This is a genomic window from Gardnerella greenwoodii 00703Dmash (assembly GCF_000263635.1).
GTDB lineage: Bacteria > Actinomycetota > Actinomycetes > Actinomycetales > Bifidobacteriaceae > Bifidobacterium > Bifidobacterium greenwoodii.
This window is the reverse complement of record NZ_ADEV01000004.1, coordinates 173,015-230,685: the sequence shown is the minus strand read 5'-3', so window position 1 is coordinate 230,685 and position 57,671 is coordinate 173,015. Positions and strand designations below refer to the sequence as shown.

The following is a 57,671-nucleotide window of genomic DNA, read 5'->3' as shown; positions in this document are numbered from 1 at the left end:
GACTGCTCAGCCGATTGCGCTTCCTATTCGCACTTTGGATGATTGCTTAAGTGAAGAATTGCGACGCATTGATCCGGACGAAATTTACGCGCAGCTGGTTAGAGATAATCCTGCAGAAAACAATTAAGTCTATAAAAATACAAAACGTGAAACAACTTGTGAAACAACGTATGAAACAGCGTGTGAAACATTTTTAACGGCATAAAGGGATAACTATGACAGATAATGAAGTTACTTTTGCACACAACGCAAGCGTTTACGGCTACAATAACCCCGACGTACTTTCAGCCGTTGCAGCACAACGCCTAGTAACTCTTATTATGGAATCACAAAATAATGTGCAAAATCTCAATAAACCATTCCATTTACTTCTTACTGGTGGCACAGATTCAATACGCATGTTCCAAATGCTTGCCAGCAATCCGCTTTTGACGGTGATTGATTGGGATTTGGTGCATATTTGGTGGGCAGATGAGCGTTTCGTAGCTTACGATAGCGAGGATCGCAACGCACGCAAAACTCGCGAAGCGCTGCTTGACTTACTTACTTCTCACAAAGCTTTGGCAGAATCTCATATTCACGAGATGCCGGCAGATGAGCGCAACGCGGAAGAAATTGCAGCAGCCAGCGACGCTGAAAATGACGCTATTTTAGATGCTGCAGCGCGCGACTATGAGGAAGAAATTACAGGATTACTTGGGCCAGAGCCTGTGTTTGATTTAGCAATTCTTGGCATGGGCCCGGACGCGCATATGGCTTCGCTTTTCCCGGGATTGCCGCAGGTTAATAATCGCGAGTGCATTGTTGTTGGAGTAAACCACTCACCTAAGCTTCCGCCAATGCGATTGTCTCTTACAGTTCCTGTGCTGGCTCACAGTCGCCGCACTTGGTTTTTGACTGCCGGAGCAGAAAAGGGCGCTGCTTTAATGAATTCACTTTCGGGAGCTAATAATCCTGAATATCCTGCGTCTTTTGCAAACGGAACTGAGGAAATCTCTTGGCTAACCACCGCAAGCACACTGCAAGCTGCTATTGAATAACTGCATAAAATTCAGCAACAAAATATATTAAAAAGAATAAAATAAAATACAGGCCTTTGCATTATTATGCAGAGGCCTGCTTATTCTAAATATTATTTGTTTTAATCTTGCTTTACTTCTGGACGATTAGGCTCTGCCCACAAAGTGTGGAATACGCCCGGCTCGTCAATTCGGCCGTAAGTGTGAGCGCCGAAGAAATCGCGCTGAGCCTGAATAAGCGAAGCAGGCAAACGCTTGGAACGCAAACCATCGTAGTATGCAAGCAAGCTAGAGAATGCTGGCACAGGCACACCATGCTCAACTGCGCGCGCAATAACACGACGCCAAGCAGCCTGCGACTTTTCAATAGCATCCTTAAAGTACGGTGCAAAAAGCAAAGAAACGCTTGCTTCACCGGACTCAAAAGCCTCGGAAACACGGTTCAAGAACTGAGCGCGAATAATGCAGCCACCTCGCCAAATGCGAGCAACAGCAGCCTGGTCAATCTTCCAATCATGCTCAATTGCAGCAGCCGCAATCTCATCGAAGCCCTGAGCATAAGAAACAATCTTAGAAGCGTACAAAGCTTGACGAATATCCTCAATAAACGCCTTACGCTCAGCATCATTCAAGTCAAAATGAACATCTGGGCCAGTCAAACCCTGGCTTTCAGCAGCTTCACGCAATGCAACTTGGCTAGAAAGTCCGCGAGCGAACACAGCTTCAGCAATACCTGTAACCGGTATTCCAAGCGAAAGAGCAGACTGCACAGTCCAAGTGCCAGTGCCCTTCATGCCAGCGTGATCCACCATCATCTCAACTAAAGGCTTACCAGTCTTAGCGTCCTTCTGGCGAAGCACATCCGCAGTAATCTCAATCAAATAAGAATCAAGCTCACCCTTATTCCACTCGCTAAACACGTCTGCAATTTCGTCGGACTTCATACCCAAGCCGCGAAGCATTAAATCGTAGCTTTCGGCAATAAGCTGCATATCCGAGTACTCGATGCCATTGTGAACCATCTTTACAAAGTGACCAGCACCATCGGTACCAATATGCGTTACGCAAGGCTCGCCTTCTGCAACAGCCGCAATAGACTTCAAAATAGGTCCAAGAGTCTTCCAAGATTCTTCAGTTCCACCAGGCATCATCGAAGGGCCGCGCAAAGCACCTTCTTCACCGCCAGAAACACCGCAACCAACATAATGAAGACCACGCGCGCGAATTTCACGCTCTCGGCGAATTGTGTCTTCAAAATAAGAGTTTCCGCCGTCGACAATAATATCTCCAGGCTCCATAGCATTTGCGAGCTCTTCAATAACGGCATCCGTAGGAGCACCAGCTTTTACCATAATGATTGCTGTGCGTGGGCGCTTGAGAGAAGCCACAAATTCTTCAACAGTTTTAGATGGAACGAAAGCACCCTCAGTGCCGTGCTCATTCATTAACGTTTCAGTTCGCGAATAATGACGATTGTAAACAGCAACAGTATTGCCATGATGAGCAAGATTACGCGCTAAATTAGATCCCATTGCAGCCAAGCCAACAACGCCAATATTTGCCTGAGCTTGAGTCATTACGACACCTCTTATCTTGTTTTGCTATATTTTCGTTTCTGCGTTACTCCCCTTCAGGAAACACACTTTTTAATTTTATCGGCCTATATGCACAAGATTTTCGATGCAAAAAATGCAAGTTACACTAAGTAAATTTTGTGATATAAATTACATTTTTAAGACAAACAAATCGTTCTTAAAATCTCTAAAAAAGTACGACACGCTTACAAACACGCGGATTCTGTAAATATAAACAATAACTATATGTAGTGTTTGAATAATCGACACACCACTACAAATAGTAATTATGAGTAGTATGCTGACTTTTGGCTTTTGTGCTAACACCGCGGAATCTAACGATTCCCCATCACCAGAGGAGATTGAAATGACAATTACAGTGTTTACAAAACCTCATTGCCCACAGTGTGATGCCACTAAACGACAGTTCACAAAACTTGGCGTGAACTTCGAAACTGTAGACTTATCAAAAAGCCCTGAAGCACTGGATCAATTGCGCAATGCAGGATACCGTCAAGCACCTGTAGTTATTGCGCCAGACACATCCTGGAGCGGTTACCGCCCAGATTTAATCGCACAAATTGCGGATAAACTCGGAACTTCCGCAGAAACAGCAAAAGAAGCATGAGAAATGTGTGAACAAGAAAGCATCCAACAGCCAAGCGAGCCAGAATCTCGCGCACAAGGCGAATCAATCGGAGCTGTAGTCTACTTTTCATCAGTTTCCGAAAACACATTACGATTCGTGCAAAATTGCGATTTTCCTAGCAACAACGTAAACGTGTATCGCATACCACTTCGGCCAAAAGACCCGGAATTGAACGTGCGAGAACCGTACGTGCTAATCGTACCAACTTACGGCGGCGGAAATATTGCAAAAGCAATACCAATGCAAGTGCGCAAATTCTTAAATAATCGCGAAAATCGTTCGTTTATTCGCGGAGTAATTTCTTCCGGAAATACGAATTTTGGAGATGCTTATTGCGCTGCAGGCGGTCAGATTGCAGGAAAGTGCGCAATCCCAAATATGTATTCGTTTGAGCTCACAGGAACTCAAGAAGATATTGAAAAAGTAGCGCAGGGAATACCGAAATTTTTAAAACAACTAAAAGAAGCAAAAGAAACTAAATAATCAAAATAATCAAAAACAATCAGCGTTTGAAAATCAAAAAATAACGCATGAAGAAAGGAATCAATCAAATGAATAGCACGGATCCGATGAGCGAATCTACTTCGCTTAATCTTGATCACACTGACTCCAGCGAAACTGCAAACGCAGCTGCAAGCAGCACAGCAGAACGCATTCGCAACAGCCGCGATTACCACGTTCTTAACGCTATGCTCGGTCTTTTCGATCCAGAAAAAGGCATTCAGTTTGATAAAGACGCGGAAGCAGAAAAGCTTTACGTTTCGGGTTACGTGCAAGAGCACAGCATGAAGTTTGCTTCCACTCGCGAGCGCTTGAATTATTTGATTGACAACTACTACTACAACGGCAACGTGTTCGGAAAGTACAGCGACGAGTTTCTCGATAAATTCTATGAGCACGCAGAAGCCGCTCACCACACTTTCGGCACATTCTTGGGCGCTTTTAAGTTCTACACTTCTTACGCTTTAAAAACTTTTGACGGCAAACAGTATTTGGAAAACTTCGCTCAGCGCGCAGCTGCAGTCGCTTTGGAACTCGCAGACGGCGACGAAAAAGCAGCGCTCAACTATTTGGACGAGATGCTTGCAGGCCGCTTCCAGCCAGCAACCCCAACGTTCTTGAATCTTGGTAAAGCTCAGCGCGGCGAGGCTGTGAGCTGCTTCCTAGTGCGCCTGGAAGACAACATGGAGTCTATTGCGCGCGGAATTAACTCTGCTTTGCAGCTTTCTAAGCGTGGCGGCGGCGTAGCTCTGCTCCTTACTAATTTGCGCGAACTTGGCGCTCCTATTAAGCGAATCGAGAATCAGTCGAGTGGCGTTGTGCCTGTTATGAAACTTTTGGAAGATTCATTCTCTTACGCTAATCAGCTTGGCGCTCGACAGGGTGCAGGTGCAGTGTATATTAGCGCTCACCACCCAGATATTATGCGTTTCCTTGACACTAAGCGCGAGAACGCAGACGAGAAGATTCGTATTAAGTCGCTTTCTTTGGGCGTTGTGATTCCAGATATTACTTTCGAGCTTGCTAAGCGTAAGGAAAAGATGGCTTTGTTTAGTCCTTACGATGTTGAGCGCGAATACGGCAAGCCTTTTGCAGATATTTCCGTTACCGAGCATTACGATGAGATGGTTGCAAATCCTCGTATTCACAAGAAGTACATCGACGCTCGCGAATTCTTTATGACGATTGCGGAAATTCAGTTTGAGTCTGGCTACCCTTACATTTTGTTTGAAGACACTGTAAATCGCACGAATCCTATTGAGGGTCGCATTACTATGAGCAACTTGTGCTCCGAGATTTTGCAAACTCAGGAAGCAAGCACTTATAACGCCGACTTGTCTTATAGTCACGTTGGTCGCGATATTTCTTGCAATCTTGGCTCTCTTAATATCGCTAAGGCAATGGATGGCAACTTGGGTACAAGCGTTGAGCTTGCTGTGCGTGCGCTCACTTCTGTTTCGGAGCATACTTCTATTGATTCTGTGCCTTCTATTCGTCGCGGAAACGCGGAAGGACACGCTATTGGCTTGGGTCAAATGAATTTGCACGGTTTCCTTGCGCGTGAACACATGCAGTACGGAAGCGAGGAAGCTCTTGACTTTACAGACATGTACTTTATGACGGTTGCTTACCACGCTTATAAGGCTTCTCACGCTTTGGCTGTAGAGCGCAGGACTGCTTTTGCAAGCTTTAAGACGAGCGCTTACGCTAAGCCAGCAGGCAAAGGCAACTACTTCGATAAGTACACAGATGGCAGCCGCTCTCTTGAACCTAAAACTCAAAAGGTTCGCGATTTGTTTGCTCGCTTTAACGTTGCAATTCCAACCGTTTCAGACTGGGAGCAGCTTCGCGACGAGATTTTGCGCGACGGCATTTACAACGAGTATTTGCAGGCCGTTCCTCCAACTGGCTCAATCTCGTACATCAACCATTCCACGAGTTCAATCCACCCGATTGCTTCTCGCATTGAGATTCGCAAAGAGGGCAAGGTTGGTCGCGTCTACTACCCTGCCGCATACATGACGAACGACAATATGCAGTACTTTAAGGACGCTTACGAGATCGGCTGGAAGGCGATTATTGACACTTACGCTGAAGCAACTCAGCATGTGGATCAAGGATTGTCGCTTACTTTGTTCTTCCCAGACACTACTACTACTCGCGATTTGAACAAGGCTCAGATTTACGCATGGCGTAAGGGCATTAAGACTCTTTACTACATTCGTATTCGTCAGAAGGCTTTGGAAGGTACGGAAATCGAGGGTTGCGTAAGCTGCACGCTGTAAATCGCAGCGCTGAAAATCGCAGCGACGTAAATATTTCGCAAATTAAATCAAAAAAAAACTTAAAAATTTTATAAAACGTAGTATGAAACAAATAATTTAGGAGTAATAATGACAGAACTCAGCCCAACAGAACTGCGCAGTAGTCTCGATAAGCCTTTCGGCACGAATCGCGTAATCGCAGACGACGCTATGATGGCAGCTTCTATCACACCATCTCAGTACCGCTACCATCACGGATCGCGCGTGCGCCCAGTTAATTGGAACAATATTATTGACGACAAAGATTTGGACGTTTGGAACCGTCTTATTGCTAACTTCTGGCTTCCAGAAAAGGTTCCGCTGAGCAACGATATTCCTTCTTGGCGTTCCCTCACCGACCTTGAGCGCAAGACCACTACTCGCGTTTTTACAGGCTTGACTTTGCTTGATACCAGCCAGGCAACTATTGGCGAGCTTTGCCAGATTGAGCACGCTCGCACTGAGCACGAGCAAGCTATTTACACGAATATTGCTTTTATGCAGTCAATTCACGCACGCTCCTACTCCTCTATTTTCTCCACTCTTTGCTCTAGCGAGGAGATTGACGAAGCTTACCGTTGGGCTGTTGGCAACGACGTTTTGCAGCAGCGCGTTACCACCGTGCTTTGCGAGTACGAGAGCGAAGATCCGCTTAAGCGCAAGATTGCAGCAACTATGCTTTCTTCATTGCTTCTTTACGCGGGCTTCTACCTTCCGCTTTATTTTGCTTCTCGCGGTAAGATGATGAACACTGCCGATATGATTCGCTTGATTTTGCGCGATAAAGCAATTCACGGCTACTATTCCGGCTACAAGTTCCAGCGCGGTTTGGAGCTTAGAAGCGAGAACGATAAGAAGAATCTTGAAAAGTTCACTATGAACTTGCTTGACACTTTGTACGATTTGGAAGTTGAGTATTCTGGTCAGATTTACGAAGGATTTGACTTCCACGATGACGTTTTTGACTTCGTTCGGTATAACGCCAACAAGGCCTTGATGAACCTTGGCTACCCTGCTAAGTACAGCGAAGAAGAGACTCACGTAAGCCCAGAAATTCTCGCAGCTCTTTCTCCTGCAGCCGACGAAAATCACGACTTCTTCTCCGGCTCTGGCTCCAGCTACATTATGGGCAAGTCTGTTGAAACTGACGACGATGATTGGGACTTCTAATCGCACAGTTGACTTACTGACTAATTTACTGAATAACTGAATAACTGAATAACTAACTGATTGGTTAGCTAATTATCTTAATTAGCTAACCAATTTTAATTTAGTTATGTCAATTATTGCAGCAAAATAGATTCTATATAAAAGCTAGAAGTCAAAAAATAACACAGGTCACTCAGCCTTTATGCTACACTATGTGAAAAGGAACCGGTCTTGTTGATTTGTTTATGCAAAAATCGGCAGTGGCCATCACTCCTACTCACGTTCAAACCAAGATTTTTGAACTGAACTGAGCGGGCACTAAAGTTGGAGTCCAAGTTTGTAAGGATGACTAACAGCCGTTAGACGCATCTATAAGAAGAAAGAAGTCCATTTATGGGGAAAATGACTTATAAAAAATTACTTTGTGTTGTAGTGCTCTTCAGCTCGCTGGTGGGTCTAGCAGCCTGCGGTAACTCCAAAGCAAACAATCCGAAGCCAACAAAAATAGCCCACCATTCTGCTAAAAAACATTCAAAATCAGTCAAAAAGGCTCCAAAGAAGAAAATCTCCGAAGCTTTTGTAAAGGGGCAAGAAGGAACTTTGGAAGCCCTAGGCGAAACTAAACGCGTTATTTGGGATGCTTATCCCGATCAGTTGGCTTACGTGAAAGATGCTTTCTACCACTGGACACTTCAAGATGACTGGTTCCAAGTTACTACTGGTCATTATATGGTTGTTGACCGTTTAAACAGTTCAGGAATGTTGTTAAAGAAACTCCAAAAAGGCATGCCTGTTAAACTAAATGGCAAAGATTACAAAGTGGCGGATTATAAAGACTTTGAGGGTGGCGGAAGCGCGGATAAATTGCTAAGCCAGTTCAAAGGATATGTTGAGCAATTCCCTAAATCTGCTTACTTTATTCAAACTTGTCTTGATGCAAGAACTTATGGCGGACAACGTTTAGTAGTTCTTGACGTAGCAAACTAGTAAACGATTTAGCAATATAACTTAGATTAGTTTCCAAATTTTGTTGTTTTGAAAATATTGCCTGTGTATCGACGAGGTTGATGAACAGGCAATATTTTTTTAGCTGATTACGCGACTATATCGCGCAACTTTAATTGCATAGTCGCTATGATATACAGGTTATCGTGGCAGATTTTGCTAATTTTGCAATTTCTGCAACGATAACATGTGATTATTGCTGCGCAATATAGTCTCGTAACTATTGTCCCGTAATCAGTTAAAAAACATTGTTTGCGCGTCAACAAAGTTGATGCTTGTTTTAGCATGACGAGGATTGTAAGAAGTTGGATGCTTTGTAAACAACATAAATATTTTCTTATAATCGCGATTTTTTGCATTCTCAACTAAAGTTGCACGCTGCAACAACTTGCTCACTGCTTCAGCTTCGTTAAGATTATTACGCCACTTACATTCTGCAATAAGAAGCTGCTTGTTAATATCGTCTTGCGCAACAATATCAATATCAGTTTGTTCGCGCGCAATAGGATCAGAGCCCCACCATTTACCTAACTTAGTTGGCAAAAAGTCCATTCCACCAATTTTGCATTGGCGCACAATCCACTGCTCGCACATTTTCTCAAACTGTTGACCTACAAAAGTGCTAAACACTTCATGCTCACCACCAAGAACACTACTTGCGGAAGCGTGTGAAAGTCCGCGTTCAATCAATCCTTTATTAGGCGCTACAAACCTATACCAATACGCAAAAAATGGGTCGCAAATCTGCCATAATCCTTTTTTGCAATGAAGCGGATTCATACCGAATGGAATATTTCTTTCAATCAATCCAAGGCCTTCTAATGTTTTCAAATACACGTTCACTGATGTAGCCGGCAAGCCAATACGATCCGATATTAAAGTCGGAGTATTGCATCCTGTAGCAAGAGCATTGAGCACACTATTGTACGTTGAAGGATCGCGCAATTCCTGGCGCATAAGCATGTCTGGTTCAGCGTACAAAATTCCCGAAATATTAAAGCATAACTGCTCAAGATTTTCCGCAAACGAAAACTTATTATCTAACTGTTCAATATAGTATGGTGTTCCTCCAAGGGATGCAAAATAGTTGATTTTATCTTCCCAAGTAGCATTATTTGGCATAAGTTCAGATGCTTCAAAAAGATTGAATGGTTGCAAGCGAATCTGCGCGGTACGTCTTCCGTAAAGTGGACTCTTTTTACCAAGCACTTCACTTTCCATGAATCCTTCGTTACTTCCGCACAAAATAAGAGTCATGTTCGCGTTCTTAAACTTATGATCTATTGCAACTTGAAATGTTGAGGCTAAAGACTTATCCGCTTGAGCTGCGTACGGAAATTCGTCGAAAACTAGAATAAGTGGAGATTGAGAAGCATTCTGATTTGCGCTGCTAGATTGTTGTGCAACGAAATCGAGAGCGTCGTTCCAATTGTTAAACGATCCTGTAGTTGCTGGTAGATTGAAGAAATCGTACACAGTTCGCGAGAAATCACGCAAATTCTCGATATTGGTTTGTTCGCGAGCAGTAAAAAGTATTGCGCGTTTATTTTTACAAAATTGTGAAATAAGCGAAGTTTTTCCTATTCGTCTTCGGCCATAAACTATTGCCATCTGGAACAAGTGTTTGCTGTTTTCATACAGTTTTTCCAGTACTTGTAACTCGTCTTGTCTGCCAACAAAAACCATATTCCACCTGCCGCTACGTTAATAATTGCAATATTTTTCAGCGCATCTTATAGCTGCTGAATCTGCGCTCAAGTTATTATAATCGCGATTATTATAATCATAATTATAATAATCTAAATTATACTATTTTGCAATATACTCAACGCAACCGCGCGTTATCGTGGCAAAAATTGCAAATCTAGCAAAAACTGCCACGATAACTCGAAATTTAACGAAGAGAAGATAATCAATGCGACTACCGAGCTAGCGCCTCAATATGCAACACACGATCACATCGCTGAGCAATCAAAGGATCATGCGTCACTACAAGCAAGGTCTTGTTATATTCTTTATTCATCGCTTGCAATTGCGCAAACACTTTATCAGCAAGATCTCTATCAAGTGAGCCCGTCGGTTCATCTGCTAAAATCAAAGAGCCAGGTTTCAGCATTGCACGAGCAATCGCAACTCGCTGCTGTTCACCACCAGAAAGCACAGCAATACGGTCATTTTTAGCATACTCAATACCGAGTTCAGCAAGAACTTTATCAATCATTTGGCGTTTAACAGACTTTGACTCTTTATTATATGTCATTGCAATCCACAAATTATCAAACACAGTTCGATCATTGAGTAATGCAAACGATTGAAATAAATAGCTAATATGATAACGACGTAACTTAGTAGCAGCAACAGAATTGATAGCTGGAAGTTCTTTGCCAGCAATCTTTATTTCACCTTTATCATAGGTTTCAAGCATGCCGAGAATGTTGAGAATAGTGGATTTTCCAGAGCCAGAAGCCCCCATGATTGCTAACGATTCTCCTTGTTGCACACTAAAACTAAGATTATGTAAAACCGGTCGATTTCCATATGATTTATAAAGATTGCGTACGCTTATTAAAGGTTCAATACCATTGTTTTGCATTATCAACTACTCCTTTACCATAGAAGTAATGTGTTTATTACTCAAATAATATGTCTGTATCGTCAATAATATGAGTTCAATAATTGCCGAAATCAGCACATATATCATGCCAGAACGAGTACGTTCAATCGAAGCAATAACAAAAAGTACTCCTTGAACGATTCCCACAAGCAAGAATGGCATAGAAAATATGCGTAATAGCGAAAAACCAAGCAATCGTTTCACTGCAATACTTTCTTGATAGCATGCTGCGAACATAGCAATAATCGCTATAAGCAATATCAACATAAGCAGAGTAATAAGCAGAATTACGCTACCAAACAATTGCAACGTCTGCATAATCGTCTTTTGGTAGCCTGCAATGCATTCTCCTACTTGTAAGAATTGAAGATGATTATCATCAAGATGATACCGTGCAGTATAAGCGTCGCTCAGATATCGAGCTGCTGCTTGATAATTCAATTTAATGTAGCTATTGTCAAGGCCGCCAGCAAGTAATGATTCACTTTCAGACGCATTCAAATTATCGCTCGTCGCATAAAAAATAATAGGATCTTTTACCATAACTTTATGATGAATATCCGTAGACCAGTTAAACCACTCGCGAGAAGGATGATACGTGCGGAATGCGAATTGTGGATGCGCAGTAAACTTGGTCGAAACATCAGTAGACGTTAAGTTGTCTGACTCTTGAAGCCACTGCCTCATCGAAGTCTGCTCTTGAGGATTATACGTGTCGGGAATGAAGTAAATGCGCACGCCCTGACGAGCAAGGTTTTTGACATCGCTATCTACAGTAAATCCTTGATCTTGCAAGTACTTAGGCGACGCCACAAAAGACCAGAATGGCTTAGAAGGCACATGCTTATATACGCTACCATTGCGCCAATCTTGTAGTATATCCGCATCAAAGAAACTTGTGTAAACAAGCCTTACTCCTGGCTTATCCTCAATAGAACGATACCATGCAAAAGCATCTTTGGCATACTGCGTCGATTGACCAGATACCGAAGCACCATCTTGCCCTACAAGACGGTGATACATAATTCTCTGCTTTAATACAGGATGCCACAAACGAGCAACTTCCACACTTTTCGTCAACTCGCCTATTGGCCCATCTATGCTATGCACACCTTCTAATACGCATGTTGATGCAATAGCATAAACGAGCGCAAGAGCAATAAGCATACCGCGTTTGGTAATACGATTACGAATTGCATCTACTGGTTTCACAGAAATAATCATCAAAATGACTAATGCGCTGAGTAGCAACACAACTGCAATAACTGGCAACGCTATAATCAGCGCCTGCATTAACAATTGAATATTCCATATAAATCCGTGAGTAAATGAACTCATCACGATACAAACAAGAGGATATACGGCGAGCGTTGAAACAAGTATCGGCATAAGGTGACGCAAAGCAAACGATGAGCGCGACCAACCCAGCAATAAGTAGCTTCCCAATGTTCTATACGAAAGATACCCATCAGCAATTATCGTAATGCCAAGAAGCAACACTGTTACAATGCAGACAATAATAAAAGTAAGTTGATTAAAACTATTGGATCGTACTATTCCAGATTTTCCACGTTGAAAATCTTGGTAGGTTGTACCAGCGATGCGAGCAGCTTGAGTAACTAATGCATGGTAGTCTCGGCTAGAAAGTCCCACAATCCTGTAATCGCCAAGCTTTGTTTTGCTGTTGTTGACGAGGGCATCTAATTGACGAACGACTAAACGCGAACCCTCAATGGAAATAGTGGGAAGATCAGCAAGCATATCTGCTTTTGCCATATCAAGTCCAAGCGTTTTGCTGCTTTCGCTGTGCAATAATTGCGTAAAGGCATGCGATGTCAGGATTGGCGTTCCGAGATATGACAAAGTAAGCAAATCATCTTTACCTCGCGGATTGCCAAATATGCCAAGCTCAAAACCATCTACACCAGCGTCACTCGCTGCCAAGCGCATATCATTACGAACCACAAAAGCATTATGCTGAGCAACAGTCTTCTTGAGTAATGCATAAATTTGATCAGCTTTGTCTTCTGTCACACCGCGTAATGAAAAAAGACGACTCGTTTGCGGATATATAGCAATACAATCACCCAAGGAGTCATTCATTCTTGTCAAACCTAACAGCGATGCAAATAACGCAAGCAGAAGAACAAGCATGCATGATAATGAACGCAATAATCGAGACATCGCATACCCCTATAATAAGTTATTCATGCATACGGATTATTTGCAATCCCAGTAGGCAGTAGCACGACCAGTGCCTACAAAAGGCTGTAGCATTTGCTAACACTACTGTCGATGCAATACGTGAAATTTTCTTCATCGTAAACCTCCAACTTATTTGTTGGGGGGGGGGGCAATGTGCCTCCCACTAACATGATAGATTTACTTATTCGTTGCGTCAACAAGAAATGTTAAGGACGCGTTTTAATCGAGTACTTGGACGTATTTCAATCGAGTACTTGGACGAACCTTTGCGCAGCAGATGCAAGTAGGCGGTTAATCTGTGATGCATAATGCTGTTTCGTTGTTATGTTATACGAGTTATCGTGGCAGAAATTGCAAAATTAGCAAAAACTGCCACGATAACTCGGTTTTTGTGTTTTATAAGTCCTGTAACGCAATTCTTTTATCTTCTGCAGACTGCTTAGACGACTTATCGTCCTTCTTAAGAGAATGCGCATAGCGAATAAGACTTCTTGCAATAAAGAACACTAAAGCACATATAACAAGTGCGATAAGAATGTCAATTATCGGACCAAATAATGCATAGCTCATGATTCATCCTTTCTTTTTCTATATTCGTTTATGAGTGTTCGAGCTGTGTCAACATCGTATTTATCGTCAATAGCAAGACTCTTTACTAAAAGAACGAACGGGTCTTCTGGTTCATTGTCGCTTATTCGAATTTTTTCAATGAGCCTGTTAAGCCTGATTCTCATCGTTGGGTAAGAGACTTGATACATTTGCGACATTTCTTTTAACGATCCAGACGATAATACAAAGTTCTTTATAAACGACATATCTTCATCTGTGAGATTAGCCATCCATCTTGGAATGTGATCCATATCACCCCTTTCTTCAGCCTATAAACTTTAATTAAATTAAACTTTTATTAAAAATATTAAAGTCGCTGTATGAGTTTGTCAAGAATAAACATGAGAGATATGACGCAAAGCGACATTTTTATATCGCCAAAATTGTCGCTTTGTCGCCAATGGATACAAAATTTAGTCATTTTGCTTAGCGTTAAGAACGTTCAATAAGTTTATAATTTCATCAAGTACGCTTGAAAATGTTATTCCTTTTGTATAACTATATTTTTTCGAATAATTTTGCCACTGTTAATTTTGCCTTATTCACAGTAGCACTTCCAGTGTTTGCTTAATTTTATTGGATATATTCATTTTTGTTGCATACTCATGAAGTTTTATAAGATCTTTCCCATTGTACTTACTATAAGCTTGAAGAGTTTTAACAAAGAGTTCAGAATCAATACTGTTTCTGTTTATTATAAAATCACAAATAATACGTTCAAAATCATAGACACGTACTTTATTCCCCATTGGGGTAGCCGTTGTAGTAACGCCTAACTTGCTATACAATCTTGAAACCCAATGAATAGCTAAATTTGAGGGTGGATTATTAAAACGATATCCTCTAGGAACGCTTACTTCAAAATGTTGTGGAATTTCATCTGTAAAACTTTGAAGATAAAGAGCTGAAACATAAGAGAATACGGCCTGTGGATAACGATATTGAAAGAAGTAATATTCGTCATAATCACCATTGGAAGAGAGGAAAATCCCCCTTTCAATTCGATTAAGAACACCTTCGTTTTTCAAACGAGTTAAATATATAGTTGGAATATCTAATGTTTTACAATCCTTGTATGTAATTATTCCATGATTATTATCTAAATAGTTAAGGAGTATCTCTTTGTTTGACACAATAGCCTCACTTCTGTTGCTTTCATACTAATATTTTATATTTTTTGTAGTGTAAAAGCAACAAAGAATTGCAACGCTATATTTTTAAGCAAGTTATCGTGGCAGAAATCGCAAAAATCGCAAAAACTGCCACGATAACTCCATAAGTATGCCTCTATTTAAGAATATTTCCAAAACGAAAATATTCTTAAATATTGATTGTTGAGAACATGCAAACTGCTAATAATAAAAGTTTTCTAAAAACGCTATCGTTAAAAATAGGTACGCCTATTTGTGTATATAAAATCTGCACGTTAGTATGTTGGTAATTTACAAAACAAGAATCACAAGGAGGTGCTTATTATGACTAATCCTTTGCGCGGTATAAGAGAAGAGGATATTGTTAAGTACTTTAAAGCGCATAATCTTTCAGTTGGTAAAACATATGTGCTTACTATGAAGTACGACCCTTGGTGGAAAGATTTAATCAAACTATTTTTGTTACCTAAATTATTCTATGTAGAGCAAGGCGTTGCTGCGCGTATTATCGCTGCCACTAATAATGAGTTTATTGTTGTTAATCCGAATGTCATTTTAGGCTCGAGTAATCTAGCTAAATTAGACGATAAGCATCTTCGTCGCATTCCGTGGAATCAACTCACTAATTTTGAAGTTATAAATAAGCCAACAACTCAAATAATTCGCTTTACTGTCAATGGTAAAACAGAAGAATGGAGTGTGCCAACGGAAAGTGCTAGTGTATGGCACTTTAATGTGTACAATCTTGATAATTTGAGAAAAACAATACAGTCGCACATCTCTTGATAAGCGGATTTAAAAAACAAGATACCATATATTGTATGAACACTACTTACGCAATTGTTGATAATGACACGCTTGTATTGCGGTACATGCAACTTCTTCTAAAAAGTCGTTTGCCTGAAAACTTTGTTTGTGCATGGATGTGCTCTTCTGCAAAACAAGCTATTCATCGTTGCGTTACAGAAAATACTCCTGACGTACTTTTAGTAGATATGTCAATGAGAGAAATGAGTGGTGTTGATGTAATTAAAGCAATTCGCGAGCGCAATAGCAATATTGTTTTAATTGGCATTACTTCCTACATGCTGGATGAATACGTATTGCAAGTTGCTAAGTCGGGTGGTCAAGCGTTAGTGCATAAAGACAATTTAGCAGACGTAGTTGCAGCCATCCAATCGCGCGCAACAAGCTACGGTTGCCCAGAATTGCCACAATATATTGACTATTTTCACACTCCGCAAGAATCATTTAATATGATTTCTCAACTTCCGAAGACTTCAGTTTTGTCTCCTCAAGAATCGGAAATTATGCGCTTTTGCAAACAGGGGTATTCTACGAAAGAGATTGCAGATCAGCTTAATGTGAAAGTTTCAACAGTAAACACGCATTTACGTCGTATTTATGGAAAACTTCAAGTCCGAAGTCGAATGCAGGCGCTTGCTGCGCTCGCAAAATATTCACATGACATATAACGTGTAAGAAATTAACGTGTAAAAGTAGGTAGTTATGAAATTATTAACGCGTATGATCAATTTTTTGCCGCATGATGCCTGGCAGAAAATTGGAATTGGTGTGATCATAAGTTGTACTTTGATTCTTGAAATTTGTTCCTATAATAATCTTCATTACTACTCTAATTGGCATTCCATTACGGTTGAAATAGTATGGATTGTAATCTGCTTATGTATTGCAATATGGCCTCGTAAAGCATCTTTTATTGTGCTCATTTGGATGCCGTTGGTAATTATTGCGCCAAATATCAACTATTCATCTATGATGCTTACCATATTGATTTGTTTGGCAATTGCTGTAATTACTCAACCTTGGTACACTGTGCTTTCTTCTTGCGGAGTTTCTTCATGGTTCTTTATTATCTGCGATTTTCAAAACGCTTATGCGTTAGCATGGTGGCTTCTTATCACTCTTATTTCTAGCGCAATCGTAAAATACTATATTTCTACTATTCACCAACAACAGGAACAGTTATTTGCACAGCGTTACAACGTTTTTCAAAAATATGCCACTATTGCAGCAATTCGCATGCACGATGAAGTAACTAATGAGCTTTCCAGCATTATGATGATGGCTCAACAATCTATTGAACCTCAAACAACTCATGAACAAGAGCATGAAAATTCGCGAGAGATTCTTCAACGTGCTACTACAACTGTTCATAGAGCACGTAATATCATTTCTCTTCTTGACAATGCTACAACTGCAAGCACTGGCGATGTTATGCAATCGACTACATGTTATAAAGATTTTTGTACAGGATTACGCGTTTTATTTGATGGTGAGCAAAAGTCATTTGAGAAGCTTGGCTATATTGGTTCCATTGACTTGAATAGTGATTTAGCTGCTGAAAATTCCCAATCAATCCATTTGCCTTTTGAAGAATGTGCTCAGATTGAGTATATTTGCCGAGAACTGCTTGCGAACGTAAAAAAGCATGCTGCAAAGCCTAAAGAATACGCCATGAATGTAATGCTTAATGACCATGAATGTCATATTACGTGTATAAATAGTGCGCAACGCGGTATCCTTGCTAACTTGCAATTAGGATATGGACTGCGTTTTCATAAGATGCTTGCGGAACGCGTTGGTGGAACTTTTAAAGTTATTGAAGATGGTGATTCGTGGATTATTAATGTACATGTTCCGCTTCATGCAGAGAAATAGCCATTGCGCAAGATGCTTATTGTGCTTCCTTGCGCTTCAATCGAGTATTTGGACGTATTTCGACCGAGTGTCTGGACGCGTTTTAATCGAGTATTTGGACGAACCTTTGCGCAGCAGATGCAAGTAGGTGGTTAATTTGCAATGCAGAATGCTGTTTTGTTGCTATGTTATACACGTTATCGTGGCAGTTTTTGCGAATTTTGCAATTTCTGCCACGATAACGCATGATTTGAGCGCTGCTAGTTTAGCGGAATAACAACATTGACCAGCCAAGTGTCATCATCTTTTTGAGCGCTTAAAGATCCACCTAAACGTTCCACAGATTTTTTGTGAAACAGTAGCCCTTTGCCAAAAACGAGTCTTCCACCAAACTTATTCAACGTCGAAATCGAATTCATGCACATTATTTTGCATTCGCGCTCATCAACCGTAACATTCATAGAAAAATCAACGCTAGTATTGCAATGCTTGCGAATATTAGTAAGCAACTCGCTGCACATGCGAATAGCGCATTGAGCCTTTTCAGTACTAACAGTTGCAGATGTAGTAAAATCACCACTCCCCGAACTTTTATCAACCACTGTTAGAGAGCCATAGTATCCAAGCTGCTCGCAAATTTGCCGTTCAGCTTGTAAGCGCGCACGAATATTGCATAAGAAATCAGTCAAATTCATGCGATCATTGCTATTAGAACCATAAACAAACTGCGTGCTGGCAATATTTGAATCTAAAGAATCATCATACTTTTGCTCAGCTTGCTCAAGCAGGCTGATAACAAGTCTCGCTTTGGAAAGCGCGTTACGCGAATGTTCAACAATCTGCTCTAACGATTCTTTTGTATGTTCATTGTTCTCAGCATATAAAGCATCCGTTGCAAGCAGCGTAATATCCGTAATCTCATTGTTCACATCGTCATGCAATTGCAACGCAACCGACGCAATATAAGACTGGAACTTGCTTCGTACAATATCCATTTTTGCACGATTATTTTCTTCCAACATGTTCAAATACTTGCGCAAAGCGTAACCGCAAATCATGGAAATAAGAATAAAACAAGGAAAAGTAAACGGAATGTACGCCATTTTTGCAAAGTACATAATATTCAGCGAAACTATGTACGCACAAAGCAAATACTTCCACGAATCGTAAAAGCCTGCAACAAACATGCTAGCAATCAGCGAAAAAAGCACGCAAGTCGCATTTACACTTGGTACTGCTAACGTTACGCAATACAAAATCGGAGTTACGAGTGATATTTGACGCGGAAAAGCAATCAAAAGAAATATTGCAAACATCCAAACGTATTGACACGCAGATTGTAATGGATTATGCCACAACCCAGCTGTATTGCACGATTGCACATCCATTGACACTACAAGAATCGCCAATATTATGAATAAAGTTCGCTGAATTTTCCAGCTTTTAACCAACTCAATAACGCGCGAAAATGTTTTCATTAACATGCGCTATCCGTTTCTTGCAAAATATTCGGATGATTTTGCGGCAAATCATTAAAATATTGCAGATTGCTAGTTTGCTCACGATTTTGCATTGCAGCAAATGCAGATATTGCTTGCACGCGATTAGAAACATGCAATTTTTTGTAAATCCTATGAATATGCGTGTTCACAGTGTTTGGCATAAGACCAAGTTGAGCCGCAATCTGATTCGTCGTGTAACCTTTAGCGAGCAGATCCATGATTTTTAGTTCTTGAGGCGGCAAAACACTACGCGACCTTGATTTAGAAAGCCTAATAAAAGATTCTTGCGGAGTAGCAAAATCGTAAGCAACATCTTTAACGCAACGGCAGCCATACACCTTCTGATTATCGCAATATTGCAAAGCTTCTGCCAATCCTTTGAAATTGTCTTTAGCAACCACAGCTTGCCCACCAACTTGCGCTACTGACGAAGCATAGGATTTACAATCGTAAGAGGTCATGCCAATTAAAACAATATTATTGTTTTGCTCACGAATTGCGCGTATTACTTCCACTCCAGACATGTCTTTCATTGACATATCAATCAAAATATAATCCGGAGTTGTTTTTGTTACGAGGCAATATTTCAAAGCTTGAACGCCTGATTTTACGCACCATTTGCACACGTACTCACTCGGCAAAAGCTTGCTGAGCACGTTTCGCATAACCGCTAAAACTAGCGGGTCGTTATCTACTATTGCATACGTTTTTGGCATAATGGCTTTCTTGCAATCACACGCTACTTTTCTTATATTCTACTTTATAAACGCGCGCAAAGTAGGGCAAATTGTGTAGTAAAAAATGATTACAAGTACTGCGCGTAAATCATATGTGCTTATAATAAGTAACAATATGTGACTTTTAGTTGCGTTTGAAAATGCAGTTTCAATAATGATTGCAGCAGGATTATATGACAAAACGATTAGTAGTATTGCACTCCGCAGAAGTAGCTGCGATGGCACTTGCCTCAACAGCTGCTTTTATGCGTAGCTTTGACTTTTTCGTTTTGTGGCTTGTTCCAGGACTTCTTTCTGTTGCATTGTATTCTTATGCATATTTTTTCTTGCGCAAAAGCGTTATTAAAGCAAAAAATGCGTATATAGAAAATAATATATCTAAGATTGACGGCGCAGGCGCTAACAGCATAAGTAGTGATGTTGAGAATATAGAAAACAACAAAGATTACATAACAACTCTTGAGCAAAAACGCAAAAAAGTCGAATCACAAAATAAGCAAATACTTAGCAATTATCTAAATAATTTAACCAATATTATTTCATGCTTTATTTGCGGGCTTATTCACGTTCCTTGGATTTATTACTACGGAATTGCAAATGGCGTCTTAACATTGGTGATTTTGTGGCGAGTAATAAAGCGCCCACAAGGTCACCCTATTGATGAAAGCGATCTTTAAGTAATTAATGCTTATGTTGTTTTTCTATTACAACGTTAAATCCTTTTGCAGCTTTGTGAAAATCTTCTATGCGATCTTCATAACCGTCTGCAATAATAGCGTCTTCTTTTACAACAAAAGAGCCATTTTCTAGCACAATATATTTTGTAAAGAATTCTTCTAATTGCTTAGCTAATTCATCAATTTCATCTTGTGAAAGCTCTTCGCTATTATTTTCCGCAAGGTTATCTTCCTGCTCTTTAATTTGATTGACAGTATTTTCACTATCCATATTTGCGCTACTCATGTTTGTATCTCCTTATATTTGTAATATATTCGCAACTTATATTTGCAACATATATTTGCAACATATTTGTGCGTTGATTTAAGTCTAATTACAAACCTTTTCCGCGCAATATTGAGTACTAAGTTCTGAGTACATAATATTGCTCGAAGACTTGCGGCATTTATACTAGAAATACATACGAACGATAGGCAGTGTACGCGAATTAGCTACAATGCTCACAAACAAAACAGCAAATTGGAAGGGAACAACTCATGAGCAAGGACTCTATAAAACTTATTAAAGAAACGCTTATTTGGATTCTTAAGTGGGCAATATTTACAGCATTCGAATTCTTTATTTTGTACGTTGCGATTATTTCTTGGAATCATGATTTTGTACAGTTCATGCACGAATACAGTAATGCTATTATTCCATTTATAGCAACTACCGGAGCAAGCACAGCAACGATGACTCGAAACGAAGGCACTATTTTTGAAGTCAAAGATTAAGGTGGTTCAAGATTATTGCGCGGATTGAATTGAAGCCTCTTGGCGAGCAACATCAAGCGCTTTGTTGAAGGCATCACTAGTCCAACTTGCTCCAGCAACAACCGAAATATGCAAATCTTTTAACGGTTTTCCAACGATTTTGCCGGGTATAGCCTTTGAGAATGCATCCATATGACCCTTTGAAATCGGCGTAAACGGATGAGATGTTATTTGCACATCGCTAACATTTCCATTTGCAACGCTTAAATTTACTTCAATACTATCTTCTGCAACAGGGCCATACGTAGCTTTGATCTTGTAGTCGCCATCTTTATAATTGCCGGTGTCTGTTTTAGGCTGATTCTGCTGGTTTTTAGAATCTTGCGAATCTCCAGAATCCTCAATTTGCGCAGAAGATTTAGATTGCTGAGCGCCAGCATCGTACTTGCCAGAAGGATTACCACCATCATCCGCGCTCTGACCGGAATTACCAGCGAACTCATCGTTCATCGGCACAGCGCTTGGCTCGCCACAAGCAGAAAACATAGCGGACGACGCGGCTACAATCGCAAGTGTAGCAACGGTTTTTGCAACTTTTTTGGATTTCAAATCATCGCGTGAAACATCGTGAAACATATTATCTGAAACCATAAAATCATCGCCTTTAAATCTTGTATATTTTAAAACTTCGCGCAACTAATCATCTAAATTCGCCAACTTAGGCGATTTAGTAGGCTCATGGTCTTGCAAAGCTTCCGCAACGCTTTCATCAATATGCGCACTCGTAAACGCAGGCTTTCCACCAATCGCCTCGTACGCTTTGCGAGCATCCTCATTATTCCAGCGCTCACCAACAAGCACACCGTGATTAAGCATAATTTCGCGATCCGCACACTGAGCAACCAAAGAATCGTGCGTTACAACAATAATCGTAGTGCCCTGGGAATGAAGCTGCTTAAACAAGTCGAGCACAATCTGCTCATTTTTTTCATCCAAATTACCAGTCGGCTCATCCGCAAGCAGCAACTTCGGGCAGTTTATAAGCGCACGCGCAACGCAAACACGCTGTTGCTCACCTCCCGAAAGCTGGCTTGGCAAATGGTGAGCGCGGTCCTTCAAACCAACTCGATCCAAAGCATCCATTGCCTGAGCTTCGTCAACAACAGAATGATAGTATTGCGCAACCATCACGTTTTCAACTGCCGTTAAATGCGGCACGAGATAAAACTTTTGAAAAACTAAGCCAATTACGTTTTTACGAACGTCTGCAAGCTGACCTGCATTCAAATCCTCAAGTTTGCGACCTTGCAAAGACACAGAGCCTTTAGATGGCGAATCCATGCAGCCAATAATGTTCATAAGCGTGGTTTTACCAGAACCACTCGAGCCAACAATTGAAAGCCACTCGCCTTCTGGCACAGTAAGCGACAAATCGTCAACCGCGCGAAGAGATCCATAAATCTTGGAAATATGGTCCAAAGTCAAAAGCATTTTTGGCGTAGCTTTTGTGTTCTCCGGCTTAGTTTCTTTATTCTCTGTCATATTAAATCCTTAACTCAAATCCTTAGTAATCACTCTAAAATCACTCTAAAAGCTATTCTTCTCGAAGCACAATCGCAGGGTCAATTTTTGAAGCGCGCAAAACAGGCGGCAACGCAGCAACGCAAGAAGCAATCAGGCTAAATGCAACAGAAAATGCAACAAGCCACCAATTCACGCCCAAATCTCTAGCAAACACCATTGCTGCAAGCAAACGAGCAAACACATACCCTACTGCAGTACCAGCAATGCCACCAATCAAGCCGTATAATCCAGCTTCGGCAGTAAATTCCACGCCAATACTCTTGGCACTTGCACCCAAAGCTTTACGCAAGCCAATTTCGTTTCGACGCTGCTGCACAATCGAAGAAATAGTGGTACTCACACCAACCATCATCAACACTAGAACAACTAGCGACACAATGCAGAACAGGCTGCGAAGCATTGTAATAATACCAGTGTCAGCAGCAGTAACTTTAGTAACCTGCTGAGCGCGCACACGCATAGAAGTCATGTCGTTAATACTTCTCACAACAGCATCAACACTAGGCGCAGAAGACGAGTAAGCAATCACGTCTGCTCCGCGCTTAACTCTAGTAAGAGTATTCACATCCGCATTAAGAGCATAAAGCATAGAATCTTCCGCGCCGCCAGTGTCTAAAATGCCACAAACGCGGAAAGTTGTGCCGTGAGTATCCATAATATCCGTTGAAACGCGGCCTTCAACAAGCTTTTGTTGAGAAGATTTTTGCGCAGACTGATATGAAGACTTACTTGCAGACTTACTTGCGGACTTACTTGCGGACTTTTCTGCCGGCTTATGCGAACCGTCAGTATTATCCGAAGACCTATACGCAATCGCAATACGAGAACCTATTTTTAAGCCCATCGCCGAAGCAACATCTCGCCCAACCATCACATTTCCGCTGCTCGGCCAAGAGCCATCCACATTCCAATGCTTATTAAGCGACTTTACCGAACGCACATCAATGCCTGCTAAAACATACGGAGCTGCGTTAATACGCACATTTTCGTAACGATATGTAGCAGAACGCATAGCACCTTTTGCAAGAACCATATCGTTTGTGTGCAAAACCATTGCGCGATCAATACCGTTTTTCCACTCACCCTCTAAAGGAGTTACGATAATATTCGCTCCGTACGCGCGCATTTCGTCGCTCATCTGCTGAGGCACAACCAAGCAGATTGCAGCCAAACAAAACAGCGTAGCAGCACCAACAAGAGTTGCAATAACAGCCATTAAAGCACGCGATTTTCGGCGAAATACCGCGCTAAATAGCATAGTTATAAACATCGAATTGTTGGAAGTCATATAAGATTTACCTGCCATGAAGCACCTCCGCAGGACGCACACTCAGAATCGAACGAATCGACGAGCCTGCAGCCGCAAGCACAGTCAACGCAAGCAGCACAAACACCAGAACAAATACCATTGGTCGGAACAAAATCGCAGAGCCAAACACTGTAAAACCAATAATCTGCGCAACCGCAAATCCCAAAACCATGCCGAGTAGCGCTCCGCCAAGCGCAATAACCGCGGTTTCCATAAGCATAAGACGAGCAACAGCACCATCACGCGCACCTAAAGCCTTGAGTAAGGCAAGCTCGCCCGAACGCTCAGAAATAGAAGCAGCCATAAGATTCGCCACAGCAACAGCCGCAGCAATCAAGCTCAAAGCAGTCATCAAAACCATAACAGCGCGCGTCTTATTTAACACGTTACCCTGAAGAGCTGCAACTTGACGAACCTGCTTTGCAACAGCTCCAGGAATTACCTCCTCAATTTGGTAAGTAATCGAACTCGGGTAAGCAGTGCAATACCAAGTTTCCCACTCTTCCTGGCTGAGCGCTGCCGGATTTTTAGCCGCCTTACGCGCTAAATCATTTTCCGGAGTAGTAAGCGCTTTTACCTCAATCAAATCAGCCATATTCGGCTTATTTGCAAGGTTTTGAGCATCGCTAGAGCTTGCGTAAATTGCGTTATTATCGTCGTCACCAGAATCGTATATGCCAACTAAGCGCAGCGAAACCTCACGTCCGTCGCGAAGCAAATGCAAACGCTGGCCAAGTTTTAAGTGCAAGCGCTCAGCTAACTGCGAACCTACCATTGCTTCGGATTGATTATCTTTTGCCCAACGGCCTGCATTAATTTTCCACCAAGAGCGCAAGCCTCGAACACCAACAACAGTTGTTTCCCCTGAAGCGAGCGCAAGCTTGCGATTAAACCAAGTTCCAACAATAGGCACAACAGTTTTAGTAGAAGACTTCGATTCAAGATTTGCGTGAACTTTTATTTTCGGCGCAAAATTCGTAATATTAAACGCCCAAAAAATCATTTTAATTTTTGCAGCGTCTGATTCCTTCAAAAAAGCAGTAGACTCTTGGCTTTCGGCAGCTGCTAAATTATGCAAAGAAGCAGCGTCTTCCTGCTCGCGAGAAGCATACAAATCATTTACAACAGCGCTAGATTTTGGCTGAACAACAATATTCGAACCGTACGAGCTAAGCTCGGCGTTAATCTTGTCTCCAACGTCGTACACAACGCTAAGCATTGACACGCTAACGCACGCACTTAAGCACACTACAAGCGCAATCAGCACACGCTTTTTTATTTGCCTCACAAGAGATCGAGCAACCATGCGCATCATAAACATTAGTTGCTCCTTACTTAAAGTGCGAACTAAGCACGTCTAAATCAGCAGTATGAATTGTGATTTTGCCATGCCCAGCCTTGTACGGGAACGGAATCGGATTGCAACCACCTTTAAATCCAATAGTTGCTAAGTTAATTGCTACGTCACATTTACGGCAAATAATCTTACCGTCTTTTTCGTAGTAGCCTGCATCTCCACAGTTTTCACACGCGTCCAAGCCAACACCGTACGCTCCACCATTCTTTTTAATGATTATAAAGCGCGTAACAGTGCCATCTTTTGCTTTGTATTGGAAACGATGAAGGTGGCCGTCTGAAATTTGCACAAAGTTGATAGTTGCCAAGCCATCGTGCAATTCGTACGGTTCAGGAGGCGTAAGAGTTGGCTTAATATTCATAATAGATACGCCTGCAGTAAGCGTAAGTATTACTGTAAGCGCAGCCAAAAGTGCTGCGAGCGCAGACTTTCGAGATTTCCGCTTAAAAGCTCGCTTTGTGCGAATTTCTGCAGCATTTTCGCCAACTACTGCCGTCTTAAAACCGATTACGAGAGACGCAACTGCAGGAATCAAAAATACGCTAATTTGCGCCATAATCATAAGCGGATTATTGTTAATCAGCCAAACAAGCACGCTGAAAGAAAAGTCGTCAATATAAAGCAGAATACTTCCTTGCATAATCTGCAAAAGTGAAGTTACGTGCTGCACAAGCAGAATAATCATGCTGAGCACAATTGCAATTTTGAAGGAAATTGCGTTAGATGTGGCTCGCAAAGAGCGCACCATAAGACTTATGCAAATCGCGGCAGCTGCACCAAGCACGAATCCGAGCGCGCGAAGAAGCATGTCGGATGTAAAAGGCGGCGTACTTGAATCTACAAAAATAGTAAGCTGCAAAATAACATCCGGAAGCGCATAAAATACTGTAAATGCTAGTGCGCACGCGCCGATTGCGTTGCTTATGTGCATTGCAAGTGGATGCTCACGCCAGTTTTCAACGGTTTTGCGAGAGCGAATTACAACAGCAATCGCTGCAATATCGAAAGGAACTGCAACGCAAAGCGCCGGCATGTTCACAAAGTTACGCTGATTAATTACTACGCTTGCGCGAAGAATTGCAAAAATAAGTGCAGCAACTGTGCCAAACGACAATCCGTACAGTCTCCAGCGTGCACTCAGCGGCTTATCTCGCCCCTCACCCACTGTAAGAGAAGCACTTAAGCCCATTGTAAGTAGCATAAGAGGGAGCAGCCCAGGAAGCACTGTTACGAACAGTCTGAGCATAACTCCCTCCTTTGCTATTAGTTACAATCTATTATTCAATAGTTTCTAATATTTACTAACTATTACTAATTATTACTAACTATTACTACCACTGGCGAGGAGTGTACTTCCAGTCGTCGAATGTGGCCTTGATTGGCTCAGTCCAGAAGCGGCCGGTTACGCCGGTAGCAGGATCGACGTGAAGCATCCAACCCTTCTTTTCTGGGGATTCGACTGAAAGCACGAGCTTGTAGTTTCCAGCCTTGTCGAGCTTAACGTTTGCACCGTAGTGAGGACCATCGGAAGCATTCATCTGCATGAAAGTACCCTTGACAACAGATTCACCGCTTGCCTTGTCAACAATCTCATAGTTCACAGTCAAATCTGGAATGAACTCACCCTTACCGTAGCCGAGCTTAGTGCCTTTTTGGTTAGCATGAATATCTGCCTCAAGGTGGAAGCTAGCCTCTGAAGCCTTCAAACCCATGCCAGCTGGAACCATGTCCACTGGCTGGAAGTACACAGCGCCAATAGTAAGAGGTCCAATGTTTTGATCCTGGTGAGGGCCAACTGGAACCTCTTCAAAGCCCTTATCGCCGCCTTTGTCATCAGCCTTGTCGTCAGCCTTCTGCTCTGTTGACTGTGACTTAGAAGCAGACTTTGCGGAATTTCCGTTAGAACCGCAGCCAGCAAGCGCAAGCACACCTGCGAGAGCCAAAGCTACAATTGCCATCATTTTTTTATTCTTCATATCTAACCTTTTCTTTTGATTGATTAGTTATTTTTATTATTTATTGTTTAGTTGTTATTTAGTTATTTATTTGTTGTTTATTTAATTTTGCCTATTTACCTTCTATCGCGCGCTTTCCACGACTCCGCGCAATAGACACGCAAAGTAGCGAAATTACCACGATTGCAGCAACAATCTGAGCCGTAATCGTTTCCACGTACGGATAGAACCCAAGCCAATCGTTAGTTGGCAAGCCTTGAATATACATACCTGCGAGCGCATCACCCTCAATAAGAGCATGCACGCCACCGCCGGCAAAAATCACCACAAGCACAGACATAAGAGCACTTGTGCCGGTAAAGAATGGGCGAATTGGTATGCGAACGGAAGCAAAACGAATAAGCAAGAATATAACTACCAGAACTGCAGCAGCGGCAGCAAAACCGCCCCAAATCAGGGAGTCAGCTCCGCTTGAAACAGCAAAAATAGCCTGATAGAAGATTACAGTTTCTGCACCTTCTCTAAACACCGCAAGGAAGCTAAGCAGAGCGAGTGAAATCAGGCTGCCTTTAGACACTGCAGCAGTAGTTTGATCACTAATATACTTATTCCACGCTTGTACGGAAGAACGCGAAATCATCCAGTTGCTTGTGTAAAGAAGCATAAGCATTGCAAACAGTGCAACCACGCCTTCTGTAATCTCTTGCTGAGGTCCGGAACCGTTGAAAAGTAAGCCAAACAGAGCTGCAACAATCAACGAAGCCACAATACCGGCAGCAAGTCCTAAGTAAATGTACTTAACCATGTTTTTGTGGCCGGATTTAATCAGGTACGCAATAATTGCTGCAACAACCAGCAGCGCTTCCAAGCCTTCGCGAAGCAAAATCACAAAAGCTTGTCCGAAAGAACTTGTTATAAACTGCATAAACGGATTCGCGTTTGAAGATGCGCCTTTGTCTAATTTCGCCGAGTCTTCAATAAGCATTGCTTTAAGATCCGTTACGAACTTTTTAGCTTGCTCAACAGTTTTTCCGTTGTTCATTGCTTGGCGGCACTCTTTGAACTGATATTCGACTGTTGAAACTCGACTACCGCTTATTGCATTCATTACGTTCTTTTCAAAACCGAGCTTTTCGTAATACTGATAGTAGGCTTCGTTGATTAAATCAACTGCTGCTGCAACTTGAGACTTGTTGCCTTTTGCAGATTTGTAGGTTGCAACGGATTTGTCAAGAATAACGTTCATTTCTCGAGCAACTTGACTCCACGTACGACCATTGCGTCCAAGATTCTTCTTTTTTGCAGCGTCAAGCTTTTTGCGCTCTGCTTTGATTTGCGCACGAAGTTTTTGCGCGTAAATGTTCGGCTTATCTATTTTTGAGTTTGAGTCAAGCTGAGCTGCAGTCTGCGCAACATCTGCCGAAAGAGCTTTCGACACAGCTGCTATTTGATCTCCCTGATTTTGCTGGTACACAAGCGTTTGCAGCTGCTGGAATTGATCACTTTGCGATTGAACTTTATTCTGACCAAAAGTATCTCGAACAACAGTAATCATATTCGAAGCAACATAAACGGAATTGTAAGCTGCCTGGAATCGTGTGGCAGCTCCCGAATTATTGCCGCTTTTATATTCACTTTGGCCCTGATTCAATTGGCTATCAATCGCCTTAGAAACATCCGACCAACTAGCGTACGAACGATCTGCGTCTGTTGCAAAAGCTGGCATAGTCACAGCAAACGAGCTTATAACAAAACTCGCAAACGTGCACATAGACATGCACATAACCATGCATACAGCCAGCATGAGCGCGGTAGCACCGGAAACAACTCGGCGCACACTTTTACACGCGCGCATAACATCTCCTCGTGTCTTCTTACACTTCCTGCTTCTCAACGCGCTCTACCCCGATTGAGCGCACCCAACTAAAACTTGCCATCAAAGGCCCCACAGGTACATGATATCGACATATCATGTAGATTGATATAGTTCGGAGCAAAAAACACGCAAATATTACAAAAAATATGTTGATAACGAGAATTATCTTTCGTTTTTGCGATTATTCAGCAAAAAAGTGCGCTGGGAAGGCGGATGTTTTGCGAAGCGCATAATTTGGCGAAATTATAGCAAACTCAGCGCCGGTAGTTTGCACGATTTTTTGCAAATCGCTTTCTTGCGAAATAAAAAGCGCAGTTGCGAGCGCGTCGGCGTAAGCAGTTGGGAAAGCGCAAGTTTTAGCAGGAATGTAAGTCCAGCTTGCAGAAAGTTTTTGCGAAGGGACGCCATCTAAAGCGTTGATTAAGTGAGTCGCAATTAAATTAGATTCAAAAGCATTGGATTCGCAACCATTAGATTTGTGACAATTAGATTCAAAAGCATTGTCTGCAAGGCAATTTGCGTCTTTTACTATCCAACGCCTTCTTGCAGCAGACGAAGCACACAACGATCCGCATGCAATTGATGCCACACCTACCGCTTGCGTTGTATCAAAAGGATTTTCTAGCGCAACTTTTATTTGGCTATTTTCTTCGCTAGAACAAGCGCGCATATCACCACCGGCATTTACCAAAAAATCAAAATCGGCACGCGAATCTCCACTAAGCTCGTCTTTAAGAATCTGCGTTACAAGATCTACAAAATAGCCCTTACCGGCTGCACCAAAATCAAGTTGCACTGGCTGACTTGTGTGGAGCGTTGTGCTGCCGTCATATCGCGAAATATCACCCCACTTAACCGGAAGCGAACGATGATACTTGCGCCAACTTGCGCTATCCTCGCTCACACTACTCGCCAATTCCGGCAAAAATTGCACCGAATTACTGTAGCCAAGCGCAAGCAAATCCTCACCAACACAAGCATCAAAAGCGCCGTGCGTTGCATCGTAGAACTCGTCATAAATAGCAAAAAGCGGTTGCGCCCACGTTGGAAACTCAAAAGCGCCGCCATGCTCCGCACTAGCCATGTGCGAAACAAGCGAATCTGCGCGGAAGCGCGAAAGCACCGATTCATACTCTTCAACAAAAGCGCGAATCCGCTGCTCAACACACTGCGCAATCGGCTTGCTGCTAGAGATAATAATCCCAGTGCCAAGCGTGCGCTCAATCGCCATTACATTCCCGAACATCACTTTCCTCACTCCCAACATCAAACACTCTATCAATCATCAAAAACCACAATAATATCCACCAAAAGCCACAAAATAGCAAAATGTCGTCATAGTTTACAGAAAAACATGTTCTATACCTACATTTTGGCAAAATGAAGGCATAGCGAGTAAAAAACATTCATCTATACCGACATTTTCGCAAAACAGCGGTATAGCAGGCAAAATATATTCGCCTATACCTACATTTTGGCAAAAACGCACTATAGAAACATCGGCAGAACTGGCAACATCAGCAACATCATGTCACTCGCTTCGGCGTTAGCAATACTCAAACGCTAAATTCAATCTATGCCGTAACGCGTTTTATACGCCGCGTAATCCTTATCTTGCAAAACACTAGCCACATTCGGCGCATATCCGTATTCTTCTTCAACAAGATGTGCAAACTGCTGCTGAGCTAAAAGCTCAACATTCAAAGGCTTTGTAATAATGTGGAACATATCCTCAATCAGCTTCGTATCGTTAGCATCTTTAGCCTGGATTGAAGCTTCGTCGTTAACGCGCTGCGTTATTAATCCCCAATCAAAATGGTATCCAGCATCTCTCGCAACTATATCCCAAAAAACGCGTTGCGTTCTACCATTACCCTCACGAAATGGGTGCAAAACATTAAAATTATTGTAATTTACGCTTAGCTTACTAATAAACTCATCAATAGATAAACCTTGCAATAAATTATCATTTTTAAGCGTTTGCTCACAGTAACGAATCCCAACGCCCATGTATTCAAGCGGATGAAACGGCTCGCCGCCGCCTTTAGTCATATCTATAGTGCGAATCTGACCAGCCCAATCGTAAACATCTTGAAAAAGATAATGATGAATCCACTGCAATTGTTTAACAGTTCCTTCAGCATGCGGCAAGTTTTCGTACAACTTATAGCTGCGAACTGAAACTAAATCGTTTTCAAAGAAATCAAGATCTTCCTGAGTTTGTACATTCAGCTTGTTCTTCAGCACTCGCGTATGAGGAATAAGATATGGGTCAAAAACTTCATCAACCATCATTTAACCCTTAAACAGCTTAAGATTACTTATTCCAGACCGTAACGCTTACGAGTCAGCGATATAAGCTCATCAGCGCTTATAGAACCTCGAATATATTTTCTTGTATCAGCCAAGCATGCAGAAGATACCACACCGCCTTCTAACTTTGCTGAAGATAATGCTATTGCAACGTTTTCTAGTCGTAATTTTTGCGTTTCTTTATCAATCATTTCTTCTCCCTGCCAGAACCCGCTCAAAAATCAAAAATATCTACACACTATTTTACTATTCGCAATGCATTTTGATTACAGCATATTTTGCGATTTGACGAATCCAACATCGGCAACATTACGCCACTCGTTTCGGCGTAGCATGATTTACACGCTTTAGCGCCAAGCAAAATCAATTTCGATAAACTAAGCAAACTCCACTTCGCAAATTTGAAAATTTTTTAATTTTGCGAAGTGAGGTGATATTCACACAAGCTGCAGAATGCAATAAATAAAACGCGTCACAACCCAAAAAGCTTCAACAACGCACGGAACGTATCTTGACCGTCATAGCAAGTTTCAACTAGGAATCCGCGCTCATTGCTGTATTCTTTGAGACCGCGATAATAGTAGTATTTCTTTCTGTCCTCAATAATAAACGGCACAATATTATGCTTTAAGCATTCCTTAAAAGCAATCAAACGCCCAACTCTACCATTGCCATCCTGAAATGGGTGTATTCGCTCAAACCTGTAATGAAAATCAACTATATCCTCTAGCTGCAAATCAGTTTTAGCAAGATATTCTGCCAACAACCTGCTAATCTCCTCATGCACTTTTTGCGGATCGCAAGTTTGCACACCACCTACAACATTCGCGCGCGACTTGTAATCACCCACACGAAACCAAGGCAGAAGCTCGTCGCTCGTTCCACGCTTAAGCAGCAAATGTAAATGCTTAATCATGTCTTCACTAAGAGGCTCTTCGGCAACATCAATGCAATAATCAATCGCGCGAAAATGATTCACTGTTTCAACAATGTCGTCAACTTTAATAGATGCGCTCTCTGCTACGCCAACGCTTGAATCCGCGCTATCAAATACACTATTCGCATTTTCTTCGGAACCGATAGTATTAGTTTCAAAAATTCGCCTAGTTTGATCTTCGCTTAGCTGGCTACCTTCAATATGATTCGAGTTGTACGTCATGCGAATTTGAAGCTCGTGATAAATTCCACCAGGCATACGATGCTCCTTCTCTTCCCTAAGTCTTTGCAAAATATGGTTACCAGAAATTACACGATACAATTCGCTAGGCTTGCATTGTAAATAGTCGCTGATTTTCGTGATTACTGAATTTGATAGTTTTTCGCCTTTTGAGATTTTTGCAATCGTACGAGAAGAAATATGCAGCTCGGCTGCTAATTGCGATTTTTTAACGCCTTTTTCTTGTAGCCTTTTGTTAAATCCCGCGTAATCATACATTTTAACAGTTCGCTTTCTTCTGCTTGCATAGTTTTGATTGAGATAAATCATGACGAATCTAAATACTCACGCACTAAAATCTTTACTTATTTTCCCATAATCAACATAAAAAGTAAAGATAATTGCAATCTTGTATATTCAAAAGTAAAGATTCGCAAAACTTAAGCAAAAAGAAAGAGCCTTCGCGCACGAGCGCAAATAGGCACTCACTTTCAAAAGTGAAAAAATTTTACAGTTTTGAAAGTGAAAGTGCGAATCTGCTTGCAAACACTCGTCACGATTCTTACGACATTGAAGGAATCCGCGTAATAGACATAGCGCAATGGCTGCTTGAAACAAACTGAGCCAAACAGTGGAACGCAAAAAGAAAGGGCTTGGAGCCTGATGCCCCTAGTAGCACCAAACCCAAGCCCTTTAACAAAACCGACTCGTTTCCCTAACAAACAAGCCAGCCAAACACTCAACAGTCACGCCCCCGAAAGCCAGCGCACAACACTACCGTGAAGAAAGAGATTTGGCAAAACAGTAGAATCATGCAAAAGCCCGAAAGCAAACCCGCCACAAAGCACTAGACAGCATTCGCAGCACGTTGAGTGAAAGATTTAACAAGTGAGCGCACCATACTCACATACAGCACGCTCACAAATCATTAAACAATCAACACACTTAATGTGCTAAAAGCTTAGTGACGGATCTTGCGAAGAGCAACACCCATGCCAGCAAGCACGGAAGCAGCAACAGCAGCCAAAGCTACAGCAGCACCAGTCTTAGCCAATGGAGCAGCCTTCTTAGCTTCAGCCTTCTTGTCAGCCTTCTTATCGTTAGTCTTGTCATCAACCTTCTGACCATGACGCTTGAGGTAGTCAGCGACAGCTTTGCACTCGAGAGAATCTTTACCGTAAAGCTTCACACACTTCTTGTAATCCATGTCCTTATTGCCAAATGGAGAATGCTCATACTTATCTTTCTCGTCTTCAGCCTTAGCCTTCTCTTCCTTCTCTTTCTTCTCCTTATTCAAACGATCAGCAAGATCTTGAGAGTCCTCAGTCTTATAGAATGACTTATCATAAGTAGCTTCATCACCAGCAGCAGGAGCCTTACCCTGCTCACCAGCAGCAGGAGCCTTACCCTGCTCACCAGCAGCAGGAGCCTTACCCTGATCAGCCTTTGGAGCAGTCTGATCAGTCTTTGGAGCAGTCTGATCACCGTCAGCCATTGCTGGGGCGGCGAAAGCCAAGCCGGAAACGAGGGTGGCGCCAGCAGCGAGTGCGGCGATAGCCTTCTTATTCAACATAATATTTTCCTTTCTTCTTCTCCACCACGCTTAAAACGCAGTGAAAAACATAAACCCACAAAATCAATCTCTTGTGGATAACTTTCAGATAGAGTATCTAGCTGAAAGCTGTTATTAACATACCCCCCCCCCGTTCGAAAAAGTCAAGAGCAAAAATAAGCGTCCAACACAGAAAATATCAACAAAATTACAAAAATATTCAAGTAAAAGCGCGTAAAACCACAAAAAAATACGCCAAACAGCACTGTTTAATCGTAAAAAATACTATTTCACGATTTTCAAAGATTTTTCTCAGAAAACTCTCAGAAAACTCGCGGCAGCTCCCCCTCGCCACCCGCAAACCCTTGAAAAACCGCCACTTTACACACGACACGCGCAGAGGTCACCTTCACGCACGACATAAACTACTCACAGCTGAGTCGTTTTGGTCGGAATCACGCGAAAAAGCGGCATAAACTACTCACCGCTGAGCAGTTTATGCCGCCTACCCAGAAATTAATCAAAAATCAGACATAATAACAAAAAGGTAGGAGCTTGAGAATACCCAAACTCCCACCTTGTAAGAGATTACCTTACTTACGTAAGTTTACAAACTTACAAAAGCAACAAACTTACAAAAGCAACAAACTTACATAAGCAACAAAAGCAACCTAAATCACCTTAGCGTTAGGCAGCACGTTGCCGTCTTTATCAACGTTACAACTGTGCTCAACAGCAATCGTAATATTGTCAGAGTCAACCGAGAAGAAGCCATCCGTCACCTTAAAAACGTGACGCACACCCTTCAAATCGTCAACCTTCACAAAACCGTGATCAATCAACGCAAGCACAGCCTCATGCCCAGGAAGCACACCCATTGCGCCATTCACAGAAGGAATGACCACAAACTTGGCGTCACCTTCCCAAACAGGATGCCTGGCTGCCACAACACTAACGTGCAGCGATTTTACTTGCTTCTCTGCCATGATCACGCACCAAACTCTTGCTGCATGTCGTGCCAACGACGCTCAAGATCGTCAATGCCACCAATACCCGAGAACGCCTGTTCCGGAATATCATCGTAAGTACCATTGCAAATGCGAGTAAACGCCTCAATGGTTTCGTCTGCTGGCACATAAGAACCTGGACGACCTGTGAACTTTTCAGCCACGTAGAAGTTCTGACCAAGGAACTGCTCAATCTTACGAGCGCGGCTCACAGTGGTCTTATCTTCCTCACCAAGCTCATCGATACCAATCAAGGCGATGATGTCCTGAAGCTCCTTGTTACGCTGCAAAATAGCCTTAACGCGGTTTGCGCAATCGTAGTGAGCCTGACCAACGTAACGCGGATCCAAAATTCTAGAAGTAGAAGTCAAAGGATCCACAGCTGGGTAAATACCCTTAGCTGCAATATCACGCGAAAGCTCAGTAGTTGCATCCAAGTGCGTAAAGGTTGTTGCAGGCGCAGGATCGGTGTAATCATCAGCAGGCACATAAATAGCCTGAAGCGACGTAATGGAATGGCCGCGCGTAGAAGTAATACGCTCCTGCAACGCACCCATTTCATCTGCCAAATTTGGCTGGTAACCAACTGCGGAAGGCATACGACCCAGCAAAGTGGACACCTCAGAACCAGCCTGAGTAAAGCGGAATATGTTATCGATGAACAGCAACACATCCTGATTCTGCACATCACGGAAGTACTCAGCCATAGTCAACGCGGTAAGAGGCACGCGAAGACGAGTCCCAGGAGGCTCATCCATCTGACCGAAGACAAGTGCCGTTTTCTCCAAAACGCCCGCCTCAGCCATTTCGCCAATCAAATCGTTACCTTCACGGGTACGCTCACCAACGCCAGCAAACACAGAAACACCACCGTGGTTCTGTGCAACGCGCTGAATCATTTCCTGAATCAACACGGTTTTACCAACGCCTGCACCACCGAACAGACCAATTTTACCGCCCTGAACGTAAGGGGTGAGCAAATCGATAACCTTAATGCCGGTTTCGAACATCTGAGTCTTAGACTCAAGCTGATCGAAAGCAGGTGGGTTACGGTGAATTGGCCAGCGCTCAGTTACTTCAATATTCTCGCCAGGCTTAGCATTCAAAATGTTGCCGGTAACGTCGAAAACGTGACCCTTAGTAACATCGCCAACAGGTACGGAAATTGGGCCGCCGGTATCTCGCACTAAAGCACCACGAACCAAGCCGTCAGTAGGCTTCAACGCAACTGCACGCACAGTCGAATCACCAAGGTGCTGCTCAACTTCCAGCGTAATCTCGTGAACGGTATCACCTTCCGTGTTTCCAACGGTGTTGATATCGACTTTGAGAGCATTGTAAATATCCGGCAGATAGCCGACTGGGAATTCAACGTCAATCACGGAACCCTGAACGCGGGTTACGCGACCAGCTGTTGGATCGACCTCCTGCTCAGCTTCTGGAGGCGCTGTGGTCTGATTTTCAGCCATATGCTCCTAATCCTCCTCATTATTCAGCGCATCAGCGCTGCCGATAATCTCGGTAAGTTCTTGAGTAATGGATGCCTGACGAGAAGCATTAAGCTTTCTTGTCAAATCATCCACCAAATTGCGGGCGTTATCTGTAGCCGTATGCATAGCGTTCTGCCTACTTGCTGTTTCAGAAGCAGCAGAAGTAAGTAAGCACTCGTGAATACGAGACTGAATATACTTCGGCAAAACAGCATCCAGCACTTCATCCGGACTTGGCTCGAAGCAATACTCAACAGCCTCTGGATTGCTGCGACTCACTGCTTCTTCGCGAGCTGAAACTGCACTAGTAGACGACAACGATGCTGAAGGTCCAGAAGCTGCTTCGTAATCAGGACGGTGCATAGCAAACTCCTCACCATCCTTCAAAGGAACCAGCTCAACTGGCAGCATACGCAACGTACGAACTTTTTGCCTCACCATATTAATAAATTCGGTGAAAACAATATACAGTTCCGAAACTCCGCCTTCTGCTTCCGGCGTCATATAAGCGTCCATTAAAGTATCGGAAATCTTTTCTGCAATAGTAACGTCAGGATGGTCAGTAGAACCTTCCCACGTACCTGCCACATCGCGATTGCGATACTTGTAGTAAGTTGCACCGCGTCGACCGTACACGTACAGTTCCGCGTGCTTACCTTCTGCATCGAGCTTGGCTAAAAGCGCTTCAGTCTCACGAATAATCGAAGACGTAAACGCACCAGCCATTCCACGATCAGAAGTAAGAGCTAGAACTGCTACGCGATTGCCAGCATGCTCTTTACCGAAAATAGGATGCTTAATATTTGCTTCGTGATGAGCTACCAACGCCTGCACGGCATCGAAAATTGCGTCACTATAAGGCTTAGCATTAAGCGCAATATCACGCGCTTTTGCAATATGCGAAGACGCAATCATTTCCTGAGCCTTAAAGATTTTACCTAAAGACTGTGTGGAAATAATTCTCGATTTCAATGCAAGTTGGGAGGACATACGCTACTTCCCCTCAGGCTCGCGACTATCTGCTTTTGGCTTAGCTACAAGCTGTTCCTTTTCAACAGGAGCAGGATTTTCAGCCGGCGGCAACGAATCCTTTACAATCAAAGGCTTGCCAACAGAAGTCTTAAACGTCCTACGGAAATCTTCAATGGCCGCATCAAGCTTAGCTTCAGTTTCCTTAGTGAAGTCTTCGGTATCGCGAATTACTTGCAAAATGTCAGTTCCCTTATCGAGGTAATCCAACAATTCGTCTTCAAAACGCAAAACATCCTTCACAGGAATATCGTCAAGCTTGCCGTGCGTACCTGCCCACACAGAAACAACTTCTTGCTCCATTGCGCGAGGAGAGAACTGCTTCTGCTTAAGCAGCTCCGTCAAACGCGCACCGCGAGTAAGCTGAGCCTTGGAAGCTGCATCCAAATCAGAAGCAAACATGGCGAAGGATTCCAAAGACTTGTAACGAGCCAAGGAAATCTTCAACATGCCGGAAACTTTCTTCAAAGCCTTAGCCTGTGCAGCACCACCAACACGAGAAACAGAAATACCGACGTCAACTGCTGGACGCTGACCTGCGTTGAACAAATCAGACTGCAAGAAGATCTGACCGTCGGTGATGGAAATCACGTTGGTTGGAATGTATGCAGAAACGTCGTTTGCTTTAGTCTCGATGATTGGAAGACCGGTCATAGAGCCGCCACCCAAATCGTCGGAAAGCTTAGCGCAACGTTCAAGCAGACGAGAGTGAAGATAGAACACGTCGCCTGGGTATGCTTCACGCCCAGGTGGACGACGCAAAAGCAAGGAAATTGAGCGGTATGCTTCTGCTTGCTTAGACAAATCGTCGAAAACAATCAAAACGTGCTTACCGTTGTACATCCAGTGCTGGCCGATTGCAGAACCTGTGTAAGGCGCAATATACTTAAAGCCTGCAGAATCAGAAGCTGGGCTTGCCACAATCGTTGTGTACTTCATAGCGCCAGCTTCTTCGAGGCTTTGGCGAACAGAAGCAATAGTGGAGCCTTTCTGGCCGATTGCTACATAAATGCAGCGAACCTGCTTCTTTGGATCTCCAGTTTCCCAGTTAGCACGCTGGTTAATAATCGTATCGATTGCAATTGCCGTCTTACCGGTTTGACGGTCACCAATAATCAACTGACGCTGACCGCGACCAATTGGCGTCATTGCGTCAATAGCCTTCAAACCAGTAGACAATGGTTCGTCAACTGGATGACGGTGAATAACGTCTGGAGCCTGGGCTTCAAGAATACGACGCTCTTTGCACTCAATCGCACCAAGACCATCAATTGGATTACCCAAAGGATCAACGGTACGACCAAGATAAGCGTCACCAACCGGCACAGACAAAACTTCGCCTGTGCGGTATACTTCCTGCCCTTCCTCAATGCCTGTGAAATCGCCAAGAATAACAACGCCGATTTCATGCGCATCAAGGTTAAACGCAAGACCCAAGGTATCGTTCTCGAAAGTGAGCAGCTCGTTTGCCATGCAGCCGGACAATCCAGCTACGTGCGCAATGCCGTCACCAGCCGTAACAACATAGCCAACTTCTTGCGTTGGCATGTCGGTAGGCTTGTACGAGTCAACGAACCCGTCGAGCGCCTTGCGTATCAGGGCGGGATCAATAGATAGTTCCGCCATAATTCTCCTTAATTTACTACTTCACTGCCTGTGTCCAAGCGCCATTTCGCGCAGAACGCTGCAACTGCTTAAGCTGCATCAACATGGTGCGATCGGTTATTTCATCACCGATTCGTATACGCATGCCACCAAGCACGTTTGGATCCACAATTGGGTTAATGTATGCACGATGACCCAACTTATTGCTGTAGATTTCAATCAAACGCTTAATTTGCTTATCTGTAAGAGGCTGAGCAGTGGTGACTGTAACCAAAGTTTCTCCAGCTTCACGCTCAAATCCTGACCAAGCACCACCAAAGCTGCCAGTTTTACCACTTTCAGCTCCACCGTGCCAGGTTCCTACGAGATAATGCATAATGCGCAATACAACAGGGTGCGCTTTACCTCCAATAAGCTCGTCAATTAAACGAGACTTATCTTCCGAAGATCTATTCGGATCGGTAATCGCATCAGAAAGCTCAGGATACTGATCAATCATGCCCATCATTGACGAAAGCTCGTCAGCAATGCGCTGCGCTTCATCGTGCGCATCTGAAATGGCCTGCGCAAGAGAAGAGCGCGACAAACTGTCGTTTGCACGCGATGCCTTTTCTGGCATTCTTACCTCCTCGTTTCTGTAATAATGAAGTAATGCAACGAATGCATCAAACTCAATAACTTACTATTGAGATTAATGCATCAAGCTTTACTTGCTTTGATCCGAATTTTTAGTTTCTCCAACTTCATCAATCACATGATCAATAATTTTGGAGCTTACAGTATCGTCATCCAGCTTGGATGCAAGAATCTTGCCAGCCAACGCTGCTGCAAGAACCGATACCTCTCCTTGGAGGCTGGACATGGCATGCTGATGCTGAGCTTCAATAGAATGCTGTGCCTCACTAATGATTTTGGCAGCATCCTTTTCAGCGCGTTGTCTAGCTTCACCAATGATTTTTGAAGCTTCTGTACGAGCCTCTTCGCGAGTTTTTGCAGCATCAGCTTGAGCTTGAGCAAGCTCTTCTTCCATCTGACTTTTTAATTCGTCAGCTTCATGCTGCACGTTTGCTGCTTTAGCTATTCCGCCTTCGATTTTTTCTGCGCGCTCGTCGAGAATTGCCTGGAATTTAGGCATAACGAACTTGTAGAAAAACGCTGCAAGAACTACCAAAACAACTAACGACCACACTAAGTCATAAGGCTCAGGCAAGAACAACGCCAAACCATTACTCTCAGTTGCATGTGACATGGCTTGTCCTTTCTATTCCTTCAACACTTTTATATTTGTGCTGGAACGAGTTGTTTCGTTCGGTTCACTTTCCCATAATGTAGGCAACGAATCCGAGCAAGCCCAGAACCTCAATAAATGCCAAACCGACGAACATGAACAACTGAATACGGTTGCCAACTTCTGGCTGACGTGCAGTAGATTCCATAGCTTTAGCAACGACTATTGCCATACCAAGTGCAGGAGAAATTGTTGCGACAGCAAAGCCAAGAATGCTGAGGTTGCCGACCAAACCTGCGAGAGCGATGATATTATTCATTGGTTTCCTTTCTGTTAAAACAGTAACCAGTATAAACCCGTAAGATGGGTAAAATCTGAAGATTTAAGCTATGCTATCAGGCAACAGCAACAGCAGACTTTTCTTCTTCCTCCGGGTAACTTTCCGAAATGTAGACAGAAGCAAGCACAGTGAAAATAAACGCCTGCAAACCGGCTACCATAATTTCGAATAGGGTAAACAGAATGCCACCAAGCAGCCACAAAGCACCGCCGAAGGCAAGGAGTTTATTGCTGGAATCCACCACAAAGAAATTGGTGAATACTAAGCAAGTGGCCACCAGCAAATGGCCAGCAATCATATTCGCAAACAAACGGATTGTAAGCGAAAGTGGTCGCACAATTATTAATTCTATGAGCTGCAATGGCGAAAGAATGAAGTAAATCGGCCATGGCACGCCCGCTGGGAACAACGCTTCACGGAAGAATCGCAAAAAACCTTTTTCACGAATGCCAGCAAGAAGATATTGACACACAACCCATAAAGCAAATACCAACGGACCAGTAATGGTTGCAGTTGCAGCCATATTTAATCCTGGAATCACAGAACAAAGATTAAAGAAGAAAATCGTGATGAAAAGTGTAGACATCATTGGCACGTAACGCTTGCCACGTTCTTCACCAATCATCTCGTAAACGATGTTGTAGCGCACAAAGTCCATTAAGATTTCTAGCACACTTTGGAATCTTCCTGGAACTAACTTTGCGCGAGCGGCACCAATGCCGAAAATAATCATAACGACTACAGCCATAAGAACACGCACCAAAATAATGCGGTTCATGGCAAACGGTGTGCCCTGGAACAAAATCTCTGGAGGCAAAAATTCGCCAATATTAGGCAATTCTGGTCCAGACGAAGCCTCTGCTGAAGCTACATTGGTAGTCCTCAGTAAAAAGTCAACCATTCCATCCATAAGTGCCTCCTTAAGCAATTCGTTCACACGCCTTCACAACTACGCCATTCACTCACATTATTAAATCATCTTGCGGCGTTATATCTAAATCATCTATTTCGTATCTCGTAAGGCGCGGGGCACGAAACGAAAAATACATCTAAATGCTGATTGTACTCTTCGTACGTACATAATTTTTCGATTGTGTTACTTAAAGTTAAATACGGTTAAAAAGTTACACAAATTCAATGCGAAACACGCCCGAATTTGACAAATTCAAATTTGCACCTATCGTAGATAGAGCTGCTAAAAGTAGCCGACGCGGGGTGGAGCAGCTCGGTAGCTCGCTGGGCTCATAACCCAGAGGTCCATGGTTCAAATCCATGCCCCGCTACTGAAGCCAAGAATCACACGAATTTCTCACGATTGTTGTGGTTCTTGGCTTTTTTATTTAATAACGCATAAGTCAGTCAATCTGCAATCGCCAAAATACAAGTCATCTTCATAAGAATCAATAAAGAAGTATTGCAAGGCGACGGCGAGCGCGCGCTAATCGAGCATCATCTGCAGGAAGCATAGCAAAATACTCAAGCATTCTAGATCGAATAGCCTCAGCATCCGAACGATGCCCCGCAGCCAAAAAATCAAGCAAACGGCCAAAAACGTCATCGATATGACCATCAATCATATCGACATCTGCCACAGCAAGCTGCGCATCTACATCATTAGGATTATCACCAGCATTTTTGCGCACTAAAGCAACATCTGTATTAGTATTACGCGCAAGCAGCAAAGCTTTGGCATGTTCACGCGCAGCAATAGAATCGTGCGGATCCGCATCCATAAGCTTTGCATATTCTAAAGCAGCGCTCTCGTAATCACCTTTCATAGCAAGTTCATGCGCTTTTTCATGAGCCTCAGGAACTTGATTTTCGCAACTAGAATTATTATCTGAAGATTCATCTGAATCATCCTTAGTATCTTCAGCCGGCTGTACAAAAGGAGCTGTTCCCGCTACCCCCGAACGCTCTGCCACCTGCACTAATTGAGGTAAAATTGCGCTACAAATCTGTTGCAACTCATCATCGCTAGGCAATCCTTGCGAAATTGGCATAGGGCGTCCGCCAATCAAACCATAAATTGCAGGAAGTTGCTCAGCTCTCAAAGCTTGAGCAATACTTGAGCTTTCGTCTGCATCAATACGCGCCAACTGCATACGACCGTCGAGTGAATTTACTGCATCAGCTAATTTTTGTGCAACATCGTAATAAGCAGTATCTCCAGGCTGCCAAAGCAACAAAATAATAGGAAAACTTACGGAAGTTTGAACCATTGCCTGGAAAGACTTATCGTTAACGTCAATAACGTATCCGCCTGCTTTTGGCGCCGAATTATTGGCAGAAGAACCAGCATCCGAACCAGCTCCAGCTTTTGCAGCCTGCTTAGCTTGCGCTTCCACGCGACGCTTCACGCCTTCTAAATCTACAGCTCCAGCAAGCGAAAATCCTCCTGGATTCATTCCTTGCGACTGACCGTTTACCATTATTGCCTCTTTTGCTAATTGCAATATTGTTGATTCTTATATTTACAACGCTTCTACTTTAATAGGCTGTCGTTCAGCACCAACCGGCGTAATTTTCATATGAGATCCAGAAGGCGGCACAACAAGCGCAATAACATTTACATAAGTTACGCGCATAGTACTTTTTGCTCTTCCGTCGCCAAATAGTGCTTTTTCTTCGTCAGATGCCGGCCTAGACTCACGGCCTTCTCCGGCAATACGCGTCCAAACAGAATCAATTCTTGCAACAACTAAATCGCTTCCATCACTCGAACGCATAACGCTTATTTGCTTCAATTGTGGAGTAAAAACCTGTTCCTGCGAACCTTTGTTGCGCTCCATGCCAGCTTGTACAGCTTTAGAAAGTTCTGCAAGTTTTTGACGAAGATAATCTTCCTCAAAATATTTTGCATACTTGCTTTCACCACCATGCTGAAGAACATCAGCATAAGCTTTTACTGATTCTTCTGGAGTCATAATTAAGCCAGTGTCATTTGATTTTCCCATTGAAGCACCAATACTTGGAACAGCAAATTTAGGAAGATGCACACCAGGGAAAAGTCGAGCCACAGCCCACAACTTATAATTCGACCTAGCTCGTTGCTGACGCAAAACAAGCAAACGCTTTGATTGCTGATCCTTAGTGGTGGTTGTAATTGTCATTAAGTCTCTAGGCCACCCAGCATTTGTTGGCACAATCGTCTGAGCCGAAGCGCGCGGAATAATAGTTTTAGGGTCTAATTTACCGGTTTTGCCGGCAATAATAAGCTCGCTTGTGCGAACATCAAGAGCAGGTCCAGAAACAGCTTGAGGCAAGGCGTTAACGTCTTTTTCATCATTTGCCCGCTCCAGCGTTCGAAGCAATCCAAGACGAATATCCTTTTCTTGAATCATAGTGACATTAGGAAGCTCTTGACCGCTGCGAACTTCCACAGGCTTAGGTACTTGACCATCACAAGCAGATAATCCCGCAACAAGAGCAACAGATACAGCACTTGCAACACAAAGAGAAGCAGCGCGCAACGTTTTTCGCATAATTCCGCCATTATTAAACTCGCGAATATAATTATTAAGATTACGCATTTTAATACTACGCACTTTAATATTACGCATTATTGCTCGTTACCTCGCTCACTCGAGAAATTGCCTCGATAACCTTTATTATTCTTGCGATATCGCGAATTATTGTTATTTGCGTTGTACCCACGACGGTTGCCGCGAGTTTTTTTAGAATTATCTGTCTGCTTTGTTGACTTAGATTGCTTATTTTGATTTTCCTGCCTATCTCGCCTGTCCTGATTGTCTCGCCTACCTTGCTTTTCTTGCCTATCCTGCCTATCCTGCCTATTTCTGGAGTTCTTTTTATTCTGCTGATTTCGCCTAGTTTGAGAATTCTTACGATTCTTATCTACGCGATCAGAGCGAAACTCCTGATTATTTTTAGCATCGTCTTTAGCTTCAGAATAAGAGTTCTTTGGTTTTTCGTCGTTCAAATCTGAAGATTCATCAGCAACACTTTCACTATTTTCCGTCTCGCTTGGCAATTCATACGCAAATTCACCATCATCATGCTGTTGAATAAAACGAGCAGCGAATGCGAGCATATCGTCCTTAGAAATAACTGCGGTCTGCGCAATTGAATCTTCAGAAGATACTTGTGCCGATGAAGAATCCTGGTTAAGTTGCTTAGAATCAGAATTATTTACAATATTCTGATTTTCTACAGAATTTTTACCACGACGAGCATGCGATCCATGGCGAGCATGCGATCCTGAATCTTTTTTGTGCTTCTTATGAGCAAGAATTCCATGCACTGTGCCAGAAAATGCTTCAGAAAATGTGACTTCCTCCTCTTTAGATTGCTTAGATAGCAAACCGGAAGAATTTGCCACAAGTTGCTTATTCCTGCGACGATGCGGAGCCATGGCAAAAATAGTTGCAGCCAGCAAAGCTAGCACGGCAAAAAGAGCACCCACAAAGTACAAAGGTGTTGCAAAATCTGGAACTTGATGCCTGCGCCAACGCAATTCCACAGAAGCAGCAGGAACGTTATCTCCCAAATCAATTAATAGAACACGTCGAGCTGCTTGAGATCTAGCTCTCATAGAACGCGAGTAGCGACGATTTGAATTCTTTTTTGAATTCTTACCAGACTTAGAAACTGCACCAGTTGCAACTGCATGGTCGTATGAAGCAGAACCTGCAGTTTGAACATAATCATAAGTATTTATTGGAAGCTTTGCTAAACCAATTTGACACGTAACAGAAGACCATAAGTTAGATTGTTGGAACTTAACGTCAGCATCTTTTATATCTGTATTAAAATCTTGTTGCAAAGTGCTTTTGCCAGACATTTCCGATACAGACAGATTATTCCAATCTTTAAGACCTGTAATGCGCTGAACCGGAGAGCCAGCTACCCAACCGCGAACATCTTTTGTTAAACCAACAGCAACACAAATAGGTTTACGTGTGCGCAAAGCTGCAACACTTACGCGAACCTTACTATCAACCAAATTAAGAACACCTGGATCTGTAACAATATAACGAGTTCCAGTTACTTGCGCATAAGCAATAACCACGTCATTCGGCTTCCAAAATGTTGCATTAGCAACACCAAGAGCAACACTTAATACTGCAAGCACTACAAAAAATGGCGCCACAATACGTCGCATAATTTTAGTGCGCAATGTTACTCGCCTTGCAGACTGTCGCATTGGTTGTCCTTCTTTTTCAGGAGCATTGTTGGTATTAGTCATAACGATACTATTCTACAATCTTTTCATACCAGTTGCAGGTTTTGCTTTAAAATCAATATCAAGCGGTAATGTGAATCTATGCAAAAAACTACAATATCTAAACAAAAATCCTTTATTGCACGCACTTTTGCTGCTATTAGCACAGTAGCATTATGCGTAGGATTAGCTTCTTGCAGCGGCAATTCCGACAATACAAAAGGTGCTGCAGATGAAAACGCACAAAAAGCCGGCATGCAGCTTATTGAAGGCATAAGCGCTTCTGGGGAACTTGGCAAAAAGCCAAAAATTACGCTTAAAACACCTGCAGATATAAAAAGAAATACTTACGCTATCTTACAGCACGGCAATGGTGAGACTATTAAAGAAGGCGATCGCGTCTGCTCGCAAGGCATTGTGCTTAACGCTAAAGATGGCAAAGAACTTATGAATACGTGGGATAAGGGCCGAGTTGATTGCTCAATTTCTATTGACAAGAACGTCACCAGCCGACCATACTACGCGCTTATTAAAGGCAAGAAGATTAATACAACTATTGCTTTTGGAGTCGCTGGAGAAAATAAGGGACCTTCATACGTTATGGTTCTAACGCTTGTGTCTCGCTCAAAAGCATTAAAACACGCAGAAGGTAAAGCAGTAACAGATATTCCTGCAAATTTGCCAAAGGTAACTCTTGATAAATCTGGAGTCCCATCCTTAGATAAGAACAACTACGTTCCAGATGGAAAGCTTGTTTCTCAGACTTTGATTGAAGGAACGGGCAAAAAGGTGACCGCAAAAAGCACCGTAACTGCTCATTATGCTGGATGGACCACAGACAAAGACGGCAAAATGCATCAGTTTGATTCCTCTTGGCTTCGCTCAATGCCTGCAGACTTCTCGCTCGCAGGAGGAGTAATACCAGGTTGGACTAAAGGTTTGGCTGGAAAGAAAGTTGGATCTCGAGTTCTTCTTGTAATTCCTCCAGAAGATGGCTACGGCAAAGAAGATAAGAAGGATGCAAAGGGAAATGTAACAATCCCTGCAAACTCCACTCTGTACTTCGTTGTGGATATTCTTTACGCTTCGTGAGTTTGTAAATTTCGCAATGCTTAGCAAAAATTTGCAAAATAATTTGCGAGATAATTTACAAAATACGTAAGTTATTACAGTTGCAAAAACCCCTCGAAAATGAGGGGTTTTTGCATATGCGCTTAAATCTAAAACAGAAGAAGGTCGTCGGATTCAACACCGCGCATATCGTCATAGTCGAGAATAAGGCAAGTAAAACCGCGATCTTCCGCCAAAACTCTAGCCTGTGGGCTAATTGTTTGAGCAGCAAAAATACCGCGAACAGGCTTCAAAAGCGGGTCTCGATTTAATAACTCGCAGTATCTAGTAAGCTGCTCAACACCGTCAATGCCACCGTGACGCTTAATCTCAATCGCAACATGCACACCTTCAGCATCCTGAGCCATAATATCAACCGGACCGATAGCAGTAGGATACTCTCGACGAACAAGCTTCGCACCTTCCCCAATGCGCTCAATCTGCTCAGCCAAATATCGCTGCAAATGCTCTTCAACACCGTCTTTAACTAATCCAGGATCCTCACCCAAATCATAAGTGCTGTCACTGTATATGTGCTCTAAAGAAATTTTGAGTAAATCATCACCTTTTGATGCAGCAACTCGAAGAATGCAACCATCAAAAAGCTCGTTAGAAGTAGAGTCTTCACCATTTTCTTTCTGAAGTATGCGCATTGTACAAGGCGCAACCATCCAATTAAGTGGCTTATACGCTCCAAGCTCCGAAAAAATAAGCACACTACCATCTGCTTTAATAAGCAGCACGCGCTTAGATAGCGGAAGCGTAGCGTTTAATCTACCTGTATATTCAGCACTACAATCTGCAACAATAATTCGCACACAGTAAGCATAACAGAAATTGCGCAAGAAAGAATGTCACTTGCGCAAAGCGGCTGCTAAATCGCGATTCTGCCAATGCTCGTGCAGAGCGCAGTAACCTCCAAATAGCACAAGCCAAACTAAACCGCCAATTGCAGAAACGCGAGTATCTTCACTAATAAACAATGTAATATACACAAACACGAAGAATGCAATGGTAAGCGAATTAAGAAGCTTATAATGCGGCATCAAGAAACCATCTGCCATAAAATCAGCAGATTTACGATACTTACGGTGCGTAACCATAATCAGAATGTAAATCATGATGATTACAGCCGAAGACGCAGAAGCGAACAAAATAAACGCACCATGCACTCCAGGGATCGAATTAACTACTGGAGAAAGAAGAATTAATACAGAAGAAAATATGATTGCACGAGCAGGAACTTTAGTATGCGATACCTTTCGCAACTTACCCAAAATAGGAGAAGGAGATTCAATAGCAATCTGATACATGTGGCGGCCGGCAGAATACAGCAAAGAGTTAAGTGCAGAAGATGCAGCCGTAATAACCACGAAGAATACTAACGCAGAGGCCCAATGCACGCCAGCATACTGGAACACCATAATGAACGGAGACATAAATGTGCCTTCAGCATTAGTAGCCTTGAAACGCTGCCATGGAACAATAAGCATAATTGCCACAAGAGCGCCAACATAAAAAATCAAAATACGCGTAATTATGCCGTTTATAGCCTTAGGCAAAACTTTGCGAGGATTTTTTGTTTCCGAAACAGTCACACCAACGAACTCAATAAGCTGATACGCATAAAACACCATCTGGAAGCTCATCAAAAATGCAACCCAACCATTTGGCATAAGCGAAAAATTATTGAAAATGTTATTGACACTAGCATGCCCAGCAGGACTAATAACCCCTCCATGAAGTTGAGTTGCTGGGTAATGATACCCAATTATGACCATCACAACAGCAGTAACTATAAGCGCAACAATCAAAGTAATTTTAATCATGGAGAACCAAAACTCAGTTTCTCCAAAAAGCTTTACAGCAACCAGATTTATGCACACTAAAGCCGCTAAAAAGACTACTTCTATAAGCCATTTCCAATGACTTACGTCAATATCGAAAGTTTGGAAAAACGTGACGCAATACGTGCTAACTGCAGTAATCTCGCTCATACCAATAAGCACAAGCACAAACCAATAAGACCACCCAGCAAAATTACCCCAGCCTCTGCCAAGATAACGCGTAATAAAACTAATAAAAGTATGCTGGTTTGGATCTTTGTACATTAGCTCGCCAATGCCGCGCATAAGCAAGAACATAATCAAGCCAACAATAATGTAAACGAATACAATACTTGGGCCTGTTAAGCTAATTGATTTTCCAGATCCAAGGAATAAGCCCGTACCAATTGTGCCGCCGATAGCAATAAATTGCACATGACGCTTAGTAAGGCTGCGTTCCATTTGGTTGGAATTGTCATTATTTTCGCTATTTGACGAACTATTCGTAGAACTATTTTTAGAACTATTTGACGATGTGTTAGAAGATTTAATACTCGAAGCGAATTCTCCGGCTGAATCTGCAGATTCAGATTGCTGAGAATCTACATTTATGCCATTATTCGCCGTCATATTCATTGCCAAATCTCCGTTCCTAGTATATACGAACCTTTTATTCTATATGTACCCTTAACTATTGCGCTATTCCACACTTTTTAGAGAGCTAACCGGATCAATACGATCAAGCGCAGGATTAGTTGCCCATTGCACGATCAAAGCGAAAATTAACGTTGCAACGCCTGCAATGAAGTAACTTAACGGAGCTACTTCCACCTCAAAATAAAGCGATGGCATTCTAAGAGCCTTGGTAAGCAAGCCTGCAATCAGCCTTCCCAACGGCAAACCTACCGCAATGCCAATTACAGTAAGAGTTAGCATCTCTTTATGCACATAAGAGTGAATTTCTCTTTTATAGAAGCCAAGAACTTTTAGAGTTGCCATTTCGCGCGAACGCTCCGAAATATTCGTACTAGCCAAAGTAAATAGCACTGCTAAAGCCAAACCTGCAGCTAACGTTACAATCAGAGCAACAACAGCATTCATAAGATCAAAACTAAAAGCATGCTTCATTTTCGTAATATTCATAACCGCAAGAACAGAGTCACGCTCCGAAACATTATTCGCGTACTTGATTTTTTTATCATCGCTGCCACGCAAGCGAAGAATCAGCGCATTATGCTTTAGAGATTTACTATTTTTAGCGTTAAACAATCGTTCATAACACTTAGAAGTCATATACATGTTTGAACCAATTAGATTTCGAACAATAGCATTAACTTTTACTGTTGCGCGCTTAAAACTTGCGTTAGTTACTGTGATTTCATTTCCGCGATTAATATCCAAAGAAGCGGCTGCGCTTTGAGAAATCAGCGGGCCGTCATCCGTGAGCTTAACAGGCTGCAAATTGTTGTCAATATTTTGCAATCGCACAAGGCGAGCTAAAGTATCTGCATCTTTTACAACAATCATTTGCACACTTTCAGAATCTTCCACATTGCTATGCTCAGATTTGTTGTTGCCAGCATTTTGATGCTTAGCGATTTCGCCAGAACTTATGTAAGCAGGAAGCATAGTTTCGATCTTATTATTCGACTTATCTTGTTCCACGCGTTTCTTCATGCTTTGGAAAGAATCGGGAGCAGAAATCGCAATCATATCGTAATTGTAGATTCCCTCATATTGGCGAGTTCCTAAAGTTGCGACGGTATCGTTTAATGCAAGACCGCACACAATAAGTGCAGTACAACCAGCAACACCACCGATTGTCATGCATAATCTGCCTTTAAAGCGCGCTATGTTGCGAATAGTTACTTTATTTAGGAAGCTCATACGCTTCCAAATCCAAGGCAAACGCTCAAGAAGTACACGAGCGCCAGCTTTTGGAGCTTTTGGACGAAGCAAAGCGGCAGGAACTTGCTTTGTTTCACGCCAACTAACAACTATTGTGCAAACTGCTACAGGAATCACAAAAGCAAGCACACACAGTGAACCGTATAACCAGTCGTAACGCAACATAACATCTGGAACAGCGTAAAGCCCGCGCAAAATCTTCAAAAGAAGCGAAGGAATTGCAAGGAATCCAACAATATCTCCAACTCCACCACCAATAAAGCATGCGAAAATAGCGAAGAACGCGTGCCTTGTAACTGCAGCCGAACGCCCATAACCTAGGCTTAGGTACGTTCCAATAAGACCTCGCTCTTCCTCAACCATACGTGCCATAGCTGTTAAGCTCATCATCATGGCAACAACAAGAAATACTGCCGGGAAAGCGTAACCAAGCGACTGAATTGAAGCAACGTCGGAGCGTAAGCTTGCGTAACTATCATTAGCGATTCGAGTAGATATATGCCATTGTGCTTGAGGAACTTTCTTTTGAATTTCTGGCTTAATCTGCTCTAGAATTTTCGCTTTTGCTTGTTCTTTCACAGAATTTGGAGCAAGCTTTAGCCTTGGTTCATTCGCAATAATATTTTCCGCTTCTCTATTCGACCTCTCATCAATAATCTGATTTCGACGAGCTTTTTCGCGCTTAGACTGCACTTTTTCTCGGATTTGCTCAGACGCGTCGTCAACAATATTGCGATACGATTTAGAAAATGCATTAACATTCTTAGTATCATTCAATCTCACAGATATTGCAGCATATGGCAGGTCACTCATGTTCTTTGGTGCTGCAGACGTAAAAATTGGGTAGCGAGATGTTACAGAATTACGAAAAGCTTTTGACTGGTAGCCTTCTGGGTTGTTTAAATCGTTACTATCTAAGACGCTTCCAGTAATTAGAAGATTATATTTTTCAGATTTTTTATTTGAATTATTTGAAACACTGCTGCCAGACGCGGCCGACTGCTGCAAATTTACAACAACGGTACTGCCAATATTTAAGCCACTATCGTGCAAAAATCGTTGAGTTACAACAGCTTCTCGGCTATTAGTAGGCATATTGCCATGAAGCAGGTGAAGACGATTCATATTTTTTTGCGAATCGTAATGCACAAAATTCATTGCATATGTGGAACTTGCATCGTCATCAGGATGCGCCGTAGCTTTCCAAAAACGTTCGGCTTCAATTTCGCTTATGTTAGATAATTTTTGCAAAGAAGCAACATCATCTTTAGTTAAACCCAAGGTAGATACGATTTGCAAATCGTATGCATGCAACTTTTCGTACATGTCATTCGTACCAAGAAGCATATCGTTGCAGCCCGCGTAAATTCCTGTCATAACAGCAACGCCAAGCATTGCAATAACTGCAAGCACACAGAAACGTCGCCACTGATGAATCCACATTCTAACGGCGCTAATAAATAATGCACTCATTAAAATCACCACTCAATATCAGCAATGGCCATAGGATTCTCTTGTATAGTCTCGCTTACGACTTTTCCAGAGCGGAAGCGCACAACTTTATGTGCCATAGGAGCGATTGCGGCATTATGAGTAATGATTAAAACTGTCATGCCTTCCCTGCGGCAAATATCTTGCAATAATTGCAACACTGCTTTGCCTGTTTCATAATCCAAAGCTCCAGTAGGCTCGTCGCATAGAAGAAGTTTCGGCTTTTTAGCAAGAGCGCGAGCAATAGATACGCGCTGCTGCTCGCCGCCGGAAAGTTGCGCTGGGAAATTTTGTAAACGATCTGCCAAGCCAACATCTTTAAGCGTTTGGGCAGGATCAAAATGATCTGAACAAATCTGCGAAGCCAGCTCAACATTTTCAAGAGCAGTCAAATTTGGAACTAAATTATAGAATTGGAAAACAAAACCAATATCTTCACGGCGGTAACGCACTAAGCTTCTTCCTTTAAGCTTAGTAACATCGCAATCCCCAACAATAACGCGACCGCTCGTAGCTGTATCCATACCGCCTAAAATATTTAAGGCCGTTGTTTTTCCAGCGCCAGATGCGCCCAAAATTACTGTAAGCTCACCACGTTCTGCCGTAAAACTAGCATCGTCTAAAGCCCGAACAGCAGAAGAACCAGACGGGTATTCTTTTACAACATGATCAAAAGTTATATATGCCACAATGCGCCTTTCGTAAGTACCATCCATTGATAGTGGTTTTCAACTTTTGTTATAGATTCTTGTTTTATTCTTATAACTATTTTACGTAATAATCGGGAAGATTTTATGAATTGTAGTTAAAGAAGCGAGATTCCACGGCGTGCCATGCAATACGCATTACCAAGCCAAGTATGCCGAGAATTTGGCCAAACTGCACCTAAGCGTGGAGCACCCTGACTCATCCAAATGCTAGGAACTCTTCCATCAGTGCTTTGAGAGCCGAGAAGATTAAACCCATTCTTATTCTCCAGCCAATCCGGGTGCTGAGTAACAATCGCAAGCCCTTCTTCCAAAGTAAGAGGTAAGCGTTCGTCGGAATCAATAAGCTTACTCGCAACATCCGGCTCTCTGTTTAAATAAGATCCGCCCGCATGAGGATCAATTGCCAAATAGAACGGACCTTCCGGAGGCTCAAACCCATCTTTTGGCATAAAACTAGCAATATCGCGAGGAGGCATAGTTGTAAAACCAGCCATGCGGTCAATACTAGTGCGAGAAATCAACGATTCTGGAGAAACAAGTTCTCGCGTAGGAACTAATAAAATATTCGTTCCTAAACCACTATTTTCAAGAGCGCGCAAAAGCGGCCGAGCAAGAGAACGAAAAGCGTCAGCACTCATATCCGCCACATCCGGATACCCGAGTGCTACTATACGATCAAGCTGCTGCTGTATTTCTTCCGATGCTACTGACATACTTACAGTTTACGCAGAGACTTTCACAATTGCGAGCAATTAATTTCAATATTATTGAGCAAAATTACGTTTTTTCGCAATAATTTCCGCCAATTGCACAGCATTAAGCGCAGCACCTTTTCTAAGATTATCGTTAGTAATAAAAAGTGCCAGACCTCGCTTGCCATCCACAGCTTGATCTTGGCGAATGCGCCCAACATAGCTTGCGGATTTACCTGCAGCAAGCTGAGGAGTAGGAATATCATTCAATTCAACGCCAGCCGCCTTGCTTAAAACTTCGCGAGCCATGTCCGGCGTTACGTCATGATCGAACTCAGCATTAACACTCATGCCGTGGCCGGTAAAAACGCCTACGCGCACGCAAGTGCACGACGCAGCAAGATTTGGCAGATGCAAAATCTTACGACTTTCATTACGCAACTTTTGTTCTTCGTCAGTTTCTTCAGATCCGTCGTCAACAATTGCCCCAATAAAAGGCACTGCATTGAAGGCGATTGTTCGAACAACCTTCGTAGGTTCTGGAAAATCTATTGCGCTACCATCAAAAACTAATTTATCTGCGCCTTGATTTAGCGCAGCCTGAGCCTCATTCATAAGCTGCAAAGCACCAGCTCTTCCAGCTCCAGAAACAGCCTGATAAGAAGATACTATTAGTCTCTTTAATCCAAAAGCGTCAGCAAGTGGCTTCAAAACTGGCATGCAAGCCATTGTTGTGCAATTTGGATTTGCCACTATTCCACAAGGGATTGTGTCTAAATCTTCGGGATTTACTTCTGCAACAACCAGCGGCACATCGTCATGCATACGCCATTGAGAAGAATTATCTACTACTATTGCGCCAGCTTCAGCAAATTTTGGAGCCCAGATTTTTGAAGTTCCGCCTCCTGCAGAAAAAATAGCTATATCAATTCCGCGCAAATCAGCTTTTTCTACATCTTCTACAACAATATCTTTTCCGCGATATTGCAAAACTGTTCCTGCAGAGTGAGCAGAAGCCATAAAACGTAAATCTCGAACGGGAAAATCACGCTCATCAAGCACACGGCGCATTACCATACCAACTTGGCCAGTAGCACCTAAAACAGCTACGTTTACGCCTGTTTCATTGATAATCGTCATCTTATTTCTCCCTTAATAATGGTTATGCAAATAATTTCGATTTTTAACGTCCGCTGCCGCCGTAAACAACGGCTTCTATTTGGTTAGCATCCAATCCGTAAGCCGTATGTAAGGCTCGAACAGCTTCATCAAGCTGCTTAACAGGAACCAAAGCAGCAATACGAATTTCTGAAGTAGAAATCATAAGCGTATTAATACCGTGATCACTTAATGCAGTAAAGAAAGTAGCCGCTAAGCCAGAGTGCGTCTTCATACCAACTCCAACAACAGCAACTTTTCCAACAGTAGGGTCAACATCCATAGAAGTGAACTTAAGCTCATCTTTAGCAGCTAAAAGAACACTACGAACAGCCTCCATTGAGGAACTAGGGGCAGAAAGAGAAATATCCGCGGTTCCTGTAGAGGCGCTTGCCTGAGCAATCATATCAATGTTCGCATTAGCTTTTGCAAGAGTAGTAAATACTTTTGCAGCCATTCCAGGAACGTCCGGAATACCGCGAACTGTAATCATAGATTCACTGCGATCGTGAGCAACACCTGAAATAACAGGCGTTTCAACACCTAAATCTGGGAACAAGTCGCCCATAGTAGAACGAATCTCCTGGTTTACCATTATTACCGCCTTTAATTTCTATTTGCTTAAATATTATCTATAAAAATAATTATCTATAAAATAAACTTGCTTAAATCAACTTAAATTAGGTAAAGTACGTGGATTAACATTTCGCGGCACAATAAGAGTTCCATTTCTGTGAGAGAAGGAACTCCTAACGTGAAGCGGCATACTAAAACGCTGAGCATACTCAACACAACGCAACGCAAGCACGCGCGAACCACATGAAGACATTTCTAGCATTGAATCATAATCAATAACTGGAATACGTTTAGCCGTTGGAACAATGCGCGGATCAGCTGTAAAAACGCCATCAACATCGGTATAAATTTCACAAATATCAGCGCCTAAAGCAACTGCGAGCGCTACAGCAGAAGTATCCGAACCACCCCTGCCGAGAGTTGTGTCATCGCCAACCTCACTAATTCCTTGGAAGCCTGCAACGATTGCAACGCTGCCCTTATTTAGCGCGTGACGAACACGATCCGGCTTAACTGCGCGAATATGTGCTGCACCAAACTGCGTGTCTGTCATGAAACCAGCTTGAGAACCGGTAAAAGAGTATGCGTGAGATCCTTGAGCATGAATAGCCATAGCAAGTAAGCTCATAGAGATGCGCTCGCCTGCAGTCATAAGCATATCCATTTCGCGAGCAGGAGGATGCGCATTAACACTCATTGCTTGGTCAATTAAATCGTCAGTAGTGTCTCCCATTGCAGAAACTACAACTGCTACATCATTGCCAGCTGCTTTTGTGGAAAGAATACGTTTAGCAACGCGCTGTATGGAATCGGTGTCAGCCACAGACGAGCCGCCGTATTTCTGTACGATAAGCGCCAATTTTTTTACCCCTTGCTCATGTCTAAACAGATGAACGAACGGATATTCCAAATATTTGGTCTGGTATCAGAGTACCAACTGTGCCCTATTATTCGCAATTATTGACAATTTTGTTCGTTAAATTTTACTCCTACACAGCTTGTCGTCCGCTGAAAGCGCGTCCGAGAGTAATTTCATCCGCATATTCCAAATCGCCGCCAACTGGCAAACCACTTGCCAAGCGCGTGATTTTAATACCTAGAGGATCTAACAGACGAGCCAAATATGTAACTGTTGCTTCGCCTTCAATATTTGGGTCAAGCGCAAGAATAACCTCTTTAATTTGAGGATTTTTAAGACGCTCAAGTAATTGAGTAATTGATAAATCTCCCGGACCAACATTTGCCATTGGATTTATAGCTCCGCCAAGAACGTGGTAAACGCCATCATATTCGTGAGTGCGCTCAATGCTCATAATGTCTTTAGGCTCTTCAACTACACAAATTTTGCTATGATCTCTGCGAGGATCTGCACAAACTGCACAAGGGCTTTGCTCGCAAACATTTCCGCAAATATCGCAAAAGCGCACACTTGACTTCATATCGTTTATGGCATCTATTAAAGATTGCGCTTCTTGTTCAGACGCAGAAAGTATATAAAAAGCAATGCGCTGAGCGCCTTTAGGTCCGATTCCAGGAAGTTTTGAAAACTCGTCAATCAAACGACCAATTGCGCCATCGTACGACGATGCATTATGCACAGTTAACTACTCCTCTTGCTTTTTCTTAACGTTTGCAGAAATATTTTTTGGATTTTTTGGATCAGTTGCAGCAAATTCTTCAACTGTTTTAACCTCAAACATTGCCTTAAGCTCATCCATGTCTACTGAAGATGCAGCTTCCAAGGAAATATCATCCATAGAACATTCATCTGCAGACGCTCCGCTTGTAGGGGCTACAGGCACTTGCATAGTTTCTTTTGACTCAGCAGCAACTGACTCAGCAGCAACTGGATTATCATCACCCGGCTCAGCAGAATTTGGATTAACAACAGCTGGATCAGAAACACTTGGCTCAGCAGCTCTTGAATCATACGCATTAGAACCGTCAGCATTAGAACCGTCAGCATTAGATTGTGCAGACTGCATTTTTACTTGCGGCTTGCTTTGCGTTTTAGTGTATGCATCAAGTGCCGGAGTAGAAGCGTTCGGAAGTGTCATAACATCCGCAATAGGCACAGATGACATATCTGCCCAAGCATCATCTTC

The 57,671-nt window shown here is 42.7% G+C and carries 57 protein-coding genes and 1 tRNA gene (2 of these 58 running past the window's edge); 15 read left to right on the top strand and 43 right to left on the bottom strand.

From position 1 onward, the window contains the following. On the top strand, nt 1–127 hold the 3' portion of the coding sequence (locus tag NG78_RS04395) for a glucose-6-phosphate dehydrogenase assembly protein OpcA (protein ID WP_004134145.1). The gene continues 815 nt to the left of window position 1, outside the view; 127 of the gene's 942 nt are visible here — the last part of the coding sequence; its start codon lies beyond the left edge, outside the window; the stop codon is at nt 125–127. An 88-nt stretch (nt 128–215) separates the two neighbouring features. Further along, a complete protein-coding gene (gene pgl, locus NG78_RS04400; RefSeq protein WP_004134143.1) occupies nt 216–1,040 on the top strand; it encodes a 6-phosphogluconolactonase in 825 nt (274 codons plus the stop codon). A 101-nt stretch (nt 1,041–1,141) separates the two neighbouring features. Here pgl and gndA read toward each other — a convergent pair whose 3' ends face one another. After that, nucleotides 1,142–2,596 carry an NADP-dependent phosphogluconate dehydrogenase gene (gndA, locus tag NG78_RS04405; protein ID WP_004134141.1) on the bottom strand — a complete coding sequence of 485 codons (1,455 nt, stop codon included), beginning with the start codon at nt 2,594–2,596 and terminating at the stop codon, nt 1,142–1,144. A 364-nt stretch (nt 2,597–2,960) separates the two neighbouring features. Here gndA and nrdH point away from each other — a divergent pair, with 364 nt between their 5' ends. From nrdH to NG78_RS04430, 5 genes are all read left to right on the top strand, one after another. Further along, the gene (gene nrdH / locus NG78_RS04410) at nt 2,961–3,221 is read left to right on the top strand and encodes a glutaredoxin-like protein NrdH (RefSeq protein WP_004134139.1); all 261 of its coding nucleotides are present in this window, start codon (nt 2,961–2,963) and stop codon (nt 3,219–3,221) included. 3 nt (nt 3,222–3,224) lie between these two features. Continuing rightward, entirely contained in the window at nt 3,225–3,725 is a 501-nt protein-coding gene (nrdI, locus tag NG78_RS04415) for a class Ib ribonucleoside-diphosphate reductase assembly flavoprotein NrdI (RefSeq protein WP_004134137.1), read from the top strand. 68 nt (nt 3,726–3,793) lie between these two features. Then, nucleotides 3,794–6,028, top strand: a complete 2,235-nt coding sequence (nrdE, locus tag NG78_RS04420; RefSeq protein ID WP_155114928.1) for a class 1b ribonucleoside-diphosphate reductase subunit alpha — start codon at nt 3,794–3,796, stop codon at nt 6,026–6,028. 108 nt (nt 6,029–6,136) lie between these two features. Continuing rightward, nucleotides 6,137–7,216: a class 1b ribonucleoside-diphosphate reductase subunit beta gene (gene nrdF / locus NG78_RS04425; protein WP_004134133.1), complete on the top strand. Its 1,080-nt coding sequence runs from the start codon at nt 6,137–6,139 to the stop codon at nt 7,214–7,216. Between the two features lie 372 nt (nt 7,217–7,588). Further along, the gene (locus NG78_RS04430) at nt 7,589–8,182 is read left to right on the top strand and encodes a hypothetical protein (protein ID WP_004134126.1); all 594 of its coding nucleotides are present in this window, start codon (nt 7,589–7,591) and stop codon (nt 8,180–8,182) included. Between the two features lie 252 nt (nt 8,183–8,434). Here NG78_RS04430 and NG78_RS04435 read toward each other — a convergent pair whose 3' ends face one another. From NG78_RS04435 to NG78_RS04455, 6 genes are all read right to left on the bottom strand, one after another. Beyond that, complete coding sequence (locus NG78_RS04435; protein WP_004134124.1) at nt 8,435–9,886, bottom strand: ATP-binding protein; 1,452 nt, start codon at nt 9,884–9,886, stop codon at nt 8,435–8,437. A 235-nt stretch (nt 9,887–10,121) separates the two neighbouring features. Then, entirely contained in the window at nt 10,122–10,793 is a 672-nt protein-coding gene (locus NG78_RS04440) for an ABC transporter ATP-binding protein (protein ID WP_032837665.1), read from the bottom strand. Between the two features lie 6 nt (nt 10,794–10,799). Further along, nucleotides 10,800–12,998, bottom strand: coding sequence for a hypothetical protein (locus tag NG78_RS04445; protein WP_004134120.1), 2,199 nt, complete (start codon nt 12,996–12,998; stop codon nt 10,800–10,802). 417 nt (nt 12,999–13,415) lie between these two features. Next, on the bottom strand, nt 13,416–13,589 hold the full coding sequence (locus NG78_RS06110; RefSeq protein ID WP_004129684.1) for a hypothetical protein: 174 nt from the start codon (nt 13,587–13,589) through the stop codon (nt 13,416–13,418). Beyond that, nucleotides 13,586–13,879 (bottom strand): DUF2089 family protein, encoded by a 294-nt coding sequence (locus NG78_RS04450; protein WP_004134118.1) that lies wholly within the window; start codon nt 13,877–13,879, stop codon nt 13,586–13,588. Before NG78_RS04450 ends, NG78_RS06110 begins: the two co-directional genes overlap by 4 nt. Before the next feature lie 291 nt (nt 13,880–14,170). Beyond that, entirely contained in the window at nt 14,171–14,761 is a 591-nt protein-coding gene (locus NG78_RS04455; protein WP_004134117.1) for a type IV toxin-antitoxin system AbiEi family antitoxin domain-containing protein, read from the bottom strand. Nucleotides 14,762–15,103: 342 nt separating this feature from the next. On the opposite strand from NG78_RS04455, the gene NG78_RS04460 reads away from it, so the two are divergent. Genes NG78_RS04460 through NG78_RS04470 form a run of 3 tightly spaced genes read left to right on the top strand, consistent with a single transcriptional unit; the run spans nt 15,104 to nt 17,461 of the window. Continuing rightward, the gene (locus tag NG78_RS04460) at nt 15,104–15,565 is read left to right on the top strand and encodes a hypothetical protein (protein ID WP_004134115.1); all 462 of its coding nucleotides are present in this window, start codon (nt 15,104–15,106) and stop codon (nt 15,563–15,565) included. Between the two features lie 35 nt (nt 15,566–15,600). Next, the gene (locus NG78_RS04465) at nt 15,601–16,254 is read left to right on the top strand and encodes a response regulator transcription factor (RefSeq protein ID WP_004134113.1); all 654 of its coding nucleotides are present in this window, start codon (nt 15,601–15,603) and stop codon (nt 16,252–16,254) included. A gap of 34 nt (nt 16,255–16,288) precedes the next feature. Continuing rightward, entirely contained in the window at nt 16,289–17,461 is a 1,173-nt protein-coding gene (locus NG78_RS04470) for a sensor histidine kinase (RefSeq protein WP_004134111.1), read from the top strand. A 239-nt stretch (nt 17,462–17,700) separates the two neighbouring features. Here NG78_RS04470 and NG78_RS04475 read toward each other — a convergent pair whose 3' ends face one another. Continuing rightward, nucleotides 17,701–18,924, bottom strand: coding sequence for a histidine kinase dimerization/phosphoacceptor domain-containing protein (locus tag NG78_RS04475; protein WP_004134109.1), 1,224 nt, complete (start codon nt 18,922–18,924; stop codon nt 17,701–17,703). Further along, entirely contained in the window at nt 18,918–19,658 is a 741-nt protein-coding gene (locus NG78_RS04480; protein ID WP_004134107.1) for a response regulator transcription factor, read from the bottom strand. The genes NG78_RS04475 and NG78_RS04480 overlap by 7 nt, the downstream gene beginning before the upstream one ends. 194 nt (nt 19,659–19,852) lie before the next feature. Between NG78_RS04480 and NG78_RS04485 the strand changes: the two genes are divergently transcribed. Then, entirely contained in the window at nt 19,853–20,356 is a 504-nt protein-coding gene (locus tag NG78_RS04485; RefSeq protein WP_032837663.1) for a hypothetical protein, read from the top strand. A 4-nt stretch (nt 20,357–20,360) separates the two neighbouring features. On the opposite strand, the gene NG78_RS04490 is transcribed toward NG78_RS04485, so the two are convergent. Further along, nucleotides 20,361–20,642: a hypothetical protein gene (locus NG78_RS04490; protein WP_004134103.1), complete on the bottom strand. Its 282-nt coding sequence runs from the start codon at nt 20,640–20,642 to the stop codon at nt 20,361–20,363. A 251-nt stretch (nt 20,643–20,893) separates the two neighbouring features. On the opposite strand from NG78_RS04490, the gene NG78_RS04495 reads away from it, so the two are divergent. Beyond that, on the top strand, nt 20,894–21,130 hold the full coding sequence (locus NG78_RS04495; protein ID WP_004134101.1) for a hypothetical protein: 237 nt from the start codon (nt 20,894–20,896) through the stop codon (nt 21,128–21,130). Between the two features lie 12 nt (nt 21,131–21,142). Here the strand turns inward: NG78_RS04495 and NG78_RS04500 are convergent, their stop codons facing one another. The 11 genes from NG78_RS04500 to NG78_RS04550 all read right to left on the bottom strand — a co-directional run bounded on the left by NG78_RS04500 (nt 21,143) and on the right by NG78_RS04550 (nt 32,989). Then, nucleotides 21,143–21,760, bottom strand: coding sequence for an FMN-binding protein (locus NG78_RS04500; protein WP_004134100.1), 618 nt, complete (start codon nt 21,758–21,760; stop codon nt 21,143–21,145). A 45-nt stretch (nt 21,761–21,805) separates the two neighbouring features. Further along, nucleotides 21,806–22,651 carry an ABC transporter ATP-binding protein gene (locus tag NG78_RS04505; protein ID WP_004134099.1) on the bottom strand — a complete coding sequence of 282 codons (846 nt, stop codon included), beginning with the start codon at nt 22,649–22,651 and terminating at the stop codon, nt 21,806–21,808. 52 nt (nt 22,652–22,703) lie between these two features. Then, nucleotides 22,704–23,999 (bottom strand): ABC transporter permease, encoded by a 1,296-nt coding sequence (locus NG78_RS04510; protein WP_004134098.1) that lies wholly within the window; start codon nt 23,997–23,999, stop codon nt 22,704–22,706. Beyond that, nucleotides 23,989–25,323, bottom strand: coding sequence for an ABC transporter permease (locus tag NG78_RS04515; protein ID WP_004134097.1), 1,335 nt, complete (start codon nt 25,321–25,323; stop codon nt 23,989–23,991). The genes NG78_RS04510 and NG78_RS04515 overlap by 11 nt, the downstream gene beginning before the upstream one ends. 10 nt (nt 25,324–25,333) lie before the next feature. Next, on the bottom strand, nt 25,334–26,605 hold the full coding sequence (locus NG78_RS04520) for a DUF2318 domain-containing protein (RefSeq protein WP_004134096.1): 1,272 nt from the start codon (nt 26,603–26,605) through the stop codon (nt 25,334–25,336). Between the two features lie 85 nt (nt 26,606–26,690). Then, nucleotides 26,691–27,335, bottom strand: coding sequence for an iron transporter (locus tag NG78_RS04525; RefSeq protein WP_004134094.1), 645 nt, complete (start codon nt 27,333–27,335; stop codon nt 26,691–26,693). Between the two features lie 91 nt (nt 27,336–27,426). Continuing rightward, complete coding sequence (locus NG78_RS04530) at nt 27,427–29,169, bottom strand: FTR1 family iron permease (RefSeq protein WP_004134093.1); 1,743 nt, start codon at nt 29,167–29,169, stop codon at nt 27,427–27,429. 202 nt (nt 29,170–29,371) lie between these two features. Further along, on the bottom strand, nt 29,372–30,436 hold the full coding sequence (locus tag NG78_RS04535; RefSeq protein ID WP_004134092.1) for an FAD:protein FMN transferase: 1,065 nt from the start codon (nt 30,434–30,436) through the stop codon (nt 29,372–29,374). 323 nt (nt 30,437–30,759) lie between these two features. Then, complete coding sequence (locus NG78_RS04540; protein WP_004134090.1) at nt 30,760–31,482, bottom strand: Fic/DOC family protein; 723 nt, start codon at nt 31,480–31,482, stop codon at nt 30,760–30,762. Between the two features lie 29 nt (nt 31,483–31,511). Continuing rightward, the gene (locus NG78_RS04545) at nt 31,512–31,694 is read right to left on the bottom strand and encodes an antitoxin VbhA family protein (RefSeq protein WP_004134089.1); all 183 of its coding nucleotides are present in this window, start codon (nt 31,692–31,694) and stop codon (nt 31,512–31,514) included. 281 nt (nt 31,695–31,975) lie between these two features. After that, on the bottom strand, nt 31,976–32,989 hold the full coding sequence (locus NG78_RS04550; RefSeq protein WP_230454144.1) for a Fic family protein: 1,014 nt from the start codon (nt 32,987–32,989) through the stop codon (nt 31,976–31,978). Nucleotides 32,990–33,156: 167 nt separating this feature from the next. Here NG78_RS04550 and NG78_RS06215 point away from each other — a divergent pair, with 167 nt between their 5' ends. Then, entirely contained in the window at nt 33,157–33,282 is a 126-nt protein-coding gene (locus NG78_RS06215) for a hypothetical protein (RefSeq protein WP_255263852.1), read from the top strand. Nucleotides 33,283–33,620: 338 nt separating this feature from the next. On the opposite strand, the gene NG78_RS04560 is transcribed toward NG78_RS06215, so the two are convergent. The 9 genes from NG78_RS04560 to atpB form a co-directional block, all read right to left on the bottom strand. Continuing rightward, the gene (locus tag NG78_RS04560) at nt 33,621–34,232 is read right to left on the bottom strand and encodes a hypothetical protein (RefSeq protein ID WP_004134080.1); all 612 of its coding nucleotides are present in this window, start codon (nt 34,230–34,232) and stop codon (nt 33,621–33,623) included. A gap of 650 nt (nt 34,233–34,882) precedes the next feature. Further along, nucleotides 34,883–35,197: a F0F1 ATP synthase subunit epsilon gene (locus NG78_RS04565; protein WP_004134079.1), complete on the bottom strand. Its 315-nt coding sequence runs from the start codon at nt 35,195–35,197 to the stop codon at nt 34,883–34,885. Between the two features lie 2 nt (nt 35,198–35,199). After that, complete coding sequence (gene atpD / locus NG78_RS04570; RefSeq protein ID WP_004134078.1) at nt 35,200–36,687, bottom strand: F0F1 ATP synthase subunit beta; 1,488 nt, start codon at nt 36,685–36,687, stop codon at nt 35,200–35,202. 6 nt (nt 36,688–36,693) lie between these two features. Beyond that, complete coding sequence (locus tag NG78_RS04575; protein WP_004134077.1) at nt 36,694–37,698, bottom strand: F0F1 ATP synthase subunit gamma; 1,005 nt, start codon at nt 37,696–37,698, stop codon at nt 36,694–36,696. Nucleotides 37,699–37,701: 3 nt separating this feature from the next. Continuing rightward, on the bottom strand, nt 37,702–39,363 hold the full coding sequence (gene atpA / locus NG78_RS04580) for a F0F1 ATP synthase subunit alpha (RefSeq protein WP_004134076.1): 1,662 nt from the start codon (nt 39,361–39,363) through the stop codon (nt 37,702–37,704). A gap of 16 nt (nt 39,364–39,379) precedes the next feature. Further along, a complete protein-coding gene (locus NG78_RS04585; RefSeq protein ID WP_004126219.1) occupies nt 39,380–39,961 on the bottom strand; it encodes a F0F1 ATP synthase subunit delta in 582 nt (193 codons plus the stop codon). Nucleotides 39,962–40,048: 87 nt separating this feature from the next. Further along, on the bottom strand, nt 40,049–40,591 hold the full coding sequence (locus tag NG78_RS04590) for a F0F1 ATP synthase subunit B (protein WP_004126221.1): 543 nt from the start codon (nt 40,589–40,591) through the stop codon (nt 40,049–40,051). Nucleotides 40,592–40,655: 64 nt separating this feature from the next. Beyond that, complete coding sequence (gene atpE, locus NG78_RS04595; RefSeq protein WP_004126223.1) at nt 40,656–40,889, bottom strand: ATP synthase F0 subunit C; 234 nt, start codon at nt 40,887–40,889, stop codon at nt 40,656–40,658. Between the two features lie 76 nt (nt 40,890–40,965). After that, nucleotides 40,966–41,820: a F0F1 ATP synthase subunit A gene (atpB, locus tag NG78_RS04600; protein ID WP_004134075.1), complete on the bottom strand. Its 855-nt coding sequence runs from the start codon at nt 41,818–41,820 to the stop codon at nt 40,966–40,968. Nucleotides 41,821–42,119: 299 nt separating this feature from the next. On the opposite strand from atpB, the gene NG78_RS04605 reads away from it, so the two are divergent. Next, nucleotides 42,120–42,193 (top strand) — tRNA-Met (locus NG78_RS04605). A 117-nt stretch (nt 42,194–42,310) separates the two neighbouring features. Here the strand turns inward: NG78_RS04605 and NG78_RS04610 are convergent. The 3 genes from NG78_RS04610 to NG78_RS04620 are packed head-to-tail and all read right to left on the bottom strand — an operon-like array spanning nt 42,311 to nt 46,119. Then, complete coding sequence (locus tag NG78_RS04610) at nt 42,311–43,342, bottom strand: tetratricopeptide repeat protein (RefSeq protein WP_004134074.1); 1,032 nt, start codon at nt 43,340–43,342, stop codon at nt 42,311–42,313. Between the two features lie 42 nt (nt 43,343–43,384). Further along, nucleotides 43,385–44,473, bottom strand: coding sequence for a hypothetical protein (locus tag NG78_RS04615; RefSeq protein WP_004134073.1), 1,089 nt, complete (start codon nt 44,471–44,473; stop codon nt 43,385–43,387). Beyond that, the gene (locus NG78_RS04620; protein WP_004134070.1) at nt 44,473–46,119 is read right to left on the bottom strand and encodes a hypothetical protein; all 1,647 of its coding nucleotides are present in this window, start codon (nt 46,117–46,119) and stop codon (nt 44,473–44,475) included. The genes NG78_RS04615 and NG78_RS04620 overlap by 1 nt, the downstream gene beginning before the upstream one ends. A gap of 78 nt (nt 46,120–46,197) precedes the next feature. Between NG78_RS04620 and NG78_RS04625 the strand changes: the two genes are divergently transcribed. Continuing rightward, nucleotides 46,198–47,187, top strand: coding sequence for an FKBP-type peptidyl-prolyl cis-trans isomerase (locus tag NG78_RS04625; RefSeq protein ID WP_004134069.1), 990 nt, complete (start codon nt 46,198–46,200; stop codon nt 47,185–47,187). 128 nt (nt 47,188–47,315) lie between these two features. Here the strand turns inward: NG78_RS04625 and nucS are convergent, their stop codons facing one another. The 10 genes from nucS to dnaX all read right to left on the bottom strand — a co-directional run. After that, entirely contained in the window at nt 47,316–48,023 is a 708-nt protein-coding gene (nucS, locus tag NG78_RS04630) for an endonuclease NucS (protein ID WP_004134067.1), read from the bottom strand. 36 nt (nt 48,024–48,059) lie between these two features. After that, nucleotides 48,060–49,493: an amino acid permease gene (locus tag NG78_RS04635; protein ID WP_155114933.1), complete on the bottom strand. Its 1,434-nt coding sequence runs from the start codon at nt 49,491–49,493 to the stop codon at nt 48,060–48,062. Between the two features lie 237 nt (nt 49,494–49,730). After that, nucleotides 49,731–52,412 carry an ABC transporter permease gene (locus tag NG78_RS04640; protein ID WP_004134063.1) on the bottom strand — a complete coding sequence of 894 codons (2,682 nt, stop codon included), beginning with the start codon at nt 52,410–52,412 and terminating at the stop codon, nt 49,731–49,733. Between the two features lie 5 nt (nt 52,413–52,417). After that, nucleotides 52,418–53,119: an ABC transporter ATP-binding protein gene (locus tag NG78_RS04645; RefSeq protein ID WP_004134055.1), complete on the bottom strand. Its 702-nt coding sequence runs from the start codon at nt 53,117–53,119 to the stop codon at nt 52,418–52,420. Between the two features lie 116 nt (nt 53,120–53,235). Further along, on the bottom strand, nt 53,236–53,853 hold the full coding sequence (locus tag NG78_RS04650; protein WP_004134053.1) for a DUF5701 family protein: 618 nt from the start codon (nt 53,851–53,853) through the stop codon (nt 53,236–53,238). Between the two features lie 51 nt (nt 53,854–53,904). Then, nucleotides 53,905–54,972: an aspartate-semialdehyde dehydrogenase gene (locus NG78_RS04655; RefSeq protein WP_004134052.1), complete on the bottom strand. Its 1,068-nt coding sequence runs from the start codon at nt 54,970–54,972 to the stop codon at nt 53,905–53,907. Between the two features lie 43 nt (nt 54,973–55,015). Continuing rightward, nucleotides 55,016–55,585: an ACT domain-containing protein gene (locus tag NG78_RS04660; protein WP_004134051.1), complete on the bottom strand. Its 570-nt coding sequence runs from the start codon at nt 55,583–55,585 to the stop codon at nt 55,016–55,018. A gap of 75 nt (nt 55,586–55,660) precedes the next feature. Beyond that, complete coding sequence (locus NG78_RS04665) at nt 55,661–56,425, bottom strand: aspartate kinase (RefSeq protein WP_004134050.1); 765 nt, start codon at nt 56,423–56,425, stop codon at nt 55,661–55,663. A 130-nt stretch (nt 56,426–56,555) separates the two neighbouring features. Then, a complete protein-coding gene (gene recR / locus NG78_RS04670; protein WP_004126278.1) occupies nt 56,556–57,164 on the bottom strand; it encodes a recombination mediator RecR in 609 nt (202 codons plus the stop codon). 6 nt (nt 57,165–57,170) lie between these two features. Next, nucleotides 57,171–57,671 carry the 3' end of a DNA polymerase III subunit gamma/tau gene (gene dnaX / locus NG78_RS04675; protein WP_004134049.1) on the bottom strand. 1,902 nt of this gene lie beyond the right edge of the window, so only the last 501 of its 2,403 coding nucleotides appear in the window; its start codon lies off the right edge, out of view; it ends in the stop codon at nt 57,171–57,173.

Bases quoted from the DNA above. Each gene is read 5' to 3' on its own strand.
- NG78_RS04470 (WP_004134111.1), top strand. From the start codon at position 16,289: ATGAAATTATTAACGCGTATGATCAATTTTTTGCCGCATGATGCCTGG.
- NG78_RS04550 (WP_230454144.1), bottom strand. From the start codon at position 32,989: ATGATTTATCTCAATCAAAACTATGCAAGCAGAAGAAAGCGAACTGTT.
- NG78_RS04625 (WP_004134069.1), top strand. From the start codon at position 46,198: ATGCAAAAAACTACAATATCTAAACAAAAATCCTTTATTGCACGCACT.
- NG78_RS04460 (WP_004134115.1), top strand. From the start codon at position 15,104: ATGACTAATCCTTTGCGCGGTATAAGAGAAGAGGATATTGTTAAGTAC.
- NG78_RS04435 (WP_004134124.1), bottom strand. From the start codon at position 9,886: ATGGTTTTTGTTGGCAGACAAGACGAGTTACAAGTACTGGAAAAACTG.
- NG78_RS04650 (WP_004134053.1), bottom strand. From the start codon at position 53,853: ATGTCAGTAGCATCGGAAGAAATACAGCAGCAGCTTGATCGTATAGTA.
- atpA (WP_004134076.1), bottom strand. From the start codon at position 39,363: ATGGCGGAACTATCTATTGATCCCGCCCTGATACGCAAGGCGCTCGAC.
- NG78_RS04490 (WP_004134103.1), bottom strand. From the start codon at position 20,642: ATGAGTAGCGCAAATATGGATAGTGAAAATACTGTCAATCAAATTAAA.
- NG78_RS04480 (WP_004134107.1), bottom strand. From the start codon at position 19,658: ATGCCAAAAACGTATGCAATAGTAGATAACGACCCGCTAGTTTTAGCG.
- atpD (WP_004134078.1), bottom strand. From the start codon at position 36,687: ATGGCTGAAAATCAGACCACAGCGCCTCCAGAAGCTGAGCAGGAGGTC.
- NG78_RS04505 (WP_004134099.1), bottom strand. From the start codon at position 22,651: ATGACAGAGAATAAAGAAACTAAGCCGGAGAACACAAAAGCTACGCCA.
- NG78_RS04445 (WP_004134120.1), bottom strand. From the start codon at position 12,998: ATGTCTCGATTATTGCGTTCATTATCATGCATGCTTGTTCTTCTGCTT.
- pgl (WP_004134143.1), top strand. From the start codon at position 216: ATGACAGATAATGAAGTTACTTTTGCACACAACGCAAGCGTTTACGGC.
- atpE (WP_004126223.1), bottom strand. From the start codon at position 40,889: ATGAATAATATCATCGCTCTCGCAGGTTTGGTCGGCAACCTCAGCATT.
- NG78_RS04575 (WP_004134077.1), bottom strand. From the start codon at position 37,698: ATGTCCTCCCAACTTGCATTGAAATCGAGAATTATTTCCACACAGTCT.
- NG78_RS04585 (WP_004126219.1), bottom strand. From the start codon at position 39,961: ATGCCAGAAAAGGCATCGCGTGCAAACGACAGTTTGTCGCGCTCTTCT.
- NG78_RS04475 (WP_004134109.1), bottom strand. From the start codon at position 18,924: ATGTTAATGAAAACATTTTCGCGCGTTATTGAGTTGGTTAAAAGCTGG.
- nrdH (WP_004134139.1), top strand. From the start codon at position 2,961: ATGACAATTACAGTGTTTACAAAACCTCATTGCCCACAGTGTGATGCC.
- NG78_RS04540 (WP_004134090.1), bottom strand. From the start codon at position 31,482: ATGGTTGATGAAGTTTTTGACCCATATCTTATTCCTCATACGCGAGTG.
- NG78_RS04620 (WP_004134070.1), bottom strand. From the start codon at position 46,119: ATGACTAATACCAACAATGCTCCTGAAAAAGAAGGACAACCAATGCGA.
- NG78_RS04495 (WP_004134101.1), top strand. From the start codon at position 20,894: ATGAGCAAGGACTCTATAAAACTTATTAAAGAAACGCTTATTTGGATT.
- NG78_RS04465 (WP_004134113.1), top strand. From the start codon at position 15,601: ATGAACACTACTTACGCAATTGTTGATAATGACACGCTTGTATTGCGG.
- NG78_RS04525 (WP_004134094.1), bottom strand. From the start codon at position 27,335: ATGAAGAATAAAAAAATGATGGCAATTGTAGCTTTGGCTCTCGCAGGT.
- NG78_RS04515 (WP_004134097.1), bottom strand. From the start codon at position 25,323: ATGTTTATGATGCGCATGGTTGCTCGATCTCTTGTGAGGCAAATAAAA.
- nrdE (WP_155114928.1), top strand. From the start codon at position 3,794: ATGAATAGCACGGATCCGATGAGCGAATCTACTTCGCTTAATCTTGAT.
- gndA (WP_004134141.1), bottom strand. From the start codon at position 2,596: ATGACTCAAGCTCAGGCAAATATTGGCGTTGTTGGCTTGGCTGCAATG.
- atpB (WP_004134075.1), bottom strand. From the start codon at position 41,820: ATGGATGGAATGGTTGACTTTTTACTGAGGACTACCAATGTAGCTTCA.
- NG78_RS04560 (WP_004134080.1), bottom strand. From the start codon at position 34,232: ATGTTGAATAAGAAGGCTATCGCCGCACTCGCTGCTGGCGCCACCCTC.
- NG78_RS04500 (WP_004134100.1), bottom strand. From the start codon at position 21,760: ATGGTTTCAGATAATATGTTTCACGATGTTTCACGCGATGATTTGAAA.
- NG78_RS04510 (WP_004134098.1), bottom strand. From the start codon at position 23,999: ATGGCAGGTAAATCTTATATGACTTCCAACAATTCGATGTTTATAACT.
- NG78_RS04545 (WP_004134089.1), bottom strand. From the start codon at position 31,694: ATGATTGATAAAGAAACGCAAAAATTACGACTAGAAAACGTTGCAATA.
- NG78_RS04530 (WP_004134093.1), bottom strand. From the start codon at position 29,169: ATGCGCGCGTGTAAAAGTGTGCGCCGAGTTGTTTCCGGTGCTACCGCG.
- NG78_RS04535 (WP_004134092.1), bottom strand. From the start codon at position 30,436: ATGTTCGGGAATGTAATGGCGATTGAGCGCACGCTTGGCACTGGGATT.
- NG78_RS04615 (WP_004134073.1), bottom strand. From the start codon at position 44,473: ATGCGTAATATTAAAGTGCGTAGTATTAAAATGCGTAATCTTAATAAT.
- NG78_RS04485 (WP_032837663.1), top strand. From the start codon at position 19,853: ATGACAAAACGATTAGTAGTATTGCACTCCGCAGAAGTAGCTGCGATG.
- NG78_RS04565 (WP_004134079.1), bottom strand. From the start codon at position 35,197: ATGGCAGAGAAGCAAGTAAAATCGCTGCACGTTAGTGTTGTGGCAGCC.
- NG78_RS06110 (WP_004129684.1), bottom strand. From the start codon at position 13,589: ATGAGCTATGCATTATTTGGTCCGATAATTGACATTCTTATCGCACTT.
- NG78_RS04430 (WP_004134126.1), top strand. From the start codon at position 7,589: ATGGGGAAAATGACTTATAAAAAATTACTTTGTGTTGTAGTGCTCTTC.
- NG78_RS04640 (WP_004134063.1), bottom strand. From the start codon at position 52,412: ATGAGTGCATTATTTATTAGCGCCGTTAGAATGTGGATTCATCAGTGG.
- NG78_RS04440 (WP_032837665.1), bottom strand. From the start codon at position 10,793: ATGCAAAACAATGGTATTGAACCTTTAATAAGCGTACGCAATCTTTAT.
- nrdI (WP_004134137.1), top strand. From the start codon at position 3,225: ATGTGTGAACAAGAAAGCATCCAACAGCCAAGCGAGCCAGAATCTCGC.
- NG78_RS04660 (WP_004134051.1), bottom strand. From the start codon at position 55,585: ATGGTAAACCAGGAGATTCGTTCTACTATGGGCGACTTGTTCCCAGAT.
- NG78_RS04610 (WP_004134074.1), bottom strand. From the start codon at position 43,342: ATGGTAAACGGTCAGTCGCAAGGAATGAATCCAGGAGGATTTTCGCTT.
- NG78_RS04655 (WP_004134052.1), bottom strand. From the start codon at position 54,972: ATGACGATTATCAATGAAACAGGCGTAAACGTAGCTGTTTTAGGTGCT.
- NG78_RS04520 (WP_004134096.1), bottom strand. From the start codon at position 26,605: ATGCTCAGACTGTTCGTAACAGTGCTTCCTGGGCTGCTCCCTCTTATG.
- NG78_RS04590 (WP_004126221.1), bottom strand. From the start codon at position 40,591: ATGTCACATGCAACTGAGAGTAATGGTTTGGCGTTGTTCTTGCCTGAG.
- NG78_RS04635 (WP_155114933.1), bottom strand. From the start codon at position 49,493: ATGGAACGCAGCCTTACTAAGCGTCATGTGCAATTTATTGCTATCGGC.
- nrdF (WP_004134133.1), top strand. From the start codon at position 6,137: ATGACAGAACTCAGCCCAACAGAACTGCGCAGTAGTCTCGATAAGCCT.
- NG78_RS04450 (WP_004134118.1), bottom strand. From the start codon at position 13,879: ATGGATCACATTCCAAGATGGATGGCTAATCTCACAGATGAAGATATG.